This window comes from Streptomyces sp. NPDC057565 (assembly GCF_042801455.1).
Classification (GTDB): domain Bacteria; phylum Actinomycetota; class Actinomycetes; order Streptomycetales; family Streptomycetaceae; genus Streptomyces; species Streptomyces yanii.
Window position 1 is genome coordinate 113,147 of sequence record NZ_JBHVFU010000008.1, and the last position, 57,671, is coordinate 170,817.

A 57,671-nucleotide genomic window follows, 5' to 3' on the forward strand; every position below is an offset into this window, starting at 1 on the left:
AGCGCCGTCCCCGTCGTACACGGATCTGCTGCGGATCTGAGCTCGATCCTCGACACCTGGCTCGCCGAACATGCCGACGGGATCGCCTGCGTCATCGGCACTGGTGACATCGGAGTCGGCACATTCCGCACGACGTCCCGCGTCCGGTCGCTGACACCGGAGCTGTCGAAGGGGCTCGAGTTCGACCTGGTCGTCCTCGTCGACCCGGAGGCGTTCGGCAAGGGCATCGAAGGAGCGGTCGACCGCTATGTCGCGATGACCCGAGCGACCCAGCAACTCGTCATCCTCACGAGCTCCTGACGTCGACCGGAAGAACGCCCGCTCCTGGCCGAGTCGGTGGCGTTCCCGGACGCCGGCACACCACCGGTGCACGTGGGCTTCGGCAGCATGCGCGTCCCGAAGGGCAACGCCCGGGTGACCGTCGAGGCGATCCGCGCGCAGGGCTGCCGCGCGCCGGTCTCCCGCGGCCGGGCCGACCTTGCTTTCTGCCCAGCGATGCCGGGCAGTTGTCCTACAGTCGCCCTCATGTTGGATTACGACGCTGAGGCAGCTGCATACGACGCGACGCGCGGCGGCGTGCCCCGGGCAGAGGCGGCGGCCCGGGCACTGCTCGGCCTGGTCCCGGAGTCCGCCTGCACACTGCTGGACATCGGCTGCGGTACGGGGCTGGTCACCGAGCGGATGGCGCTGGCCCGGCCGGCACTGCGAGTGCTGGGCACCGATGCCTCGTACGGCATGGCGCGGTTCGCGCGGCAGCGGATCGGCGCGGTGGCGCTGGCCGACGCGCGGCGGCTGCCGCTGCCCGCCGCCGCGGTCGACGCCGTGGGCACCGTCTGGCTGCTGCATCTGCTGCGGGGTGCGGGTGACGTGCGGGCGGTGGTCTCGGAGGCGGCACGGGTGCTGCGGCCCGGCGGCGTGTTCGTCACCACGGTCGACAAGGACGCCGCGCACGACGTGGGCAGCGACATTGATGAGCTGTTCGCCCCGTACCTTCGACCGAGCCCGTCCGACCCCGAGGAACTGGTCGTCGCGTACGGGGCGGAGGCCGGGCTCGATGTGGTGGGGGAGAACCGATTCCTCGGCCACGGGCAGGGGCGGACTCCGCAGCGTGCGGCGCGCGAGGTGCGTGCGGGCCACTTCGTCTCCCGTCTGGAGCTGCCGGGGGCGGCGGCCGACGATCTTGCGGCGGCGCTGCTGGCGCTGCCCGAGCCGGACCGGCCGCGTCCCGAGCCGGAGTACCGGCTGCTGGCGTTTCGGCGCAGGGACTGACGTCCGGCGGGATCGGGGGTCCTGCAACATCGACTACGTCACCCCGGGCATCATCCGGATGGCCGCCACCTCCGGAGCCCTGTCCACCGCGGTCGCCGTCTGTGTCGACATGACCTGAACCGGTCGGGGAGCCGCCGATGGCGTACCTGACCGGCCGCGGCTTGCCGAACCGGCAACAAAGTTCGCCACCTGCCCGAGACCCGGCGAGGCTTGTCCGCATGACGAAGCACGCCGATCACGGCCCTCACCACGACAGCGCCCACGGCCGGCACGACCGTACCGGGCACGGCCACCGCCACGACACCACCGACTTGGACTGGGACGTCATGGGCCCGCTGCTGGAGCAGAACGGCGAGCTCAGCAGTCCCCAGTACTCGGCGGCGGCCCACTGGATCGCCGGACTGCCCACCGCCCCGCAGGTACGCAGGGTCCTCGACATCGGCAGCGGACCCGGTGTGATCTCCTGCCTGCTCGCCGAGGAGTTCCCCGAGGCCGAGGTCGTCGCCGTGGACAACACCCCGGCGCTCCTGGAGCGCACCCGGGCCCGCGCCGAACGCCTCGGACTCGGCGACCGCGTCCGTACCCTGTATGCCGAACTCCCCGACGAGCTGGCCAAGTTGGGAGAGGCGGACCTGATCTGGGCGGGCAACGCACTGCATCACATGGGAGACCAGCGGGCCGTCCTTGCCGGCTTCGCCGGAATGCTGCGCCCCGGCGGGACCATCGCCCTCGTCGAGGGCGGGCTGCCGACCCGTCAGCTTCCGCGCGACATCGGCATCGGCCGGCCCGGCCTGGAGGCCAGGCTCGACGCGATCCACGTGGAGTGGTTCGAGGAGATGCGCGCGGCGCTCCCGGACGCCAAGCAGGAGGTGGAGGACTGGAGCGCCCTGTTCACCGCGGTGGGGCTGGCCCCACAGGGCACTCGCAGCTTCCTGCTCGACCTGCCCGCGCCCCTCTCCGACCGGGCGCGCGACTATGTCATCGCCGAATTCGCCCGCCGTCGCGAGGCGTTCGCCGAGGAACTCACCGCGGACGACCTCGCCACACTCGACCGGTTGCTCGACCCCGAGGACCCGGCCGGACTGCACCGGCGCCCCGACCTCTTCCTGCTGTCGGCGCGCACGGTCCACCTGGGCCGACGCGCCTAAGAGGAGCTCTTCTCAGGGGTGCCCGGCACCGGCTCCAACTGCCACCACTGGCCGGTGGAGTCGGTGTCCTCCCATTGCTGCACATCGGCGCCGTCCGCCGTGGAGCCGTCGGCCACTTCCAGGACGAGTCCGCTGATGAAACTGACCAGCGTCACGGTGCCCGGCGCATCCAGATGCTGTTCGATCAGCCACTCCTGGGCGCCGTAGTTGTTGGCCTTCCACTGCTGGATGTTGGCGCCGTTCTCCGTGGAGGCATTGGCGACGTCCAGTCGCTTGCCGCTGTGCGCATTGGTCAGGTGGTACAGCGCGGCGCCCTCGTGCACGGGGGAGAGCTGCCAGTGCTGGCCGCCCGCCCCCTCCTGCTTCTCCGCGCCCTGCTGGACCTTGGCGCCGCTGCCCCTGGCGGAGCCGTACACCTCCAGCAGCAGTCCGCTGCCCACATTGCGCAGCCGGTACAGACCCGGTGCGACGACGGGTGCGGTGTCCGCGCTCATGACGGTGTCTCCTCCGGGTTCATCCGCAGCAGACCGCCGCCCGGCGGGGAGCCGGACGGCGGTCTGTGCGTGATTCGGTCTTCAGCGGCTGGGCTCAGGCGCCCAGGTTGAACTCGCCCGGGTTCGGGCCGAGGCGCTTGCCCTCGTCCAGCGCGGCGAACGCGGCCAGGTCGTCGGCGTCCAGCTCGAAGCCGAACACATCGATGTTCTCGGCGATCCGCGACGGCGTCACGGACTTCGGGATCACCACATTGCCCGTCTGGAGGTGCCAGCGGAGCACCGCCTGCGCGGGCGTACGGCCGTGCTTCTGGGCGATCGCGACGATCGTCGGGACCTCCAGGAGGCCCTTGCCCTGGCCCAGCGGGGACCACGCCTCGGTGGCGATGCCGTGCTGCGCGTGGAAGGCGCGCGACTCGGCCTGCTGGAACTGCGGGTGCAGCTCGATCTGGTTGATCACCGGAACCACGGAGGTCTCGCCGAGGAGGCGCTCCAAGTGCTCCGGCAGGAAATTGGAGACACCGATGGCCTTCGCGCGGCCGTCGGCGTAGATCTTCTCGAAGGCCTTGTACGTGTCGATGTACGCGTCCTTGGCGGGCACCGGCCAGTGGATCAGGTACAGGTCGACATAGTCGAGACCGAGCTTGTCCAGCGAGGCGTCGAAGGCGCGCATCGTCGACTCGTAGCCCTGGTCGCTGTTCCACAGCTTGGTGGTGACGAAGAGCTCCTCGCGGGGGACGCCGGAGGCGGCGACGGCCTTGCCGGTGCCCTCCTCGTTTCCGTAGATCGCGGCGGTGTCGATGCTCCGGTACCCGGACTCGATAGCCGTCGCGACCGCCTTCGTGGCCTCGTCGTCCGGCACCTGCCAGACACCGAAACCGAGCTGCGGCATCTCGACGCCGTTGTTGAGGGTGAGGGAGGGGACCTGGCTCACGAGCGGTCGATCCTTTACGTCGTCGGTTGGTATTCGCTTGGTCAACGATCAGGAGGTGCCATGCATTCCCTGCCGACCGGCCGTTCCGTACCCCTTCACCTGTCCCGTGCGGGACCGACACAAGCTGGGTTGGACAGCGCTCCGACCGCATCGGTCCGACGTATTGACCGAGACCCGTCATGGAGTGACTCGGGAGCGCCCCATTGAACTGCAGCCACACTCCGCTCACCCCTGAACCTCCACCTCGGGAAGGCCGGCACGGGCGGCGCTCGATCGCGCGAAGACATCGGAGCACCATCGGTCCACAGGGCTGCTGACCGCGACCTGCGTCGCACTGGTGGTCGATACCGGTTCCACGGCACCGCCCGGCTGCTGACCTTTTTGCCCAAGGGCCGCACCCGCGGACCGGTGCTCGTCACCCACGGCCGTGCGGGCCGGAACGTGCGCGAGCATCCCCATTCCTCCCTGCCCCACCTCGGCGAGGCCGGGGCGGTCAAATCGTTCGTGCCGGGACCGCACACCGCCGTACTGTGACCGGTCGACGACCGCGGGGCACACGGGCACTGTCCTTGGCGACCCCACGCGGAGCCACGATCACACGGAGGACGGGACACGGTGGGGCAGTACAACGGATGGGTTGACGAGCGCTTCGGAGCCGTCGCCGACGCGTTCTCGCGGAATTTCGACGATTTCCCCGAACTCGGCGCAGCCGTCACGGTGTTTGTCGGCGGACACAAGGTCGCGGACCTGTGGGGCGGGGTCGCGGACCAGCGGACCGGCCGACCGTGGGACCAGGACACCGTCCTGCCGGTCTTCTCCTGTGCCAAAGGCATCGTGAGCCTGTGCGCCCACCTCCTCGCGCAGGAAGGACATCTCGACCTCGACGCCCCGGCGAGCCAGTACTGGCCCGGGTTCGCGCAGCACGGCAAGGAGTCCATCACCTGCCGTATGGTCCTCGGACACCGGGCGGGACTTCCCGCCCTCGACCGGGTACTCAGCTTCGAGGAGATCGCCGCCTGGACACCGGTGACCCGGGCCATCGAGGAGCAGAAGCCGCTGTGGGAGCCGGACACGGCGTACGAGTACCACGGCCACGTCTTCGGCTTCCTCATCGGTGAGGTCATCCGGCGCATCACTGGGCTCACTCCGGGCGCATACTTCCGCCGTGCCGTGGGCGACCCGCTCGGACTACGGGCCTGGATCGGTCTGCCCACCGAGGAGACGGACGGCCGTGCCCGGCTCGTCGAGGCCGAGGGGCGGCCAGGGATGCCAGGGCCCGAGCACCTGCTCACCCGCATCGTGACGATGAACGGCGCCCTGGCCTTCCCCGGTCTCGACGAGCCGCGCGGCTGGAACGACCCGGCGTTGCTCGGCATGGAGCTGCCCGGAGCGGGTGCCACGGCGTCGGCGAGCGGCCTGGCCGGGCTTTACGCTGCGGCCGTGACCGGCATCGAGGGCCGGGAACGGCTGCTCACACCGGACACCGTGACGGACGCGGTCCGCGAGGTGTCGTCCGGCAAGGGGTGGTTGGGCTTCGACGCCGGGGCGCGCTGGGGCTCGGGCTTCCTGCTCGACTCGTCGGCCTTCCGGCCGATGCTGGGGGAGCGCAGTTTCGGCAACGACGGAGCAGGCGGCCAATTCGCCTTCGGTGACGACGAGTTCGGCGTGGGCTTCGCGTACATCACCAACCGCATGATCGGTCACGGCGACGCCCGCGCGAACCGCCTGACCGCTGCGGTGCGCACCTGCCTGGTCGGCTGACGTCCGCGTGCGGGCGGCCGCGCGGCCAACCAGGGGCCCTCTTCCGCGCACACGCGGTGCCACACCGACCGCGTACCGCGTCGGAAGGTACGGTCGGCTGCGCACGGTCACCAAGGCGCCGGGCCAGGACCGGCTCCGGCTCTCCACCACCGACTGCGACAACAACGGAGGCGCAGCGGACGGTGCGGACCAGCTGTTTCGCATCCCGATCACGCGGCGGGCTCTGTCCATGTGTCTTCCTGCCGGGGCGAGTTCACCTCCGGCGGGGCGGCACGGCCTTCTCTCAGGGGTACAGCGCGTCCACCTCGACCGCGTACGCCGTCTCGATCGCCTTCCGCTTCAGCTTCAGCGACGGGGTCAGCAGACCGTGCTCCTCGGTGAACTGATGCGCAAGGATCCGGAAGGTACGGATCGACTCGGCCTGCGACACCGCCGTGTTGGCGGCCACCACCGCCCGCCTGACCTCCATCTCCAGATCCGGGTCCCGCACCAGGTCCGCCGAGTTCATCGGCGGACGCCCCTGCATGGTGAGCCAGTGGTCCACGGACTCCTGGTCCACGGTCACCAGCGCCGCGATGTACGGCCGGTCGTTTCCGACCACGATGCACTGTGCCACCAGCGGATGGGCCCGCACCCGCTCCTCCAGACCGGCCGGCGACACACTCTTGCCGCCGGACGTCACCAGGATCTCCTTCTTCCGCCCGGTGATCGTCAGATAGCCGTCCTCGTCGAGCGCACCCAGGTCGCCGGTGGCCAGCCAGCCGTCGTGCAGCACCGCGGCGGTGGCCTGCGGGTTGCCCAGATAGCCGCTGAAGATGTTGGCGCCGTACACCCACACCTCGCCGTCGTCGGCGATGTGCACGGTGGTGCCGGGGAGCGGCTGCCCGACCGTGCCGTACCGGGTGCGCTCGGGCGGATTGGCGGTGGCCGCCGCAGTGGACTCGGTCAGTCCGTACCCCTCGTACACCGTGACGCCCGCGCCCTCGAAGAACAGACCGAGTTGCCGCTCCATCCCCGAACCGCCCGACATGGCGTGCCGGACCCGGCCGCCCATCGCGTCGCGGATCTTCTTGTACACGACCTTGTCGAAGAACTGGTGCTGCATCCGCAGCCCTGCGGAAGGGCCGGGTCCGGTCCCGAACGCCCGGTGCTCCATCGCCTCCGCGTACTTCACCGCGACCTCGGCGGCCTTGTCGAACGGCCCGACCCTGCCCTCCGCCTCGGCCTTGCGCCGGGCGCCGTTGAAGACCTTCTCGAAGATGTACGGAACCGCGAGGATGAATGTCGGCCGGAACGACACCAGGTCCGGCATGAGCGCCTTCGCCGACAGCTCCGGCTGATGGCCCAGCTTCACCCGGCCGCGGACCGCCGTGACCTCGACTATCCGGCCGAAGACGTGCGCCAGCGGCAGGAAGAGGAGCGTGGCGGCCTCGTCGCCCGGCTTGGAGTGGAACACCGACTTCCAGCGCGACGCCATCGTGTCCGCCTCGAACATGAAGCTGGCGTGCGTGATCACACAGCCCTTGGGGCGGCCCGTGGTGCCGGACGTGTAGATGACGGTCGCCACCGAATCGGGCGTCACCGCCCGCCGGTGCCGGTGCACCACCTCGTCCTCGATGTGCACGCCCGCCTCGACCAGCTCGGTCACCGCGTCCGAGTCCAGCTGCCAGAGCCGCTTGAGCTGGGGCAGCCGGTCGATCACCGAGGCGATCGTCATCGCATGGTCCTCGTGCTCGACCATGACCGCGGACACCTCGGCGTCGTGCAGCATCCAGAAGACCTGCTCGGCCGAGGACGTCGGATAGACCGGCACGGACTGGGCGCCGACCGTCCACAGCGCGAAGTCGAAGAGCGTCCACTCGTAACGGGTACGCGCCATCAGGGCGACCCGGTCGCCGAACCGGACACCGTGGGCGATCAGCCCCTTGGCGAGCGCGAGCACCTCGTCGCGGAACGTCGCCGCGGTGACATCACGCCAGCGTCCGTCCGCGTCCTTGCGGCCCAGCGCGATCCGGTGCGGATCCTCCTCCGCATAGTCGAAGACGGCATCAGCCAGCCCGCCCACCGGGGGCGCCACCGCCATGGGTGGGACAGTGAACTCGCGCAATGACCTGCTCCTTGTGGCGCTCCGCACAGCGCCGTGACGCTACCCCACCGGGTGGCGCGGCGGGAGGGCCCGGAACGACCGTACAGCGTGCCATCTGCACAGGTCAGCCACAGATATCCGGCCAGAAGGGCGAGACTGGGCGCGCTTCTGACGGTGGAGTAAGTAGCTCGCGCCGGAATCTCCACCGAATCTGTACGCCTCGGCCACTCCCGTCCTGGCGGTCAGGGGTGTTCCGTACCTGCTGCCCATCCTCCCCACGCATGCGTGCGGTCATGCGCCGTCGCGCCCGCTGATCGCGTTGATCCCGCCGATGCCACGGATCAGCCGGTCGCCGCCCGCCAGGATCGCCGCCGCGAGCGCGTCCGCCGCCTCCTGCGCCGCGTCCCGGCGGCGGCCGTGCAGCAGGACGAAATCCACGTCGCCGAGTTCCGGCAGCCCCGCCCTGGCCGGTACGGGAGTCAGTCCCGGCGGGATGAGCCCGCGGGTGTGCGCCATCACGCCGAGACCGGCGTGGGCCGCCGCGACGAGTCCGCTGAGGCTCGTGCTCGTACAGGCGACCCGCCAGGACCGTCCGTGCTCCTCCAGCACCTCCAGGGCGCGGGCCCGGGTGAGGCCCGGCGGCGGGAAAAGGATCAGCGGCACCGGGCGGTCCGGGTCGATCCGCAGGTGCGGTGCGCCGATCCAGGTCAGTGCGTCCTGCCAGACCAGTTCGCCGTGCGTGTCACCGGTCCGCCGCTTGGCGAGGACGAGATCGAGCCGTCCCGCCGCCAGTTGCCGGTGCAGCGTCCCGGACAGCTCGACCGTCAGCTCCAGCTCGACCTCGGGGTGGTCGCGGCGGAACGACTCCAGAATCTCCGGCAGCCGGGTCTGTACGAAGTCCTCGGACGCCCCGAACCGCAGTCGCCCGCGCAGCCGCGTCCCGGTGAAGAACGCCGAGGCCCGCTCGTGGGCCTGCAGGATCGTCCGCGCGAAGCCGAGCATCGCCTCACCGTCCACGGTGAGATCGACCCGGTGCGTGTCCCGGGTGAACAGCTGGCGCCCCGTCGCGTCCTCCAGCCGCCGCACATGCTGACTCACCGTGGACTGCCGCACGCCCAGCCGGCGGGCGGCCTGGGTGAAGCTCAGCGTCTGGGCGACGGCAAGAAAGGTGCGGAGCTGTGCAGGATCGTACATAGCGCCCAGGCTATCGCGATTCGTGATGACAGTGAGAGCGGTATGCCGGATTCCCGATCGCGATGATCAAGAGCAGGATGGAGAGGGCACGACCTGAACGAGAGACACGTGGAGCACATGAGCCGCCGCACCTTCAAGCTGCCGTCCTGGCTGCCGATCGACCCGTACATCCTCGCGCTGATCGGCACGGTCGTGCTCGCGGCGCTGCTGCCCGCATCGGGGACCGCCGCGAATGTCGCCGACGGTGCGTCGACCGGAGCGGTCGCCCTCCTCTTCTTCCTGTACGGCGCCCGCCTCTCGACCGCCGAGGCGCTCGACGGCCTCAGGCACTGGCGGCTCCACCTCACCGTCCTGATCTGCACCTTCGTCGCGTTCCCGCTGCTGGGACTGGCGGGCAAGGGGCTGGTTCCGTACGTCCTGACCCCGCAGCTCTACAGCGGGTTCCTCTTCCTCTGCCTCGTCCCGTCGACCATCCAGTCGTCGATCGCCTTCACCTCGATCGCCCGCGGCAACGTGCCGGCGGCGATCTGTGCGGGCTCCTTCTCCTCGATCGCCGGGATCTTCCTCACTCCACTGCTCGCCGCGGCGCTGCTCGGCAACAGCGGCGGCGGATTCTCGGCCGACGCGCTGCTGAAGATCGGGCTCCAGCTGCTGCTCCCGTTCATCGCCGGCCAGCTGCTGCGCCGCTGGATCGGCGGCTTCCTCATCCGCCACAAGAAGGTCCTCGGCTATGTCGACCGGGGCTCGATCCTGCTGGTCGTCTATACGGCGTTCAGTGAGGGAATGGTCGCCGGCATCTGGCACCAGGTCACTCCGGCGAGGCTGGGTGCGCTGCTCGCGGCCGAAGCGGTGCTGCTCGCGCTGATGCTGGCGCTGACCTGGTTCGGGGCGAAGCGGCTCGGCTTCGAGCGAGGAGACCGGATCGCCATCCAGTTCGCCGGTTCGAAGAAGAGCCTGGCGTCCGGGCTCCCGATGGCCAGCGTGCTCTTCGGGGCGCACGCGAGCCTCGCCGTGCTGCCCCTGATGCTCTTCCACCAGATGCAGTTGATGGTGTGCGCGGTGATCGCGAAGCGGCGCTCGCGGGATCCGCAGGACGAAATCCGGGAGAGCCCGGGGACTTCGGCGAGCGGTCCGGTGGCGCAGACGCGCGTCCGGGTGGGCTGACGCGCTGACCCGAGGGCGCCGATGGCGGATGCCACGGGGGCGGGACCGGCCGGCGCAGGGGGCGCTCCCCGCCGGCCGGACCCCTGACCCGTGTCACGGGCCGGGCACCTCAGCCCTGGCCGACCGTCGCCTCCAGAGCGATGCGGTGCTCACCCGTGTACACGTTCATGGACGGACCCCGCAGAAATCCGACCAGGGTCAGTCCGGTCTCCGCCGCCAGATCCACGGCCAGCGACGACGGCGCCGAGACCGAGGCCAGCATCGGGATCCCGGCCATCACCGCCTTCTGCGCCAGCTCGAAGGAGGCCCGCCCCGACACCAGCAGAATCGCCCGGGACAGCGGCAGCCGGTTGTCGGTCAGGGCCCGGCCGACGAGCTTGTCGACCGCGTTGTGCCGACCGACGTCCTCCCGGATGTCGAGCAGTTCCCCGGTCTCGGAGAACAGCGCCGCCGCATGCAGGCCCCCGGTCCGGTCGAAGACCCGCTGCGACTCACGGAGCCGGTCGGGGAGGCCCGAGAGCAGTGCGGGTTCGACCCGGACCGGGGGAGTATCGGCGATCGGGTGCCGGGTGGTGGTGCGGACCGCGTCGAGGCTCGCCTTGCCGCACAGCCCGCAGGACGAGGTCGTGTAGACGTTGCGTTCGAGTGTGATGTCGGGGACCTGCACGCCGGGCGCGAGCTTCACATCCACCACGTTGTACGTGTTCACGCCGTCCGCCGTCGCCCCCGCGCAGTACACGATCGACTGCACCTCGGAGCCGTCACCGATCACGCCCTCGCTGACCAGGAAGCCCGCCGCCAGCGCGAAGTCGTCGCCCGGCGTGCGCATCGTGATGGCGAGCGGTCTGCCGTTCAGCCGGATCTCCAGGGGCTCCTCGGCGACGAGGGTGTCGGGGCGTGCGGAGACCGCCCCGTCCCGGATGCGGATGGTGCGGCGGCGCTCGGTGACCCGTCCCATGGCGGTTAAACCCGATTCTGTACGTGTTGGAAGCCGAAGCGGCCCTTGATGCAGAGGTTGCCGTGGGTCACCGGGTTGTCGTGCGGAGAGGTGACCTTGACGATCTCATTGTCCTGCACATGGAGTGTGACGTTGCAGCCGACACCGCAGTAGGCGCAGACGGTGGTCGTTTCCGTCTGGGCCGGCTCGTCCCAGGTCCCGGCGGCCCGCATGTCGAATTCGGTCTTGAAGGAGAGCGCCCCGGTGGGGCACACCTCGATGCAGTTGCCGCAGTAGACACACGCCGATTCGGTGAGCGGCGCGTCGTGCTCGGTGGAGATCCGAGCGTCGAAGCCACGGCCCGCGACCGCGATCGCGAACGTGTTCTGCCACTGTTCGCCGCACGCGTCGACGCACTTGTAGCAGAGGATGCATTTGTCGTAGTCGCGGACGTAGAGGTCGTTGTCGACCTTCGGCTCCTCGTTGACCCGGGCCGCGTTCGCGCCGAAGCGGTCCGGCTTCGCCTCGTACTCCTTGATCCATTCGGCGGCCCGCGGGGTCGTCGACAGATCCGTGGACGAGGCGAGCAGTTCCAGGACGACCTTCCGGCTGTGCCGGGCGCGTTCGGTGTCCGTGCGCACCGCCATGCCCGGCTCCGCGCGCCGGGAGCACGCCGGGGCGAGGGTGCGGGCCCCCTCGACCTCGACGACACAGACCCGGCAGGCGTTCTTCGGAGTGAGTGTGTCGCCCTGGCACAGCGTCGGGACGTCCTTGCCCGCGGCCCGGCAGGCGTCCAGGATCGTCGATCCCTCCGGGACCCGGGTCTCCCGCCCGTCGAGGGTGAACTCGATCAGCCGGCGCGGCAGCTGCAAAGGAACAGCGGTCATCTGTAGACCCCCAGACGGTCGATGGCGGATTCCACGGCGTTCCACGCGGTCTGCCCCAGACCGCAGATCGAGGCGTCCCGCATGGCCCGACCCACCTCTCTGAGCAGCGCGATGTCATCGGCGGCGGCAGCGCCCGTACGGTCCTTGATGCGGTGCAGCGCCTCCTCCTGGCGGACGGTTCCGACGCGGCAGGGGACGCACTGGCCGCAGGACTCGTCGCGGAAGAACTCGGCGATCCGCAGGAGGATGCGCGGCAGTTCGACCGAGTCGTCGAGGACCAGCACCACCCCGGAGCCGAGCGTCGTGCCGGCCGCGCGTGTCCCCTCGAAGGTGAGGGGGATGTCGAGCTCGTCGGGGCGTACGAAGCCACCCGCCGCGCCGCCGAGCAGCACGGCCCGCACACGGTCCGGGGGCCCGGCCAGTTCGAGGAGTTCGCGCAGCGTCGCGCCGAACGGCAGCTCGTAGATCCCGGGCCGCGCCACCTGCCCCGACACGCAGAACAGCTTGGTGCCGGTGGACGAGCCGGTGCCGGTCGCGGCGTAGGCGGCCGCGCCGTGCTCCAGGATCGGCAGCACGTTGAGGAGCGTCTCGACGTTGTTGACGGCGGTCGGCTTGCCGAAGAGACCCTTCTCGACGGGGAACGGCGGCTTGGAGCGGGGTTCGCCGCGCTGCCCCTCGATCGAGTTGAAGATCGCGGTCTCCTCGCCGCAGATGTACGCGCCCGCGCCGCGGCGGATCTCGATGTCGAAGGCGTAACCCTGGCCCAGGACGTCCGGACCGAGCAGCCCACGGGTGCGTGCCTGGTTCAGGGCGTGGCTCAGGCGTTCGTACGCGCGTGGGTACTCGCCGCGCAGGTAGAGGTAGCCGTGGTGGGCGCCGATCGCGAACCCGGCGATCGTCATGGCCTCGACCAGGGCGTACGGGTCGCCCTCCATCAGCACCCGGTCCTTGAAGGTGCCGGGTTCGCTCTCGTCCGCGTTGCAGACCAGGTAATGCGGGGTGTCCGGCTGCTGGGCGGTGGCCTGCCACTTGCGGCCGGTGGGGAACGCGGCTCCGCCGCGGCCGACGAGCCCGGCGTCCAGGACTTCCCGGGTCACGGCGGCCGGGCCGAGCGCGAAGGCCCGCCGGAGCGCGGTGTAGCCGCCGGTCGCCCGATACGCGTCGAGGGACGCCGGATCGACGGTCCCGATCCGGCGCAGCAGCACCAGCTCGGGGTCCCCGGCCTGAGGAGTGGCGGCCTGTGCCGGGGGTTCGGTGGGGGCTGTCGCGGGGGAGCGGGTCGCGGTGAGGAGGGCGGGGGCGGTGGCGGGGGCGATGACCGCTGCGCACCGGCGGGCGCCTGCGGCGGGCTCGTTCCCCACCTCGACCCCTCCCGTGACCAGCGGGCCCGGCCCCCCGGACCCCGGGTCCTCAAGTGCCGGACCGGCGGGGCGTGCCGGAGCATCCGGAGTTTCGCCCGCCTGCAGCAGGAGCGCCGCCGGGGCCCGTTCGCACAGGCCCAGACAGGGGCTCTCCTGCCAGACCGCGCCCTCCGTCGCCGTGCCCGCCGGACCGAAGGACTCGGTCAGGTCCGCGCAGAGCTCCGCCGAACCGCGCGCCGCGCACGCCAGGTCCGTGCAGACATGAAGGACCTTGGCGGGGCGGGGCCGCACGGAGAACATCGAGTAGAACGTCGCCACCCCGTATGCCTCCGCGGGCGGCACCGTCAGCCGTCGGCAGATGTAGTCGAGCGCACCCTCACTGATCCACCCCATGCGGTCGTTCACCGCGTGCAGCGCCGGAAGCAGCTGGTCGCGGCGGTCGCGGGCGGCCGAGGCGCCGCCCTTCGCCCAGCGCAGATCCTCGTCGGTGCGCTCGGCCCCTCCCTCCCAGCCCGACGGTGCGGGGCCCAGCACGCCGTCCACCGCGTCCCGTTCGGTCGCGCTCGGGACAGCCCCGGTGTATTTCAGGTCCATGCGGGCACCAGCTTCTCTATCCGTACGGCGGAGGCCTTGAACTCGGCGGTTCCGGCGATCGGGCAGTTCGCCTCGATCGTCAGCTGGTTGGTGTCGACCTCGTCCGGGAAGTGCATCGTCATGAAGGCGAGACCGGGGCGCAGCCCGGGATCGATCCACACAGGCGCGGTGACACTGCCGCGCCGGGACGACACCCGTACCTCCTCGCCCGTTGTCACACCGTACGACGCCGCGTCCTCCGGACAGAGCTCGATGTACTCGCCCCGCCGCAGCGGTGAGGCGTAACCACCGCTCTGTACACCGGTGTTGTACGAGTCGAGGCGCCGCCCGGTGGTCAACCGCAGCGGGTACTCCTCGTCGGTGAGGTCGACGGGCGGATCGTGCTCGACGAGTCCGAACGGGGCGGCGGGGCCACGCCGTACCGGGTCGGTTTCCCAGAGCCGGGCATGCAGGAAGCTCCGAGGGAGTTTCTCCGTGTCGGGGCACGGCCACTGGAGCCCCTGGTGCTCCTCCAACCGGTCGTATGTCATCCCGAAGTGGTCGGGGGAGAGGGAGCGCAGCTCGTTCCACACGGTTTCGGCGTCCGCGAACTTCCATGCGTGACCGAGGCGTTCGGCCATCGCGCAGATGATGTCGATGTCCTCGCGCGCCTCGCCCGGCGGCACCAGCGCGGCGCGGACCCGCTGGACCCGCCGTTCGCTGTTGGTCGTGGTGCCGTCCGTCTCCGCCCAGGCGGCAGTCGCGGGCAGAACGACATCGGCGAGCTCGGCGGTCTTCGTCAGAAAGATGTCCTGGACCACCAGATGGTCCAGCGTCCTCAGCCGCCGCACGGCCTGCTCGCTGTCGGCCTCGGACTGCGCCGGATTCTCCCCGATGCAGTACACGGCACGCAGTTCGCCGGTCTCCATCGACTCGAACATCTCGGTGAGCGTCTTGCCGTACCGGGGCTGGATGACGGTGTCCCAGGACCGCTCGAACTTCTGCCGCGACACAGGGTCGAGGATGTCCTGGAAGCCGGGCAGCTTGTTCGGGATGGCGCCCATGTCGCCGCCGCCCTGCACGTTGTTCTGCCCGCGCAGGGGCTGCACCCCGGAGCCGTAGCGCCCGACGTGCCCGGTGAGCAACGACAGATTGATCAGCGCGCGGACGTTGTCGGTGCCGTTGTGGTGTTCCGTGATGCCCAGCGTCCAGCACAACTGGGCCCGTTCGGCGGTGGCGTACGCATGCGCGAGGTCGCGGATCGCCTGGGCCGGGACACCGGTCACCTGCTCGGCGGCGCTCGGCGTCCAGGGTTCGACGAGCGCCGCGTACTCCTCGAAGCCGGTCGTTGCACGGTCGACGAACGCGCGGTTGACCAGTCCGGCATGGATGATCTCGCGGCCGATCGCATGGGCCAGCGGGATGTCCGTACCGACATTGAGACCGAGCCAGCTCTCCGCCCACTCGGCGGTCGAGGTGCGGCGCGGGTCGACGGCGTGCATCCGCGCACCGTTGCGGATGCCCTTCAGCACGTGCTGGAAGAAGATCGGGTGGGCGAAGCGGGCGTTGGAGCCCCACATCACGATGAAGTCGGTGTGTTCGACCTCTTCGTACGAGGAGGTGCCGCCGCCCGACCCGAACGCGGCGGAGAGCCCGGCGACGCTCGGGGCGTGGCAGGTCCGGTTGCAGGAGTCCACATTGTTGGTTCCCATGACCACCCGGGTGAACTTCTGCGCCACGTAGTTCATCTCATTGGTGGCGCGGGCGCAGGAGAGCATCGCGAAGGCGTCGGGACCGTACGCGTCGCGCGTCCGGCGGAAGCCGTCCGCCGCGCGTGCCAGTGCCTCGTCCCAACTCGCCTGTCGCAGAGTGCCGTTCGCGTCCCTCACGAGGGGATGCGTCAGACGCTCGTACTGCTTCTGCTGCCGCCGGCGGCGGTTGTCACTCATGGTGCGCTCCCTGCTGTGGCCGTGGTGGCCGAGGAGGTGGTGGCGAGGAGATCGGCGAGCGCGTGCACGGCGCGCAGCGTCGGAACGGGCACCCCAGCGAGATCGGCCAGTTCGACGACGGCCGCGAGCAGCACATCGAGTTCGAGTGGTTTGCCCTTCTCCAGGTCCTGGAGGGTGGAGGTCTTGTGGTCGCCGACGCGTTCGGCCCCCGCGATGCGCCGCTCCACGGAGATCTCGGGGCGGCAGCCGACAGCGGCCGCGACACCGAGGGTTTCGCGCATCATCGACCCGACAAGGGCCCGGGTGTCCGGATGGCGGCAGATCTGCCCCATGGTGGCCCGCGCGAGCGCACTGATCGGGTTGAAGGAGATGTTGCCGATCAGCTTGATCCAGATGTCGTTGCGCAGATCCGGTTCGACGGGGCATTTGAGTCCGCCCGCGACCATGGCCTCACTGAAGTCGTGGCAGCGCTGCGACACGGTCCGGTCCGGCTCGCCGATCGAGAACCGGGTGCCTTCGAGGTGGCGCACGACACCGGGTGCCTCGATCTCGGTGGCTGCGTACACGACGCACCCGATGGCGCGCTCGGGCGGCAGTGTGGCGCTGACCGTGCCCGCCGGGTCGACGCTGTCGATACGCCGTCCGGCGTGCGGCCCCGACAGGCCGTGGAAATACCACCAGGGGATGCCGTTCTGAGCGGCGATCAGGGCGGTGCGGTCGTGCAGCAGCGGATGGACCAGCGGGCCCGACGCCGCGTACGAGTTGGCTTTGAGCCCGAGGAACACATAGTCGACGGGCCCGACCTCCGACGGGTCGTCGGTGGCAGCCGGACGCGCGGTGAAGTCACCGCGCGGGCTGAGGACGCGGACGCCGTCCCGCCGCATCGCGGCCAGGTGCGGCCCGCGGGCGATGAGATGGACCTCGGCGCCGGCGCGGTGGAGCGCGGCCCCGACATAGGCGCCGATCGCACCGGCGCCGACAACTGCGACTTTCACGGGGCTCTCCGTTCGGGAAGGGACCGAGCGAGGGAACAGGAGACGATGTCAAGTCGACAGAATATTGTCTACAGTATGCGTTCAGGCGGGTCAAGGGTGTTGTCAAGCCTCCAAGCCTCGGCCGCTAATCCTGTGGGATCACGTGCCCCCGTACCGGACGGTAGCCACCAAGACTGGATAGTTCCTGCCATACGTAGCGAGGGGAACCTCTACATGACCGGCTCACGTGTCGTGGCGCTCGGCCACTATCAGCCCGCCAAGGTGCTCACCAATGACGACCTGGCGGCCATGGTCGACACCAGCGACGAGTGGATCACCAGTCGCGTCGGGATCAAGACCCGCCATGTGGGAGGCCCTGACGAGCCGGTCGACGAGATGGCCGCGCACGCGGCGGCCAAGGCGCTCGCCACGGCCGGCCTCGACCCCGCCGACATCGATCTGGTCCTCGTCGCGACCTCCACCGCGATCGACCGTTCGCCCAGCATGTCCGCGCGCGTGGCCGCCCGGCTCGGCATGGCTTCGCCCGCCGTCATGGACATCAATGTGGTCTGCTCCGGCTTCACCCACGCCCTCGCCACCGCCGACCATGCGATCCGGGCAGGCGCCGCGAACCGTGCGCTGGTGATCGGCGCCGACAAAATGGCCGACATCGCCGACTGGACCGACCGCTCCACCTGTGTCCTGCTCGGTGACGGTGCGGGCGCCGCGGTCGTGGTCGCGGACCCGCAGGCAGATGCGGAAGCCGCGCCCGGAATCGGCCCCGTGCTCTGGGGTTCGGTGCCGGAGATGGGCCGCGCGGTCCGGATCGAGGGGACGCCGCCGCGCTTCGCCCAGGAAGGGCAGTCCGTCTACCGCTGGGCCACCACCCAGTTGCCGCCCATCGCGCGCAAAGTGTGCGAAAAGGCAGGGGTCGCCCCCGAGGATCTCGCCGCGGTGGTACTGCATCAGGCCAATCTGCGGATCATCGAACCGGTCGCCAGGAAAATCGGTGCGGTCAACGCGGTCATCGCCCGGGATGTCGTGGATTCCGGCAATACGTCCGCCGCTTCGATCCCCATGGCCCTGTCGAAACTGGTGGAACGCGGCGAGGTCGACAGCGGCGCTCCGGCACTGCTTTTCGGGTTCGGCGGGAACCTCTCGTACGCGGGTCAGGTGATCCGCTGCCCCTGACCCCCATTGTGCTCGGTAGACTGTAGACGATAAGCAATTGCTCGTCGCCCGGAGGGGGACCGCGATGTTGTCCACAGGACTGCCGCAGGGAGCCGTGCCGAAGCTGGAGCGGCCCGGTCCGCTGCGCGAGCGCGTCTATGAGGCGCTGCTCGAACTGATCACCACGCGTGCGCTCCGTCCAGGCCAGCATCTGGTCGAGAGTGAGCTGGCGGGGCACCTCGGTGTGTCCCGGCAGCCGGTGCGCGAGGCATTGCAGCGGCTGAACACCGAGGGCTGGGTCGATCTGCGTCCCGCTCAGGGTGCGTTCGTCCATGAACCCACCGAGGAGGAGGCGGACCAGCTGCTCTCGGTCCGCACCCTGCTGGAGGCCGAGGCCGCCCGGCTGGCCGCGGCCAACTCCGGCTCGGCCGGCATTACCGCCCTCGAGGAGCTCTGCGCCCGGGGCGAGCAGGCCGTTGCCGACGACGACGTGGATCTCGCCGTTGCCACCAATGCCGCCTTCCATGCCAAGGTCATGGAGCTGGCGGGCAATGTGGTGCTCGCCGAGCTCGCCGGACAGGTCGACCGCCGGGTCCGCTGGTACTACACACCGGTGGCCCGCCAGCGCGGCACCCAGTCCTGGATCGAACACCGCTCGCTGATCGCGGCGATCTCCTCGCGGGACGAGCAGCGGGCCACCGAGATCATGCGGGCGCACACGGAGCACACGCGCAAGACGTACCACCAGCGCGAAGAGGGCTAGCGCGCGGCCGGACCAGCAGGACCGTTCGAACGGGTCGTCAAGGTCCGGACGGATCGCGGTCGTTACGGGCGAAGTCGTGACGGGTCGTCCAGGAAGGGTCGGGGCTCCGAGTCTCGGCCCTCCTCTGCGTTCCGCACCGGATCGCCGCCCTGCCCGTGGACCCGCCCCGGCTCGTCCGCTGGTCCGTACCCGGATGGCCCGAAGTGCGCGGGCGGAATGACAGTGGACGGCCCGTCGGCGTTCAGTGCGGTGGCGGCGGCGTGGGCTGTACGAGGCCGGACTGGTAGGCGATGACGACCAGTTGGGCGCGGTCCCGCGCGTGGAGCTTGGCCATGGCGCGCTGGACGTGGGTGCGCACGGTCAGTGGGCTGAGGACGAGCATGCCGGCGATCTCGGCGTTGGACTTCCCCTCGGCGGCCAGAGCCATCACCTCGCGCTCGCGGGCGGTGAGAACGGCGAGGCGTTCGGGCGGCACCAGGTGGCTGCCGGGTTCCGGTGTGGCGAGGAAGCGGGCGATGAGGGAGCGCGTGGCCAGCGGGGAGAGCAGGGAGTCGCCGGAGGCCACGGTACGGATGCCGGAGAGGAGTCCCTCCGCGTCCACGTCCTTGCCGAGAAAGCCGCTCGCGCCGGCGCGCAGTGCCCGGGCGACGTACTCGTCGGTCTCGAACGTGGTGAGGATGAGGACGCGGGTGCCGGACAGGTCCGGATCGGCGCAGAGCGCGGTGGTCGCGGCCAGGCCGTCGATGCCGGGCATGCGGATGTCCATGAGGACGAGGTCGGGACAGTGGGTGCGGGTGAGCTCGACCGCTTCCCTGCCGTCGGCGGCTTCGGCGACCACGTTCATGTCGTCACAGGAGTCGATCAGCATGCGGAAGGTCGCCCGGAGGAGGGCTTGGTCGTCGGCGAGCAGGACGCGGATGGTCATGCGATGAAGCCCTCTTCCGGGTTCCGGGGGTGCAGGGGCAGATGGGCGGTGACGTGGAAGCCGCCTTCGGACCGGTGGCCGGCGTACAGGTGACCGCCGACGGATTGGGCGCGTTCACGCATGCCGATGAGACCGAATCCGCCGTTCCGGGCCGCAGTGGTGCGGGCTGTGGCCTCTCCGTCGTCGGTGATCGTGACGGTGAGCCTGTCGCGGGTGTAGTCGAGCTGTACGTGCGCCGTGTGTGCGGTGGCGTGTTTGGTGACGTTGGTGAGTGCTTCCTGCACGATCCGGAACGCCGTCAGATCCACTGCCGGTGAGAGCCGCTGTTCCTCGCCCTCGGCGGTGACGGTGACGATGAGCCCGGCGGATGCGAACGAGTCGGTGAGTTCGGCGAGCTGCGCGAGGCCGGGGGCGGGTGCCAGCGCGTCGGTGTCGTCCGCCTGGCGCAGGAGGCCGACGGTGGCCTTGAGTTCTCGCAGCGCCGATGAGGTGGTGCCGACCAGGTCGGCAAGGATCGTCTGCGCCTGCTCGGGGTGGTTGCGCGCCAGGTGCGCGGCCGTACCGGCCTGGGCGTGGGCCAGCGTCAAGTGGTGGGCGACGGCATCGTGCAGTTCGCGGGCGATGCGCATGCGCTCGGCGTGTGCGGCACGCGCCTGTACGACCTCCAGATAGGCGCGACGCAGCTGGACGGCGCTGCCGAGCACTGCCGACAGCAGAATCCAGGCGGTGGGGTTGATCGTCCTGAGGATGAGCGGCTGGTCACCACGGGTGGCGAGCAGCGTGGTCGCCGTCAGCAGCGCGGCGATGGTGAGCGTGTAGGCGCGGGTGGTTGTCCGGTCGGCGCCGACGGCCAGCCGGTAGAGCGCCGCCATGACCGGTCCCAGCAGCAGGGGGGTGAGCAGGAATCCCGGCACGCCCGTGGCCACGGCGCAGGCCGCGGTCACCGCGACGACGGTGCGGGGGTGGCTGCGGTTCCACAGCAGGGCCGCGCAGCCGACGGCCGAGAACAGCACGGCGATCCACCACTCGGCCCGGATGGCGGGCTCCATGCCGCTGATCACGCTTCCCGGGACGGAGACGACGAACAGCAGCAGGGCCACAGCCGCGTCGACGCCGCGGGGATGGTCGTTCGCGTATCGCTGCCAGTCGGTCATCATCGAATTCTCCGGTCCGGTAGATCCATGGTGGGCGACGCGGGCGCCGAGCAGCCAACGAGGGCCGCCCGTGTTCTCCATGGGCGGCCCTGCGGTGGGTGCGGCGGTCAGACGCGGACCGACTCCCGGTCGGCCGCCGCGGCCTGCGCCGGGGCGGCGGCGGACCGCCGGCTGAGAGCCTCACCTTCCACGTCGACGCGGGGCAGCAGCTTGTCCAGCGGGCGGGGCAGCCACCACGCCGCCTTGCCGAGCAGGGCGAGCACGGCGGGGACGAACGCCATGCGGACGACGAACGCGTCGAACAGGACGGCCGTGGCCAGACCGAACCCGATCGTCTTGATCATGGATTCGCCGGCGCCGATGAACCCCGAGAAGACAGCCATCATGATGAGCGCGGCCGCCACCACGACGCGGGCGCTGTACCGGAAACCGGTGACGACCGCCTGGCCGGGCCGGTCTCCGTGGACGTACGCCTCCCGCATGCGGGCGACCAGGAAGACCTCGTAGTCCATGGCGAGACCGAAGACGATGCCCACCAGGAAGATCGGCATCAGGCTCATGATCGGGCCGGTCTGCTCCACGCCGAGGAGGCCGGCGCCCCAGCCCCACTGGAAGACCGCGACGACCGAGCCGAGAGCGGCCAGCACCGACAGGAGGAAGCCGAGGGCCGCCTTGATCGGTACGAGCACGGAGCGGAAGACCACCGTCAGGAGCAGGATGGCCAGACCCACCACGACCGCGAGGTAGGGAATCAGCGCGTCCTGGACCTTCTGGGCGACGTCGATGTTCATCGCTGTGGTGCCGGTGACCTCGAAGGTCACTCCGGTGGCGGACGTGACCGTGGGGCGTTCGGTGCGGATGGTGTGGACGAGGTCCTTGGTCTTCTCGGTGCTCGGCCCGGCGGCCGGGACGGCGGAGAATACCGCGGTGTCACCGGCGGGGTTGAACCGCGCCGGCGAGACGGAGACGACCCCTTCGGTGGCGCCGATCTTCTGCTCGATCGTCGTCACCGCGGCCTTCGGGTCGTCGGCACCCTTGGCGTCCACGACGATGGTCAGGGGCCCGTTGAAGCCGGGTCCGAAGCCGTCGGCGAGCGCGTCGTAGGCGCGGCGCTCCGTGGTCGAGGTGGGTTTGGCCTCGTCTCCGGGCATGCCCAGCTGCAGATCCATCACCGGCAGCGCCAGTGCCCCCAGACCCGCGACCGAGGCGAGGAGTACGGGGACGGGGCGGCGCAGGACGAACCGGGCCCAGCGGCTGCCTCCGTTGTGCTCGCCGCCTTCCTTGCTCCTCCCGCGTTTTCGGACGGAGCGCGACAGCACCGTACGCGGCCAGAAGCCGAGCAGGGCCGGGACCAGCGTCAGCGCGACGACGACGGAGATGACGACCGCCCCTGCGGCGGCGAGGCCCATCGTGGTCAGCATCGGGATACCGACCACCGAGAGCCCGGCCAGTGCGATGACGACGGTGAGCCCGGCGAAGACGACCGCCGACCCGGCGGTACCGGCCGCCAGACCTGCCGCCTCCTGGGGTACGTGTCCCTTGGCCCGCTCCTCCCGGTAGCGGGAGACGATGAACACGGCGTAGTCGATGCCGCACGCGAGGCCGAGCATCGTGGCCAGGGTGCCGGTCGTCGCGGACAGGCCCAGGGCACTGCCCAGGGCGAGAATCGACGCCATGCTGACACCGACGCCGATGATCGCGGTCAGCAGCGGCAGCCCGGCGGCGGCCAGTGAACCGAAGGTCATCAGCAACACCACGGCGGCGATGGCGATGCCAATCCCCTCGGCCCCTCCGCCCGCCGCCGGCCGGGTCGCCAGCGCGGTTCCGCCGACCTCGACGGTCAGGCCCGCGTCCCGGGCCTCCTGCAGGGCGTCCTCCAGCTTCTGCTTGCTCGCGTCGGTGAGGTCGTCGGCCTTCACCCTGTAGGTGACGGTCGCGTACGCCGTGGAGGCGTCCTTGCTCACCGAATGCGCCTGGAAGGGGCTCACCGCACCCGCGACCTGAGCCCCGTCGGCCGCCTCGACCACGGTCTTCTCGATGGCCGACCGGTTCCCGGCCGCGGTGACCTTCTGCCCGTCGGGAGCGACGAAGACGACCCGGGCGCTCGCCCCGTCGGCCATCGACCCGGGGAAGCGCTGCTCCATCAGGTCGAATGCCTTCTGGGACTCGATGCCGGGCATGGAGGACCCCTCGTCGGGGGCGGCGGGAGCTGTGACGGCGCTGAAGCCGACAGCACCCAGCACCGCCGCCCACAGCAGGGCGACGTACCAGCGTCGCCGGAAGGCCAGACGGCCCAGTCGATAGAGAAAAGCAGCCACGGGCAGGGGTCTCCACATCTGAATCTCGGATACCTCCCCAGGTTCTCCGGGCACGGCCCGTCCCGTCGTCGTGCGCCTGCTGACAATCCCGCTACTGAAATCGCAGTAGTTGTGCTCCGGCACGTCCCCGACGGGCATGACAGACCACTGCTCCTGCCACCCGCCGGTGCCCTCCTCCTGCACATCGAAGGACAGGTCCTGTCCGATATTCACACACGTTCATGTTCAAGCGAACATTGATGTGTTAGAAATGAGTCATGGGTGTCGCCAATCGTCTGGACCTGACCCTGCGACTGGTGCAGGGCTCCGACCGGGTTTCCGTGTCGGAGCTCTCCCATCGCCTGGGGGTCTCCGAAATGACTGTTCGAAGGGACCTGGACGCGCTGGAGCGACAGGGGCTGGTGCGCCGGGTGCACGGCGGCGCCGTCGCCACACGTTCGCGTGAGGAGGGGGCGGGCTTCGCGGCCCGTGAGCCGTGGCAGGCCGCGACGAAGGACCGCCTCGGTGCGGCCGTGGCCGCGATGGTCGAGCCGGGATCTCGTGTGCTGCTGGACGCGGGCACCACCACCGTGCACGTTGCGAAGCATCTGGTCGAACGCGCCCCGTTGACGGTCGCGGTGCTCAGTCTGCAGGCGGCGGTCTGCCTGGCGGACCGGCCCGGCATCGAGCTGCTGGTCGTCGGCGGCCGGTCCCGTTCCGGGGAGCAGTCGCTGGTCGGCCCGCTTGCCCTGCGCACACTTGAGGCCCTGGCCTTCGACTGCTTTGTGCTGTCCATCGGCGGTGTGCACGCCGAGTACGGGTGGTCGGAGTTCTCGCTGGACGACGCAGCCGTCAAACAGGCCGCCCTTACGCAGGCGGCGCGCACGATCGCCGTGGCGGACGCGACCAAGCTCGGGGTGCGCGCTTTCAGCCAGGTCGCCGCGCTGGGGGCGGTGGACGCCTTCGTCACCGACGCCGCGGCCCAGGATGCCGCCACGCACCCCAATGGTCCGCTGACCCTGACGGCCCTGCGCGATGCGGGCGTCAGCACGGCCCTGGCCTGAACTCCGTCCGCCATGAGGAGCGCATCATGACCGCTGTCCCACGACCGCTGATGATCCTGGTCGCCGGCCCGTACCGGTCGGGCACCGGGGACGATCCGGTCAAGCTCGACGCCCATGTGCGGGCGATGAACCAGGCCGCACTGGTGCTCTTTCGCTCCGGCCACCTGCCGGTCACCGGCGAGGCTCTCGCCCTTCCCTTGCTGGAGACCGCGGGAAGCGCCGGTCCTGGCGATGCGGCATTCCAGGAGATCTTCCACCCCATCGCCGAACTGCTGCTGGCGCGCTGCGACGCGGTGCTGCGCATCGGCGGTCCCTCGGACGGCGCGGACCGGATGGTCGCGAGGGCCCGGGATCAGGGGCTGGACGTCTACACCCGTATCGACGACATCCCATCCGCCCGGTGACGGCCGGCCTGGACACCCCCGACCGCCGCGGCCGTACCGGCCTGGACCGGCAGGGCCGCGACCTGACCGGCAACCCGCGGGTGCGAATCGAAGACGTGGAAGTGCTGTCCTGCGACTGGTACGTCCTGCGCCGGACGACCTTCGACTACCGGCACAGCGACGGCCACTGGAGCCGGGAGCAGCGGGAGACCTACGACCGGGGCGACGGCGCCACGATCTTGCTCTACAACACCGATCACCGCACTGTGCTGCTGACTCGCCAGTTCCGTCTGCCCGCCTATGTCAACGGGCACCCCGACGGCATGCTGATCGAGACCGCCGCCGGGCTCCTCGACGGCGACAGCCCCGAGGAAGCCATCCGCAGGGAAGCCGCCGAGGAGACCGGACACATCATCGGCACCCCCGAGCGCGTCTTCGAGGTGTACATGAGCCCCGGCTCGGTCACCGAACGCCTGCACTTCTTCGCTGCCCCCTACCGTCCGCAGGCCTCCGCCGCCGACGGGTACGGGATCGCGGCCGAGGGTGAGGACATTGCGACGGTGGAACTGCCCTTCGCGGAGGCGCTCGCGATGGTCCGCACCGGCGCCATCGCCGACGCCAAGACCATCATGCTGCTGCAGTGGGCGGCCCTGGACGGCCCGTACCGGCACTCCTGATTGCCCGCCCGGCCACGGCGCCGGCCTCGAAATGCCTCCGCGCCGACGGCAGATCCACGACTCGACCGCACGGCTTTGTCCTCAGTGTGGAGAAAGTTGTAGCGGATTCCTGCGCAACTTCTTCCCAGTACCGGCAACCGCTGCTACGTTCCATTCGAAAGCCCGACGGATGAGCCGATGTGGCGGGGAGGGGCGCGTGAGACGTATGACGGCACGACCCGCGAATGCGCATCAGGCGCGACTGCTCCGGCTGTTGCGCGACGGCGGGCCCAACTCCAGGGCACAGCTGGGGGATCAGGTCGATCTCTCCCGCTCCAAGCTCGCCGTCGAGGTGGACCGGCTGCTGGAGACCGGACTTGTCGTGGCCGACGGACTCGCCGCCTCGCGCGGCGGGCGTCGCTCGCACAACATCCGGCTCGCTCCCGCACTGCGTTTCCTCGGCGTCGACATCGGTGCCACATCGATCGATGTGGCTGTCACCAACGCGGAGTTGGAGGTTCTGGGTCACCTCAACCACCCCATGGACGTACGCGAAGGACCTGTCGCGATCTTCGAGCAGGTGCTGTCCATGGCGGCCAAGCTCCGGGCCTCCGGGCTCGCCGAAGGCTTCGACGGCGTGGGCATCGGCGTACCAGGTCCGGTCCGCTTCCCCGAAGGCGTACCTGTCGCACCTCCGATCATGCCCGGCTGGGACGGCTTCCCGGTCCGCGAGGCGCTCAGCCAGGAACTGGGCTGCCCCGTCATGGTCGACAACGACGTGAACCTGATGGCGATGGGGGAACAGCACGCGGGCGTCGCACGCTCCGTGGGCGACTTCCTCTGCGTCAAGATCGGTACCGGTATCGGCTGCGGCATCGTCGTCGGCGGCGACGTCTACCGCGGTACGACGGGCAGCGCCGGCGACATCGGCCACATCCAGGTCGAACCCGACGGTCGCGCCTGTGCCTGCGGCAACCGGGGCTGCCTGGAAGCCCACTTCAGCGGCGCCGCGCTGGCCCGCGACGCCGAGGACGCGGCGCGCGCGGGACAGTCGCAGGAACTCGCCGCCCGGCTGGAGGCGGCCGGGAAACTCACCGCAGTCGATGTGGCCGCCGCCGCGGCCGCCGGCGACGCCACCTCGCTCGACCTGATCCGCGAGGGCGGCAACCGGGTCGGCCAGGTCATCGCCGGACTCGTCAGCTTCTTCAACCCAGGGCTGGTGGTGATCGGCGGCGGTGTGACCGGCCTCGGCCACACGCTCCTCGCCAGCGTCCGTACCCAGGTCTACCGGCAGTCCCTGCCGCTGGCCACCGGCAATCTTCCCATCGTGCTGGGGGAGTTGGGGCCGGCCGCCGGAGTGATCGGCGCCGCCCGGCTCATCAGCGACCACCTGTTCTCACCGGCCTGATCCTCGACCGGTACGCACCACCGAACCGTTCCCGCCTCATCCGGCCGGGGTCCGGGGGACGCCCCCGGAACAGCACCGCCCTGCCCGCTCACCGGCCCGCACCCGCCGAGGGGATTTGTCATGGCACCAGAACCACCCCTGCTCACCATGTCCGGCATCACCAAGTCGTTCCCCGGTGTGCGCGCCCTCGACGGCGTGGACCTGGAGGTCCAGGCCGGTGAAGTCCACTGTCTGCTCGGGCAGAACGGCGCCGGCAAGTCCACCCTCATCAAGGTGCTCGCCGGGGCCCACCAGCCCGACGGCGGCGAGATCACCTGGCGCGGCGCACCCGTCTCGCTCAAGTCGCCGATCGCCGCCATGCGTCTCGGCATCGCCACCATCTACCAGGAACTCGACCTGGTCGAGGGCCTCTCGGTCGCCGAGAACATCTTCCTCGGCCACGAACCCACCACCGCCCGCTTCGTCGTCCGCACCCGCGAAGGACGCACGGCCGCCGCCGCACTGCTGAAGCGCCTCGGCCACCCCGAGATCGATCCCGCCCGTCCCGTCGGCGCGCTCTCCGCGGCCCAGCAGCAGATCGTCTCCATGGCGCGGGCGCTCTCCCACGACGTGCGGCTCATCGTCATGGACGAGCCGTCCGCCGCCCTCGACCCCGACGAGGTCGCCAACCTCTTCCGTATCGTTGCCGGACTCACCGCCGAGGGGGTCGCCGTCGTCTACATCTCCCACCGCCTGGAGGAGATCCGCCGGATCGGCGACCGGGTGACCGTGCTCAAGGACGGGCGGGCCGTCGCCGTCGGGCTGCCCGCCGAGTCCACCCCCACGCGCGACATCGTCGCGATGATGACCGGCCGCAATGTCGAGTACGTCTTCCCGCAGCGCCCCGAGGCTCCCGCGGAGGACGTCCGGCAGGACCCCGTGCTCACCGTCGAAGGACTTGCGAGGGCAGGCGAGTTCGCCCCCATCGACCTGCAACTGCGGCCCGGCGAGATCGTCGGGCTCGCCGGACTCGTCGGATCCGGGCGCTCCGAGATCCTGGAGACGATCTACGGAGCCCGCAGGCCGAGCGCGGGCCGGGTCCTCGTCGGCGGGAGGCCGCTGCGCCCCGGCAGCGTCCGCGCCGCCGTCGCCGCGGGCATCGGTCTCGCCCCCGAGGAACGCAAGGCGCAGGCCCTGCTGATGCTCGAATCCGTCACCCGTAATGTCTCCGTCTCCTCCATGTCCCGTTTTTCCCGGGCCGGTTGGCTCGACCGCGGAGCCGAACACCGGGCGGCCCGCGCCGCCACCCGCGAACTCTCGCTGCGCCCGGACAACCCGGACACCCCCGTCCGCACCCTCTCCGGCGGCAACCAGCAGAAGGCCGTCCTGGCCCGCTGGCTGCTGCGCGGCTGCCGGGTGCTGCTGCTCGACGAACCGACCCGCGGTGTCGACGTCGGCGCCCGCGCCGAGCTCTATGCCGTGATCCGCCGGCTGGCCGACGAAGGCCTCGCCGTTCTGCTGGTCTCCAGCGAAGTGCCCGAAGTGCTGGGCCTCGCCGACCGGGTGCTGGTGCTCCGCGAGGGCCGCGTCGTGCATACGGCGGACGCCCGGGAGCTCGACGAGCACCGCGTACTCGACCTCGTGATGGAAGGAAGCCCGACGTCATGACTCAGCCCGTCTCCTCGGCGCAGCACGGTGGGCCGGACAAGGCGGCCCCGCCCGCCCCCGCCGCGTTGCCGCCCTCGAAGGGCGGCGGACTGCGCGCCCTCGGGGTGCGCGTGGACGTCCGTAACCTGTCGCTGCTCGGCGTCCTCGCCGTACTGATCGCCGTCGGCGGGTTCACCGAGCCCGACGCCTTCCTGGACACCGGGAACCTGCAGCTGATCCTGACCCAGTCGTCCGTCATCGGCGTCGTCACCGTCGGCATGACGTTCGTCATCACCAGCGGCGGCATCGATCTCTCGGTGGGCGCGATGGTGGCGCTCGCCTCGGTCTGGGCGACCACGCTCGCCACCCAGGAGTACGGCTTCGCGGGGATCCTCTTCACCGCCGTGCTCGTCGGCCTGGGTGCCGGACTCGTCAACGGGCTGCTGATCGCGTACGGGAGGTTGGTGCCGTTCATCGCGACGCTGGCCATGCTCGCCTCGGCCCGCGGTCTCGCCCTGCAGATCACCGACGGCAAGACACAGATCGTTACCGTCCAGTCGGTCCTCGACCTGGGGCTGCCCGACTCGTACGTCCTCGGCATCCCGCCGTTGGTCGTGGTCTTCGCCGCGGTCACCGTCATCGGCTGGCTGGTGCTGAACCGGACGACGTTCGGACGCCGCACGGTCGCGGTCGGCGGCAACGCGGAAGCGGCCCGCCTCGCGGGGATCGACGTACGGCGGCAGCGGCTCTACCTGTATCTGCTGTCCGGTCTCTGCTGCGGCATCGCCGCCTTCATGCTGATCATCCTGTCCGGCTCGGGACAGAACACCAACGGCAACCTGTACGAGCTCGACGCCATCGCCGCGGCGATCATCGGCGGCACCCTGCTCAGCGGCGGACGCGGCACAATCGTCGGCTCCGTCCTCGGTGTCCTCGTCTTCACCACCATCACCAATATCTTCGCGCTCAACAATCTGCAGAGCGATGTCCAGCAGATCGCCAAGGGCGCGATCATCGTTGCCGCCGTCCTGGTCCAGCGCCGCACCTCGGCCCACGGGGAGACCTAAGGGTGTCCAGCGGATCACGGCCGGGGCCGCGCCCCGTCCGACCCTGATCCGCCTGACACCCCCGGCCCTCGGGCCCTCCCCACTCCACCCCACCCCATCTCACCCGCAGTTCCGCATGCCACCCACGCACCGGATGAAGGGTTCCACAGCCATGCCAGAAACCAGCCGCAGAGGACTGCTCTTCGGCACCGCGGCCGTCTCCGCGGGCGCTCTCCTCACTGCCTGCACCAGCAATGAACCGAAGAAGTCGCAGACCGCGCAGAGCAATCAGCCGGCCGCGGACGACAAGCCCGGGAAGCCCGTCACCATCGGCTTCGCCGGACCCCAGGCCGACCACGGATGGCTCAACGCCATCAACGAGAACGCCAAGTCGCGGGCGGAGAAGTACTCCGAGGTGACCCTGGAGATCACCGAGGGCTCCAACGACACCGCCGCCCAGATCGGCCAGGTCAAGACCCTCATCAACAAGAAGGTCGACGTCCTCGTCATTCTCCCCGCCGACGGCAAGGCGCTCACCCAGGTCGGTCTGGAGGCGATGAAGGCGGGCATCCCCGTCATCAACCTGGACCGCATCTTCGCCTCACCACAGGCCTACCGCTGCTGGGTCGGCGGCGACAACTACGGCATGGGACTCAATGCCGGCACCTACATCGGCGAACAGCTCAAGGACAAGCCGAACGCCAAGGTGGTCGAGCTCGCGGGCATCGACAACCTGGAGCTCACCAAGCAGCGCAGCCAGGGCTTCGCGGACGCCCTCAAGAACTACTCCAACATCAAGCTGGTGGCCCGTCAGGCCGCCGAGTTCACCGTCGAGTCGGGCCAGGCGAAGATGGCTCAACTCCTGCAGGCGCAGAAGAAGTTCGATGCCCTGTGGAACCATGACGACGACCAGGGAGTCGGCGCGCTGCGCGCCATTCAGCAGGCGGGCAGGGACGAGTTCCTGATGGTCGGAGGCGCGGGCGCGAAGTCCGCGATGGACGCCATCAAGGCCGACAACAGCGTCCTGAAGGCCACGGTTCTCTACCCGCCGACGATGGCCGCGTCCGCCATCGACCTGGCGCGTGCCCTGGGGCAGGGCAAGGGCATCGGCGGGCTCTCCGAACTGGAGATCCCGACCAGCCTCACCCTTTACTCGGCCGTTGTCACCAAGGACAACATCGACCAGTACCTGCCTACGGGCTTCAGCTGATCCGCCGTCCAGGAGGGTGCTGACCCTCCTGCCGTGCGCCCACCGAACGACCGACGAGGAGGAAGCCCGTATGGCCCGTAGGGAAGAGACGGAGCAGGAGGCCGCAGCGCCGCCGACGACCGTGCCGAAGGCGACGCTCGGGGTCGGCATGGTCGGATACGCGTTCATGGGCGCCGCCCACTCACAGGGGTGGCGCACCGCCGGACACGTCTTCGACCTGCCGATGCAGCCGGCTCTCGCCGCGATCTGCGGACGCGACCTCACGGCGGTCTCCGCCGCCGCCGAACGGCACGGCTGGGCGGCGGCGGAGACCGACTGGCGCGCCCTGATCGCCCGGGACGACGTCCAGCTCGTCGACATCTGCACGCCCGGCGACAGCCATGCGGAGATCGCCATCGCCGCCCTGGAGGCCGGCAAGCACGTGCTGTGCGAGAAGCCGCTCGCCAACACGGTTGCCGAGGCGGAGGCCATGACGGAGGCCGCGGAACGGGCCAGGGCCCGCGGCCAGGTGGCGATGGTCGGCTTCAACTACCGCAAGGTGCCCGCGATCGCGTACGCACGGACGCTGATCGCCGACGGGAGGATCGGCGCCCTGCGGCACGTACGGGCCACCTACCTCCAGGACTGGCTGGTCGACCCCGAGTCGCCGCTCACCTGGCGGCTCAAGCGCGAGCACGCGGGATCGGGCGCGCTCGGCGACCTCGGGGCGCACATCGTCGACCTCGCCCAGTATCTGGCGGGAGAGCTCCTGGTGGGGGTGTCGGCGGTCGCCGAGACCTTCGTACGGGAACGACCGCTGCTCACCGGAGCGTCGGCCGGGCTCTCGGGCACCGCGGACAGCGGGGCACGCGGGGCGGTCACCGTCGACGACGCCGCCCTGTTCACCGGCAAGCTCGCCTCCGGAGCACTGGCCTCGTTCGAGGCGACCCGGATGGCGGCGGGCCGCAAGAACGCGCTGCGGCTGGAGATCAACGGCGAGCGGGGCTCGCTCGCCTTCGATCTGGAACGCCTCAACGAACTGTCCTTCCACGACCACACCGAACAGGCCACCACTGCCGGGTTCCGCCGCATCCTCGTCACCGAGCCCGAGCATCCGTACCTGGAGGCGTGGTGGCCGCCGGGCCACGCACTCGGCTACGAGCACACCTTCATCCACCAGGCCCGCGACCTGGTTCTGACGATCGCCGAAGGGGCGGACCCCGTACCGTCGTTCGCCGACGGACTTCAGGTGCAGCGGGTACTCGCGGCGGTGGAGGAAAGCGCAGAGAAGAGCTCCGTACACACCCTCGTGCAGTCCTAGGAGGTTCCGCGCATGCCCCGTCCTTTCACGCTCTTCACCGGTCAGTGGGCCGACCTGCCGCTGGAGGAGGTCTGCCGGCTCGCCCGGGACTTCGGTTACGACGGGCTCGAACTCGCCTGCTGGGGCGATCACTTCGAGGTCGACAAGGCACTCGCCGACCCCGGTTATCTCGACGGGCGGCGGCAGCTGCTCGACAAGTACGGTCTGAAGTGCTGGGCGATCTCCAACCACCTCGTCGGCCAGGCGGTCTGCGACAACCCGATCGACGAACGTCACCAGGGCATCCTGCCCGCCCGGATCTGGGGCGACGGCGAGCCCGAAGGGGTCCGGCAGCGGGCCGCCGAGGAGATCAAGAACACCGCCCGCGCGGCCGCCGCCTTCGGGGTCCGTACCGTCATCGGCTTCACCGGCTCGTCGATCTGGCACCTGGTGGCGATGTTCCCGCCAGTGCCGCCGCGGATGATCGAGCGCGGTTACGAGGATTTCGCCGAGCGCTGGAACCCGATCCTCGACGTGTTCGACGCGGAGGGCGTGCGGTTCGCCCACGAGGTGCACCCCAGCGAGATCGCGTACGACTACTGGACCACGCACCGGGCCCTGGAGGCCGTCGACCACCGGGCCGCGTTCGGGCTGAACTTCGACCCGAGCCATTTCGTCTGGCAGGACCTCGATCCGGTCGGCTTCCTCTACGACTTCCGGGACCGGATCTACCACGTGGACTGCAAGGAGGCCCGCAAGCGTCTCGACGGGCGCAACGGCCGTCTCGGCTCGCACCTTCCCTGGGGCGATCCGCGGCGCGGCTGGGACTTCGTCTCCGCCGGGCACGGTGACGTGCCGTGGGAGGACGTGTTCCGGATGCTCCGCTCGATCGACTACGAAGGCCCGGTCTCGGTGGAGTGGGAGGATGCCGGGATGGACCGGCTGGCGGGCGCACCGGAAGCACTTGCCACGCTGAAGCGGTACGACTTCGACCCACCGGCTGCGTCGTTCGACGCGGCATTCGGGGGCGGCGACTGACGGTTCCTCGCGGGGGCTCCGCCCCCGGACCTCCGCTCCTCACTCGCGCTCTTTCAGCACGTCCGGCGGGTGAGTACCGGGTCCGGGGCGGAGCCCCGGCGGGGCGGGGCGGGGCGGGGGGCAGGTCTGCGCAGCCCGGTGGCACATGTGCCGTCGGGACGGTCCAGGCTGCCCAAAACCCCCTTTGTCCTGATGTAGGAAAAAGTTCAACTTAACTCATGCACAAGGGCTTTCCACCCCGGACGAACCCGTCTACCGTCCCCTTGGTGTACAAGACATGACTCGCGTCACCGGAGTTCCACCAGGCCTTCGGTGACCTGCGCGGCAGTCCCCGCGCGGAACGGCACGGCAGCACTCGCCCGTACAACCGGCACTCTCCGGAGGACACTCGTGCACAGAACCAGAACCCGGCCCCGATTCCGTACATCCCTCGCCCTGCTCACCGGCGGCTTGCTCACCGCGGCCACTCTTGCCCTCGGCGCCCCGCCCGGTGCAGCCGCATCGGGCCCGACCTCGCCGGCCGCGTCCGACGCGGCGGCGACCGAGGACTTCCAGCAGGTCACCCTCGCCAAGGGTGCCGCCGAGACCGGCGAACCCATGTCCCTGGCCGTGCTCCCCGACCGCAGCGTCCTGCACACCTCGCGCAACGGCGAGCTGCGGATCACCGACAGCGCCGGCAACACCAGGGTCTCGGGCGTCATCCCCGTCTACTCGCACGACGAGGAAGGCCTCCAGGGCGTCGGTATCGACCCGAACTTCGACAAGAACCGGGCGATCTACCTCTACTACGCGCCGCCGCTGGACACCCCGCCCGGCGACGCCCCGGAGACCGGCACCGCCGCCGACTTCGCCAAGTTCGACGGCGTCAACCGGCTCTCCCGCTTCGTCCTCAACCAGGACGGCACCCTCGACCTGAGCAGCGAGAAGAAGGTCCTCGACGTCAAGACGTCGCGCGGCATCTGCTGCCACGTCGGCGGCGACATCGACTTCGACGCGCAGGGCAACCTGTATCTGTCGACCGGTGACGACTCCAACCCCTTCGCCTCCGACGGCTACACGCCGATAGACGAACGTCCCGACCGCAACCCGTCGTTCGACGCCCGGCGCACCTCGGGCAACACCAACGACCTGCGCGGCAAGCTCCTCCGGATCAAGGTCGCCGACGACGGCTCGTACACCATCCCCGAGGGCAACCTCTTCGCCCCGGGCACGGACAAGACCCGGCCCGAGATCTACGCGATGGGCTTCCGCAACCCGTTCCGCTTCAGTGTCGACAAGGCCACCGGCATTGCGTACGTCGGTGACTACGGTCCCGACGCGGGTGCGGCCGACCCGAAGCGCGGACCGGGCGGACAGGTCGAGTTCGCCCGGGTGACCGAGGCGGGCAACTTCGGCTGGCCGTTCTGCACCGGGAAGAACGACCCCTTCGTCGACTACGACTTCGCGACGAAGACGTCCGGCGCGACCTTCGACTGCGCCGCGCCGAAGAACACCTCGCCGCACAACACCGGACTGGTCGACCTGCCCCCGTCGCAGCCCGCCTGGATCCCGTACGACGGCGGATCCGTGCCCGAGTTCGGCACCGGCTCCGAGTCGCCGATGGGCGGCCCCGTCTACCACTACGACGCCAACCTCGACTCGCCCGTGAAGTTCCCCGAGGCGTACGACGGGGACTTCTTCGCCGGTGAGTTCGGTCGGCGCTGGATCAAGCGCATCGAGCAGGACGGCGACGGTACGGTCCGGTCCATCAACAACATCCCGTGGACCGGGACCCAGGTGATGGACATGGCCTTCGGCCCGGACGGGGCGCTGTACGTCCTCGACTACGGTCTCGCCTGGTTCGGCGGCGACGAGAACTCCGCGCTCTACCGCATCGAGAACGCCACCGGCGGCCACTCGCCCGTCGCCGAAGCCGCCTCCGACAAGACGTCCGGCACCACCCCGCTGAAGGTGCAGTTCTCCTCGGCCGGCACCACGGACTCCGACGGCGACACACTCACCTACGCCTGGGACTTCGGTGACGGCGGCACGTCGACCGCCGCGAACCCCACGTACACGTACAAGAAGAACGGCACCTACACCGCGACCGTCACCGCCAAGGACCCCACGGGACGCACCGGACAGGCCAGCGTCCATGTGACCGTCGGCAACACCGCGCCCACGGTGAAGCTGGAACTCCCGGGTGACGGGCAGCTGTTCAGCTTCGGGGACAAGATCCCGTTCAAGGTGACCGTCACCGACCCCGAGGACGGCACGATCGACTGCTCGAAGGTCGAGGTCCGCTTCGTGCTCGGCCATGACAGCCACGGCCACCCGATCACCACGGCCAACGGCTGCACCGGCACCATCAGCACCCAGATCGACGGCGGACACGACCCGAACGCCAACATCTTCGGAGTCATCGACGCCTCGTACACCGATGGCGGGGGCGGCGGCCAGGCCGCGCTCTCCGGCCACGACCAGTCGCAGCTTCAGCCCCGCCACCGCCAGGCCGAGCACTTCACGGAGTCGTCCGGCATCCGGACGTACGACAAGGCGGCTGCGCACGGCGGCAAGACGGTCGGCGACATCAACAACGGCGACTGGATCGCCTTCAAGCCGTACATCCTCGGCGACTCCACCAAGCTCACCGCCCGGATCTCGTCCGGCGGCGCGGGAGGCTTCCTCGAAGTACGGTCCGGCTCCGCGACCGGCAAGATCCTCGGCTCCGCACCGGTACCGGTGACCGGTGGCTGGGAGAACTTCCAGGACATCGACGTACCGCTGCGCGGCGTCCCGGGGAAGGCCACCGAGCTCTTCCTGGTCTTCAAGGGCGGCGACGGGGCTCTCTACGACGTCGACGACTTCGAGCTCTCCAACAGCGCCCCCGACCGGACCGCCAAGCGGGTCCTGGTCTTCTCGAAGACGGCCGGCTTCCGCCACGACGCGATTCCCCAGGGCATCGCGGCACTGAAGGAACTCGGCGCGACGAGCAACATCACCGTCGACTCCACCGAGGAAGCAGGCCAGTTCACCACCAGCAACCTGGCCCGCTACGACGCCGTCGTCTTCCTCTCCACGACCGGTGACGTTCTCAACGCCGACCAGCAGAAGGCGTTCGAGAACTACATCGCCACCGGCGGCGGCTACATGGGCGTGCACGCCGCCGCGGACACCGAGTACGACTGGTCGTTCTACGGCGGACTCGTCGGCGCGTACTTCGCCGGGCACCCCGCGATCCAGCCCGTCACCGTCCGCGTCGAGGACCACAAGCACCCGGCGACCGCCCACCTCGACGACGCCTGGAACCGGACCGACGAGCTGTACAACTACCGCACCAACCCGCGCGACAAGGTGAAGGTCCTCGCCACCCTTGACGAGACGACCTACACCGGCGGCACCATGAAGGGCGATCACCCGATCACCTGGTGCCAGACCTACCAGGGCGGCCGCTCCTTCTACACCGGCCTCGGCCACACCAAGGAGTCGTACGCCGAACCGGCCTTCCGCCAGCTCCTCCTCGGCGGCGTCCGCTACGCGGCCGGACAGGTGCAGGCCGACTGCAAGCCGAACACCGGCTACCGGCCGATCTTCAACGGCAAGACGCTCGAAGGCTGGAAGCAGGCCGGCCCCGGGAAGTTCAACGTCGTCGACGGTGAACTCCGCTCCGAGGGCGGCATGGGTCTCCTCACCTACCAGGCCAAGGAACTCGGGTCGTACTCGCTGAAGCTCGACTGGAAGCTGGAGGGAGACGACAACTCCGGTGTCTTCGTCGGCTTCCCGGCGTCCGACGACCCCTGGTCCGCGGTGAACAACGGCTACGAGGTCCAGATCGACGCCACCGATGCGCCCGACCGCACCACGGGCTCCATCTACACCTTCAAGGCGGCGAACATCAAGGCCCGTGACGAGGTCCTGCGGCCGCCCGGCCAGTGGAACAGCTACGAGATCAAGGTGCAGGGCGAACGGCTCCAGGTCTTCCTCAACGGAGTCAAGATCAATGACTTCACCAACACCGATCCGGTCCGCAGCCTGAAGGACGGCTACATCGGCCTCCAGAACCACGGAGCCGGCGACCAGGTGTCCTTCCGCAACATCGAGTTGAAGGAGCTGCCCGCCGCCTAGGCGCGACAGCCGCAGTCCGACGGCGGGCGGGGCAAAGGCCCTACCCCGCCCGCCGTCACCCCCACCCGTGTCCGCCTCGAATCGATCAGCGCCGCTCTTTTTGCACCACCCAGCCAGGATGCCCAGTCAGGGAGGCAGCCCGTGTCAGCACACGCCGTTCGTACCGGAGTCTGGTTCATCGGAGCACGCGGCTCCGTCGCCACCACCGCCATGGCGGGCTGCGCGGCTGTCGCGGCGGGCCTCCACCCGGCGGCAGGCATGGTCACCGAGACCGCGCCGTTCGCCGACAGCGGGCTGCCGGCGCTGACCTCCCTGGTCTTCGGAGGACACGACACCGTCGGCTGTCCGCTCCCCAAACGGGCGGAGGCACTGGCCGCCGGGGGAGTGCTCCCGCACGGGCTGCCCTCCGCCGTGCGGACCGAACTCGCGGCCGCCGACGCCGAGATACGCCCGGGTGGCCCGCTGCCCGGTGACACCCGCACCGACGAGGAACTCATCGCCGCGTTCGCCGCAGACCTCACCGACTTCGGCCGCCGGGGCAACCTGACCCGCACGGTCGTCGTCAACGTCGCGTCGACGGAGCCCGTCCCGGAACCCGGCGAGAACCGGCTGCCCGCCAGCTCGCTCTACGCCGCGGCCGCGCTCCGGGCCGGGTGCCCCTACATCAACTTCACCCCCTCCACCGGACTGCGCGCTCCCGCGCTCCAGGACGCCGTCGCGGACTGCGGACTTCCTCACGCAGGCCGCGACGGCAAGACGGGCCAGACGCTGCTCCGCTCCGTACTCGCCCCGATGTTCGTGCAACGCGCCCTGCCCGTACGGGCCTGGTCCGGCACGAACCTGCTGGGCGGCGGGGACGGAGCGGCGCTGGCCGACCCCGGCGCGGCAGCGGCCAAGAACGCGGGCAAGGAGCGTGTCCTCGCCGACACGCTCGGCGTCGCGCCCGAGGGGGAGGTGCACATCGACGACGTGCCCGCGCTCGGCGACTGGAAGACGGCCTGGGACCACATCGCGTTCGACGGATTCCTCGGCTCCCGCATGGTCCTCCAGACGACCTGGCAGGGCTGCGACTCGGCGCTGGCCGCCCCGCTGGTCCTCGACCTGGCGCGGCTGCTCGCCCGCGCCCAGGAGGTGGGCCTGACCGGCCCGCGGCCCGAACTCGGCTTCTACTTCAAGGACCCCGACGGCGGTCCCGCCGCACTGTCCGAGCAGTACATCGCGCTGCTGGCCTTCGCCGAACGGCTGCGGGGGGAGAAGTGACAGCTACCGTACGGGCCTGGGCCGAGCTGCTGCGGATCTCGGCGCTGTTCACCGTCCCCGGGGACGCACTCGCCGGGGCCGCGGCCATCGGACGGCGTCCCGGCCGTGGCACCGCGCTGGCCGTCGGCGCCTCCCTGTGCCTGTACGAGGCAGGCATGGCGCTCAACGACTGGGCCGACCGCGACGAGGACGCCGTCGACCGTCCGCACCGCCCGATCCCCTCGGGCCGGATCACCCCGGCCGCGGCCCTCACGGCAGCAGGCGCGCTGACGGCCGCGGGCCTGTCCCTCGCAGCCCGCGCCGGCCGCCCGGCACTGACGGTGGCCGCCGGCCTGGCCGCAACGGTCTGGGCCTACGACCTCCACCTGAAACACACCCAGGCGGGGCCGGCCGCGATGGCCACGGCGCGCGCCCTGGACCTGCTGCTGGGCGCCACCGCGACATGGGGGACAGGCGCGGAGCACTCCGTCACGCGCACGGTCACCGCGCCCGGCCCGGCGACAGGCCTCGTCCGGGCACCCGCACCCATCCCGGTATCCGCGGGGAAGCGGCGCCGCGGACCGATCGCCCGGCTCGTCGGCAGGGGCGGCCGCGCCCTGGCAGAAGCAGCCGGGGATGCGCGGCCGCGCCAAGGGGAGCCGTCCCGGCAAGCAGCCCTCCCGCTGAGGGCCGCATTCCCCGCCGCCGCCCTGCTCGGGGCGCACACCTACGCCGTCACCGCCGTCTCGCGCCACGAGACGCAGGGCGGTTCCACCGTCGCACCCCTCTCCGCGCTCGCGGCGGTCATCGCGCTCGGCGCGACCGCGGCGCGCGAACAACGGGGGTCCGGGGACGCGACCCCCGTCCCGGGAAGAGGCGCGTCGGGCGGCAGCCACCGCCCCGAACCCGGAGCATCCGCGGCCACCCCCGCCTCGCCCCGCATCCTCCTCACCGCACTCACCGGCGCCTACCTCCGGACCGCCGCCGAGCCGCTCCTCCACGCGACCCTCAACCCGTCCCCGCCGCTGACCCAGCGCGCCGTGGGCGGCGGCATCCGGGCGATGATCCCGCTCCAGGCCGCGCTCGCCGCCCGTGCCGGAGCGGCCGGCACCGGGCTCGCCGTCATGGGGCTCGTCCCACTCGCCCGCACACTCGCCCGGAAGGTGAGCCCCACATGACCATCCGCCTCGGCTACGGCACCAACGGGCTCACCGACCTCCGCCTCGACGACGCGCTCGCGCTCCTCGCGGGCCTCGGGTACGACGGCGTCGGCCTCACCCTCGACCACATGCACCTCGACCCGCTCGCCCCGGACCTCGCCGCCCGCACCCGCCGCGTGGCGCAGAGGCTCGAACAGCTCGGGCTGGGTGTCACTGTCGAGACCGGTGCCCGCTACGTACTCGACCCGCGCCGCAAGCACGGCCCGTCCCTCCTCGACCCGGACCCGGAGGCCCGCGCCGCCCGCACCCGGCTCCTGGTCCGGGCCGTCGAAGTCGCCGCCGACCTGGGCGCCCACGCCGTGCACTGCTTCAGCGGCATCACCCCACCCCACACCACGCCCGACACGGCCTGGCAGCGGCTGACCGATGCCCTGGCCCCGGTGCTCGTGGCCGCAGACCGCACCGGAGTCCCGCTCGCCATCGAGCCCGAACCCGGGCATCTCCTCGCCGATCTCTCCGACTTCCACCACCTGCGCCTCCTCAGCGGCGACCCGGAACCACTCGGGCTCACCCTCGACATCGGCCACTGCCAGTGCCTGGAGCCCTCCTCACCCGCGGACTGCGTCCGGGACGCCGCACCCTGGCTGCGCCACGTCCAGATCGAGGACATGCGACGGGGCATCCATGAGCATCTGCCGTTCGGCGACGGCGAGATCGACTTCCCGCCCGTCCTCGATGCGCTCGACACGCTCGGCGACACCGGATACAGCGGCCTCACCGTGGTCGAACTGCCCCGCCACTCCCACGCCGGCCCCGAACTCGCCCGCAGCTCCATCGACTTCCTCCGATCCCGCATCCCGTCGAGACTCCCGAAGGGAGCGACGTCATGCCGATGACCCCGCCGGCCTCGCCGCAGACGCCCCCGCTGCTGACCCGTGGGCAACTCGACACCCAGCTCGGCGGCGCCGCACGCGCCTGGCTCGACGAGGCCCTCGCCGAGGCCGCGCACGCCGCCGACCACGAGGACACCGCACCCGCAGGCCCGTACGCCGTACCCCCGTGGGAGCTGCGGTTCGCCGCCGCAGGCCGGCACTGCGGACTGGAGCACGCCGACTCCGTGCGCGCCCTGCTGCTCCTCGAAGCCAGCGCCGCCCTCCCCGCCGTGACCAGGCTCTACGAACAGGGCACCGCCGCCGAGCGGCGCGCCGTCCTCCTCACGCTCCACCGGCTGGAGCTCGGCCCCACCGCCCTCCACCTCGTCGAGGACGCCCTGCGCACCAACGACACCCGGCTGATAGCCGCCGCCGTCGGTCCGTACGCCGCCGCCCATCTCGACACGCACCACTGGCGCCACGCCGTCCTCAAGTGCCTCTTCACCGGCGTCCCCGTCGAGGCCGTCGACAAACTGGCCCACCGTGCCCGCGGCGACGCGGAACTCGCCCGCATGCTGGGTGACTTCGCAGCCGAACGAACCGCCGCCGGCCGCGCCGTCCCCGGCGACCTGCGTCACGTCCTCAGCCTCACGGCCCCCGCCCCAGCCGCCCCCACGGAGGATTTCTGATGCGCATCTTCGACCCCCACATCCACATGACCTCCCGCACCACGGACGACTACCAGGCGATGTACGACGCAGGTGTCCGCGCCCTCGTCGAACCCTCCTTCTGGCTCGGCCAGCCCCGCACCTCGCCCGCCAGCTTCTTCGACTACTTCGACGCCCTGCTCGGCTGGGAACCCTTCCGCGCCGCCCAGTACGGCATCGCCCACCACTGCACGCTCGCCCTGAACCCCAAAGAGGCGAACGACCCGCGCTGCACCCCCGTCCTGGACGCCCTGCCCCGGTATCTCGTCAAGGACTCCGTCGTCGCCGTCGGCGAGATCGGCTACGACTCCATGACCCCCGCCGAGGACACCGCCCTCGCCGCCCAGCTGCAGCTCGCCGCCGACCACGGGCTGCCCGCGCTCGTCCACACCCCGCACCGTGACAAGCTCGCCGGTCTGCATCGCACCGTCGACGTGATCCGCGAATCCCACCTCCCCCCGGAGCGGGTCCTGCTCGATCACCTCAACGAGACGACCGTGAAGGACGCCATGGACAGCGGCTGCTGGGCCGGCTTCTCCATCTACCCCGACACCAAGATGGACGAGGATCGCATGATCGCGATCCTCAGGACCCACGGCACCGAGAAGGTCCTGGTCAACTCGGCCGCCGACTGGGGCAGGAGTGACCCCCTCAAGACCCGGAAGGTCGGTGACGCCATGCTCGCCGCCGGGTTCAGCGACGACGACGTCGACCAGGTGCTCTGGCGCAACCCCGTCGCCTTCTACGGTCAGAGCGGCCGCCTGCAACTCGACCTCGCCACCCCCGATCCACTCCACGAGGGGAACTCCATCCTCCGTGGCGGGGAGTGACCCGATGCGCTTCCGCCACCCCGACGGATCCACCGTCCACCTCGCCTACTGCACCAACGTCCACCCCGCCGAAACCCTGGACGGTGTCCGCGCCCAGCTGCGCGACCACTGCGAACCCGTCCGCAGACGTCTCGGCCGCGACCGCCTCGGCATCGGCCTCTGGCTCGCCAAGGACGCCGCGAACACCCTGATCAACGACCCCGCCCAACTGCGCTCCCTGCGCGCCGAACTCGACCGCCGCGGCCTCGAAGTCGTCACCCTGAACGGCTTCCCGTACGAAGGCTTCGGTGCCGAAGAGGTCAAGTACCGGGTGTACAAGCCGGACTGGACGGACGCCGAACGCCTCGCCCACACCACCGATCTCGCCCGGCTGCTCGCCACCCTGCTCCCGGACGACGTCACGGAAGGCACCATCTCCACCCTCCCGATCGCCTGGCGCACCCCGTACACCGGCGACCCGGAAGCCGCCCGCACCGCGCACACCGCATTCAGCACCCTCGCCGAACGGCTCGACGTCCTCGCCGAGCTGACCGGCAAGTCCATCCGGATCGGTCTCGAACCCGAACCGGGCTGCACGGTCGAGACCACCGCCGACGCCATCGCACCGCTCACCGCCGTCGGACACGACCGCATCGGCATCTGCATCGACACCTGCCATCTCGCCACCTCCTTCGAGGACCCGGACACCGCCCTCGACGCACTCGCCGCAGCCGGCGTCCAGGTCGCCAAGTGCCAGCTCTCCGCCGCACTCCACGCCGAACACCCGCACCTCCCCGAAGTGCGCACCGCGCTCGCGGCCTTCGCCGAACCCCGCTTCCTCCACCAGACCCGAACCCGGACCACGCACGGACTGCGCGGCACCGACGACCTCGACGAGGCGGTCACCGGCCAGGCACTGCCGGACGGCACCCCGTGGCGCGCCCACTTCCACGTCCCGCTGCACGCACCCCCCGCCCCACCGCTCACATCGACCCTCCCGGTGCTCGAGTCCACGCTGACCCGACTGGTCGGCGGAGCCCGGCCGTTGACCCGTCACCTGGAGGTCGAGACGTACACCTGGCAGGCGCTCCCCGCCGAGCTGCGCCCCCGCAGCCGGCCCCAGCTCGCCGACGGCATCGCCGCCGAACTCACCCTCGCCCGCGACCTCCTGGTCGACCTCGGCCTCAAGGAGCTTCCATGACAGCCGTCGAAACGGGCACGTCCCCCACCGGCGCCCCCACCCCCCTCCTCGTCCTCGACGTCGTCGGCCTCACCCCCCGGCTCCTCGACCACATGCCGCACCTCGCATCCCTCGGCGAGTCCGGCACCCACGCCTCCCTCGGCACCGTGCTGCCCGCCGTCACCTGCGCGGCCCAGTCCACCTTCCTCACCGGCACCACCCCCGCCGAACACGGCATCGTCGCCAACGGCTGGTACTTCCGCGAGCTCGGCGACGTCCTCCTCTGGCGCCAGCACAACGGCCTCGTCGCCGGGGACAAGCTCTGGGACGCCGCCCGCCGCGCCCACCCCGGCTACACCGTCGCCAACATCTGCTGGTGGTACGCGATGGGCGCCGACACCGACATCACCGTGACCCCGCGCCCCGTCTACTACGCCGACGGCCGCAAGGAACCCGACTGCTACACCCGGCCGCCCGCCCTCCACGACGAACTCACCGAAAAGCTCGGCACCTTCCCCCTCTTCCACTTCTGGGGACCCGGCGCCGACCTCGTGTCCTCGCAGTGGATCATCGACGCGACCCGGCACATCCTGGACACCCGCCACCCCGACCTGGCCCTGTGCTACCTGCCGCACCTCGACTACGACCTCCAGCGCTACGGGCCCGACGACCCCCGCGCGTACCGGGCGGCGGCCGAGCTCGACCGGGCCATGGCCCCGCTGCTCGACGACGCCCGCCGCGAGGGGCGCACCGTCGTCGCGCTCTCCGAGTACGGCATCACCCGCGTCGACCGCCCGGTCGACATCAACCGGGCACTGCGCCGCGCCGGCCTGCTGGAGGTCCACACCCAGGACGGCATGGAGTACCTGGACCCGATGACCTCCCGCGCCTTCGCCGTCGCCGACCACCAGCTCGCCCACATCTACGTACGCCGTCCCGAGGATCTCGATGCGACCCGTGAAGCTCTCCAGGACGTCCAGGGCATCGAACAGCTCCTCGACGACGAGGGCAAGAAGGCCCACGGCCTCGACCACCCGCGCTCCGGCGAGCTCGTCGCCGTCGCCGACCCGGATGCCTGGTTCACGTACTACTACTGGCTCGACGACGCGCGCGCCCCCGACTTCGCGCAGCTCGTCGAGATCCATCGCAAACCCGGTTACGACCCGGTCGAACTCTTCCTGGACCCCCAGGACCCGTACGTCCGGGTCAAGGCGGCCACCGCCGTGGCCCGCAAGAAGCTCGGCATGCGCTACCGCATGGCGGTTGTGCCGCTGGACCCCTCACCCATTCGCGGCAGCCACGGCCGCCTTCCCATGAGCGACGAAGAAGGTCCGCTCATCCTGTGCTCCACCCCCCACGCGTTCACCGGCCCCGTCCGGGCCACCGAGGTGAAGTCCTTGCTCCTCACGCTTGCCGGCCTCGCATGACCGGTCCGCGCACAGCGTTTCGAGCATCTTCGAGAAAGAGAGAGACCGTGACCGCGTACAACGACGAATCCGGAACGGACGGCGCCCTGCGCCGCAGCCTCGGCGTCAGTCGCCGCCGCTTTCTGAGCACCTGCACGGCCGCTGCGGCAGCGGCGATCGCCGCGCCCGCCTTCGGCGCGTCGCCGGCCCTCGCCCAGCCCACCCCCGACCAGGGGCAGGGCGTCGGCCTGTCTCTGGTTCCGGAGGACAGGCGAGGAATCATCCTGTACACCGTGCGCGACGCCACGGGCCGGGATCCGCTCACCACCACCCTTCCCTCGGGCTTCCGTGAGGTCTTCGGGGAGCTGGCCCGCTACGGCTACAAGCAGGTCGAGTTCGCCGGGTACGGCCAGCACGCCAACGCACCCGGTGGAAACAACCTCGAATCGGTGGAAGGCGCGAAGCTGCTGCGCTCGTGGCTGGACGAGTACGGTCTGCGCGCCCAGGGCAACCACGGCTTCATCCCGTCGTCCTGGCCGCTGAACCAGAACGACCTGGACCAGTTCAAGCGCCACCTCGAGATAGCGAACATCCTCGGCATGGAACACATGGGCACCGGTGGCGACCCCACCGGCAGTGCCTACCGTGCCGACTGGGACGTGGCCGCCGACAAGTGGAACACGTTGGGACAGATCGCTCAGGGTGCGGGCATCAAGCTGTACACCCACAACCACGACGCGGCCTACGGCTTCCTGCTCGACGGCGGTCCGCTGGACGCACAGGGCCGCCCCACCCGCAGCTCCGGTATCCGCAAGCTCGAGTACTTCCTTCAGGTCACCGACCCGAAGTCCGTATGGCTGGAAATGGACATCTTCTGGGCACACGTCGCTCAGTACAAGTTCCACACCTACACCGCGCACGACGGGTCGCAGCAGGAGAACATCTTCGACCCGGCGGCACTGGTCCGCGGCAACACCAAGCGCTACCCGCTGTTCCACGCCAAGGACGGCGTCGTCAACACCAACAGCGGCAACGGCTACGACATGGTCCCCTTCGGTACCGGGGCCATCGACTACCGGACGTTCTTCCGCCGCGTCGGGGCGAAGAACTACCACAACCCGATGGTCGAGCAGGACAACGCACCGAGCTCGGCCGTCCCCGCGCAGTCCCTGAACCATGCGCGGATCGGTTACGACAACTTGGCGGCGCTGCGCAAGTAGAACCATCGGCGGCATCGGAGGGGCGGGCCGCGCCTCACCCCGAATTCCTGACAACCGGGGAACAGCGCAAACGCCCGCCTCTACGACGTCCTGGGCAAACATTGCCGGTCACGGCACTGTCGAGCAACAGCGACGGCCCTCCCCGCACCGCGCAGGGAGGGCCGTCGCTCGGACGGCAGCGGATCCAGTGCCCTCCGGCACTAGACCGGGACCGGCCGCCCCGCCCCGAGGCCCGGCTGCCGCAGCAGCAATGACAGCCCCGCTGCGACCAGCGAGACGATTCCCGCCGTGGTGTACGCGCCGACGTACCCCCACGAGGCCACCACGACTGCGCCCATCCCGCCGCCGAACAGCCCGCTGACCAGCTTCGCGCTGTAGACCATCCCGTAGTTGGACGCGTTGTTGTTCTCACCGAAGTAGTCCGGCACCAGCGCGGCGAACAGTGGGTAGAACGCGCCGCCTGCGAAGCCGGACAGGAACGCGAACACGAGGAACAGCGGCTGGTTGCGCATCTCGCCCGCCCACAGCACGCCGAACTGCGCGACCGCGAGGACGAGACAGACGTATGTCAGTGTCCGCCGCCGTCCGAGCCGGTCCGAGAGCCAGCCGACCACGCCGCGCCCGGTGCCGTTGATCACCGACATGAGCCCCATCGAGGACGCTGCGATGAGCGGACCGAAACCCATTTCCTTCGCGAACGGCACCTGGAAGGAGATCCCGAAGATCGAGACCCCGGCGCAGCACAGCATGCAGATCCACATCAGCGGCACGACTCCGGTGCGCAGGGCCTCGCCCGGTGTGAACTGTCGTACCGCGGGAGGGTTCTTGGCCAGGGCGAGCGCCGTACGGGCGTCCCCGCCGCGGCCCAGCGGGTCGACCTCGGCCGGCCACCAGTTCTTCGGGGGGTCCTTGAAGAACATCCCGGCCACCAGCGTCAGCACCAACACATAGAAGCCGACGAGGTCGAGCACGGTCCGGTAGTTCGAGGTGTCGAAGCCGTACGAGAAGAGAAAGATGAACGGCACCGCGCCATAGGCGAACGCTCCGTTCACGAATCCTGTCTTGCCGCCGCGACGCTCCGGATACCACTTGCCGACCATGTTCACACAGGTCGAGTAGATGAGCCCGGAGCCGACCCCGCCGAGGAAACCGAAGCCGACCATGGCCAGCGCGACGTCGGGTGCGTGGCTCAGGCTGACGAAGCCGAGGAGCGAGAGGACCGAACCCAGGAGCATCGCTGCCCTGCTGGTGAGAATGCCCTTCTCCCGGAGCTTTCCGGCCGGGAAGGACACCGCCGCCTGGAAGAAGATCCAGACGCTCAGGACCCAGAAGGTGTTGGAGGAGGTCCAGTGGTGTGCCGAGGACAGGGTGTCCTCCGCCGCGCCGAAGGCGTACTCGAAGACGCTGATGGCCAGCATGGCCAGCCACGGGAGGGCCACCATCGTCCAGCGCGGCCGGCCGAGGATCTGCCGGTCGGTCTCTCCGATGCGGTAGACGCGGCCACGAGCGTCCGTGATTTCGCGGAAGCCCGCGCCCGCCGTGGTGGCCGGCGCGGTCCCCGTCACGTCTGGTTCCGCCGTCATATCAGGAGATCTCCCGGCTGATCGGATGCGGATTGGGTTCGATGTGCTTGGTGCTCGGCCGGCCCGGCGCCTTGAGGAAGCAGGCGAGTACCGCAGAGCCGAGACCGATGCTGCCCGCCAGGGCGAAGGCGCCGCCGTAGCCCCAGGCATTGACCACGAGGGCGCCGACACCGGAGCCGACCAGGCCGGAGATCAGCTTCGAGCTGTAGACCATTCCGTAGTTGGAGGCGTTGTTGTTCTCACCGAAGTAGTCCGCGGTCATCGCCGCGAACAGCGGGAAGATCGCGCCGCCACCGAAGCCGGAGATCATCGAGCAGAACAGGAAGAACGGCATCGAGCCGATGTCCCCGGAGAAGAAGACCCCGAACTGCGCGGTTCCCAGGACCACACAGACGAAGATCAGCGTGTTGCGGCGTCCGTACCGGTCGGAGATCCAACCGATGACACCGCGGCCGGTCCCGTTCACGATCGCCTTGAGCGACATGGCCGTGGCCACGATGCCGCCGGCGAACCCCATCTCCTTGCCGAACGGCACCTGCATGGCGATACCGAAAATGTTGATCCCCGCCGTGCAGAGCAGGCAGAACCACATCATCCACAGCACCGGAGTACGGGCCGCCTCACGCGGGGTGTACTGCTTGACCGCCGGCGGGTTCTTGGCCAGCGACCGCACGATCCGCGGGTCGTCCGAGACCTTCAGCGGGTCGACGTGCGGCGGCCACCAGTTCTTCGGCGGGTCCTTGAAGAACCAGCCCGCGACCGCGACGGCCGCACAGCAGATGACCCCGACGAAGACCAGCACACCCTGGTAGTTGGACAGATCCATGTACGAGGTGAAGAGGAACACGAACGGCACCGAGCCATAGGCGAAACCGCCGTTGACCATGCCGGTCTTGCCGCCCTTGCGCTCCGGATACCACTTGCCGACCATGTTCACGCAGGTCGCGTAGACGAGACCGGCGCCGATACCGCTGAACATGCCGAAGCCGAAGTAGGCGACGATGACATGCGGTGCGTACGCCAGCGAGAGGTAGCCGAGCAGAGTGCCCAGCGCTCCGAGGAGCATCGCGCTCCTGGCCGGCAGTCTTCCGCTCTCGCGGAGTTTCCCGGCGGGGAAGGCAACGGCTGCCTGGAAGAAGATCCAGACCCCCATCAGCCAGAAGATGTGGCCGCTGGCCCACATGTGCGCGTCGTGCAGCGTCTCCTCGGCGGAGGTGAACGCGTACTCCGACGAGCTGATGCCCAACATGCCGATCCATGGGAAGAGCACCATGGTCCAGCGTGGTCGCCGCATGATGTCCCGGTCGGTCTCGCCGAGCCGGTACACACGGCCGTTGCGGTCCGTCACCTCCCTGAAGGGGACGGATGTGGAGATGTCAGTCGTTGTCATGATCGATCGAACCCCTCGCGTGGAAGAAGTCTGGCCAGCGCCCCCTGTCCGTTCCCACTTCGCGTCGCCCGGGGTCTGCGGCCGAGCGGTTCGCCGCAGACCCCGTGGTTCGAGCCGTCGCCCTCAGTTCATCGATCACCGTCCAAAAGCCCTGCCGCACGGGCCCATCGGTACTTGGCGCCCAGTACGGCCACCGGCTTCTCCGTCGTGTACGGGTACGCGACGACGCCGTGCTCGAAGAGGTACTGGCACGCCTCCTCCACCTCGGTGTCGCCGGCCAAGGACGCCACCACGGGCTTCTCGATCCCGCGCTCGCGGAATTCTGCGACCACCCGGGCCGTCAGCTCCGCGAAGACCATCGGGGGAGTGACAATCGTGTGCCAGTAGCCGAGGACCAGCGAGTGGATCCGCGGATCCTCCAGACCGAGCCTGATCGTTGCCTCGTACGTCGACGGCGGCTCGCCGCCCGTGATGTCGATCGGGTTGCCCGCCGCACCGAACGGCGGAATGAACGCCTTGAACGCCGCGTCCAGATCCGGCGGAATCTCCATGAGGGAGAGCCCGTTGTCGACGATCGCGTCCGACAGCAGCACACCCGAACCGCCGGCGCCCGTGATGATGACGACGTTGTCGCCCTTCGGCGTCGGCAGCACGGGCAGCGCCCGCGCGTACTCCAGCATGTCGTTCAGCCCCGGGGCCCTGATCACCCCCGCCTGGCGCAGGATGTCGTCGTACACGGCGTCGTCGCCCGCCAGCGCACCGGTGTGCGATCCCGCCGCCTTCGCACCGGCGCTGGTACGGCCGGCCTTCAGAACCACGATCGGCTTCTTCGATACGGTCGCGCGCGCCGCCTCGACGAACGCGCGCCCGTCCTTGAGATCCTCCAAGTGCATCGCGATGCAGTCGGTGTTGGGGTCCTCGCCGAACCAGGTCAGCAGGTCGTCCTCGTCGATGTCCGACTTGTTGCCGAGCCCGACGATCGCCGACACACCGGTCTTCGTGGAACGGGCGAAGCCGAGGATGGCCATGCCGATACCGCCGGACTGCGACGTCAGCGCCACCCCGCCCTTCACGTCGTACGGGGTGCAGAAGGTGGCGCAGAGGTCCTGCCACGTCGAGTAGTAGCCGTAGATGTTCGGCCCGAGCAGCCGTACGCCATACCGTTCGCCGATCGCCACGATCTCGTCCTGCAAGGCCTGTTCACCGGTCTCGGCGAATCCGGAAGGGATGAGCACCGCGTTCGGAATCCCCTTGCGCCCCACCTCTTCCAGTGCCGATGCCACGAACTTGGCGGGGATCGCGAAGACCGCCACATCCACCTCACCGGGAACGTCGGTGACACTCTTGTACGCCTTGCGGCCCAGAATGTCATCGGCCCGGGGGTTCACCGGATGGATCTCCCCGGAGAATCCGCCGTCGATGAGGTTGCGCATCACCGAGTTGCCGATCTTTCCGGGCTCGTTGGAGGCGCCGATCACGGCGACCGAGCGCGGCTCCATCAGTCGGCGCATCGACGCGAGGATCTCCTCGCGCGGGTACGTACGCCGGGGCCCCACCACTTCTGTCGACAGCAGGATCCGGATGTCCGCCGCGACCGCACCTTCCGGAGCGGCGATGACCGGATTGAGATCGACCTCCGCGATCTCCGGGAAATCCGTGACCAGTTGGGAGACCCGCCGGATCTGCTCGGCCAGCGCCCACCGGTCCACCGGCGGCGCACCCCGCACCCCGCGCAGGATCTCCGCGGCGCCGATCGAGTCGAGCATCGACTGCGCCTCGTCCGCACTGACCGGAGCGAGACGGAAGGTGATGTCCTTCAGCACCTCCACCAGCACGCCACCGAGCCCGAAGGCGACGACCTTCCCGAACGTCGGGTCGGTGACCGCGCCGACGATGACCTCCTGGCCGGGGGGTACCAGCTGCTGCACCTGGACACCGTCGATCCGCGCGTCGGGCGCGTACGCCCGCACGTTCTCGATGATCCGGCAGAACGCTGCCCGGACCGCCGAGGCCCCCTCCACCCCGACGACGACTGCGCCCGCATCCGTCTTGTGCAGCACATCGGGGGAGACGATCTTCAGTACGACCGGTCCGCCGAGCCGGTCCGCGACGGCCACCGCCTCCTCGACGTCCTGCGCCAGCTCCTCGCCCGGCACGGCGATCCCGTACGCATCGGCGACGATCTTGCCCTCGGGTGCGGTGAGCGCATTGCGTCCGGCGGCCCGTACCGAGTCGAGCAACACCCGTACGGTCTCCCGGTCCTGTGATTCGACCATGCTCAGATGACTCCGTTCGTCTTCAGCAGCCGCAGCTCCTCGTCGCCGAGGCCCAGCTCACCGACATACACCTCTTCGTTGTGCTCACCGAGCAGTGGCGACGTGACCACATCCACCGGGGAGTCGGAGAGCTTCAGCGGGGAGCCGACGGTGGTGAACGTGCCGCGCTCCGGGTGCTCCACCTGGACGACCATCTCGTTGGCGACCAGGGATTCGTCCTCGATGATCTCCTGGGTGGAGAGGATCGGGCCGCACGGGATGTTGTGTGCGTTCAGCCGCTCCAGCACTTCCCATTTGGGGAGCGTCGAGGACCACTCCTCGATGAGCTGGAACATCTTGTCGAGCTTGGGCAGCCGGGCCTCGGGGGTCGCCCACTCGGGGTCGTCGACCAGCTCCGGCCGTCCGATGAGCGAGGCGAGCGGCTGCCAGCCCACCGGCTGCACAATGACGTACACATAGTCGTTGGGCCCACCGGGCGCGCACTTCACCGCCCATCCGGGCTGCCCACCGCCGCTCGCATTGCCGCTGCGCGGCACCTCGTCGCCGAAGTCCTCGTTCGGGTACTCCGCCAACGGCCCGTGTGTCAGCCGCTGTTGGTCGCGGAGCTTCACCCGGCAGAGGTTGAGCACCGCATGCTGCATGGCGACGTTGACGCGCTGTCCCCGCCCGGTGTTCTCGCGCTGGAACAGCGCGGCCAGGATGCCCGCAACCGCGTGGATTCCGGTTCCGGAGTCCCCGATCTGCGCACCGGTGGCGAGCGGCGGACCGTCCTCGAAGCCGGTGGTGGACATGGAGCCGCCCATGGCCTGGGCGACCACCTCGTACGCCTTGAAGTTGGTGTACGGACCCTCGCCGAAGCCCTTGATGGAGGCGTACACGATCCGCGGATTGATCTCCTGGATCCGCTCCCAGGTGAACCCCATCCGGTCGACGGCGCCAGGTCCGAAGTTCTCCACCATCACATCGCTGCGGCGGATCAGTTCGGTGAGGAGCTCCTTGCCGCGCTCGCTCTTGGTGTTGAGCGTGATGCTCCGCTTGTTGCAGTTGAGCATCGTGAAGTAGAGGGAGTCGACATCCGGCAGATCGCGCAGCTGTTTGCGGGTGATGTCTCCGCTCGGCGCTTCGAGCTTCACCACGTCCGCGCCAAGCCAGGCGAGCAGCTGGGTGGCGGAGGGACCGGACTGTACGTGCGTCATGTCGAGGACGCGCACGCCCTCAAGAGCTTTGGTCATGCCAACGGCTCCTCTGCTACTTGTACATGGTCTGGTTCATGGTTCCGGGGGCGTACGCGTCGGGGTCGACCCAGACGTTGATCAGCGACGGCAGACCGGACTCACGGGCCCGCCGCAGTGCCGGCGCGATGTCGGCGGGGTCGCGGACCTCCTCGCCGTAGCCCCCCAGCATCTGGGCGAACTTGTCGTAGTGGACGTCGCCGAGGGTGTTGCCGACCCGCTCGCGCTCGTCCCCGTACTTCGCCTTCTGGCCGTACCGGATCTGGTTCATCGAGGAGTTGTTGCCGACGATGCCGACGAAGGGGAGGTTGTAGCGGACCAGCGTCTCGAAGTCCCAGCCGGTCAGGGAGAACGCGCCGTCACCGAACAGCGCCACGACCTCCTTGTCGGGCCTGGCCTGCTTCGCCGCCAGCACGAACGGCACTCCGACGCCGAGCGTGCCCAGCGGTCCCGGGTCCATCCAGTGGCCGGGCGACTTTGGCTGCACGACCTGACCGGAGAAGGTGACGATGTCGCCGCCGTCCCCTATGTAGATCGAGTCCTCGGTGAGGAAGTCATTGATCTCGCTGACCAGCCGGTACGGATGGATCGGCGACGCATCCGACTTCAGACTGGGCAACCGCTTCTCGATCGCGGTCTGTTCGGCGGTTCGGAGCTCCTCCAGCCAGGCCTTGCGCTTGACCGCGCCGCCGTTCAGCCGTCCGCTCGCTGCTTCCGTGACCGCCTTGAGGACCATCCCCGCATCCCCGACGATCCCGAGATCGATGTCCCGGTTCTTGCCGACGGTCCGGTAGTCGAGGTCGATCTGCACGACCGTGGCATGGGGGGAGAGCCGCTTGCCGTACCCCATGCGGAAGTCGAAGGGTGTACCCACGATCACGATCAGATCGGCGTTGGAGAAGGCGTAGCGCCGCGACAGCTGGAAGTGGTGCGGATCGCCGGGCGGCAGGGTGCCGCGCCCGGCCCCGTTCATGTAGGCGGGGACATTGAGCGTCCGCACGAGCTCGATGGCGGAGTCCGTCGCGCGGGTCGTCCACACCTGACTGCCCAACAGGATCGCCGGCTTCTCGGCGTGCACGAGGAGGTCGGCGAGCTTCTCGACGGCTTCGGGGTCACCGGCCGTACGGGTCGAGGCCCGGTACTGCCCGGCCTCCGGTACCCGAGCCTTCGACACCGGCACCTTGGCGTCCAGTACATCGCGCGGTATCTCCAGGAAGGAGGGTCCCGGAGCCCCGTGGTAGCACTCGCGGAAGGCCATGGACACCATGTCGGCGGCGCGGGCCGTATCGGGCACGGTGGCGGCGAACTTGGAGATGGGCGCCATCATCTCGACGTGCGGGAGATCCTGCAACGAGCCCATCTTGTGCTGGCTGTGCGCTCCCTGACCACCGATCAGCAACATGGGCGACTCGGCGCGGAACGCGTTCGCGACGCCCGTCACCGCGTCGGTGGTCCCCGGCCCCGCGGTGACGACGGCGCATCCGGGTTTGCCGGTGATCCGTGCGTACCCGTCGGCGGCGTGCGCGGCGACCTGCTCATGACGTACGTCGACGACTTCGATGCCCTCGTCGACGCAGCCGTCGTAGATGTCGATGATGTGGCCGCCGCACAGGGTGTAGATGCGTTCCACCCCCTCGGCCTTCAGCGCCTTGGCGACCAAGTGCCCACCGGAAATGAGTTCCTGGCTGTCCTCGGGCATGGCGATCCTGTCCCTTCGTAGGGGAGTGCGGGAACCACTGCGGTGCCCCCCGCGGTACATTGCATACAGTCGACGAATACTGTATGAAGCTTGTTATCCCGCATCCGGTGGGTGGTGTCCAGGGGGCGTGCGGCACTTTCACAATCGGCACGATCGGGAGTGGCTATGGATCTGTACGAGCACCAGGCACGGCAACTCTTCGCAGAACACGGCATAGCGGTACCGCAGGCAGAGGTCATCGAGAGTGCGGCCGAGGCGAAGGCGGCAGCGGGCAGGCTCGGCGGTCGCGTCGTGGTCAAGGCCCAGGTCAAGACCGGCGGCCGCGGCAAGGCGGGCGGAGTGAAGCTCGCCGCCGACCCGGCAGCGGCCGAACTGACCACCCGCCAGATCCTCGGCATGGACATCAAGGGGCACCGGGTACGTACGGTGATGCTCGCCCAGCCCGTCGACATCGAGGAGGAGTTCTACGTCAGCTACGTACTCGACCGAACGAACGGCACCTTTCTCGCCATCGCCTCGGCGGAGGGCGGCATGGAGATCGAGGAGGTCGCCGCGACCCGGCCGGAGGCAGTGGCCCGCATCCCCGTCGACCCGGTGGAAGGAGTCACTGAGAAGAAGGCCGCGGAGATCGCGGCAGCGGCAGCCCTACCACCCGATGCCGCCCCCGTACTCCACCGCCTCTGGCAGGTCCTCACGAGGGAGGACGCCCTGCTCGTCGAGGTCAACCCGCTGGTCCGGACGACGGACGGACGGATTCTCGCACTCGACGGCAAGGTGACCCTCGACGACAACGCCCGCTTCCGCCAGTCCCGTTGGGGTGCGGAAGACGACGCCCACGGCAACCCCCTGGAGGCGGCCGCCGCGGCCAAGGGCCTGAACTACGTCAAACTCGACGGCGAGGTCGGCATCATCGGCAACGGCGCCGGACTCGTCATGTCCACCCTCGACGTCGTCGCCGGCTGCGGAGCCCGCCCGGCCAACTTCCTCGACATCGGTGGCGGCGCCTCGGCAGCCGTCATGGCCGACGGCCTCTCCGTCATCCTCTCCGACCCGGCAGTGAAGTCGGTCTTCGTCAACGTCTTCGGAGGCATCACCTCCTGCGACGCGGTCGCCGACGGAATCGTCCGGGCGCTGCAGTCCGTACGCCTGACCAAACCGCTCGTCGTCCGCCTCGACGGCAACAACGCCGCCCGCGGCCGCGCGATCCTCGACGCACACGCGCACCCCCTGGTCGAGCAGTCCACGACGATGGACGGCGCCGCGAGCCGAGCGGCCCAACTGGCAGCCGCAGCCTAAGGAGACGTGACATGGCCATCTATCTCACCAAGGAGAGCAAGGTCCTCGTCCAGGGCATGACCGGCGCCGAGGGCATGAAGCACACCCGCAGAATGCTGGCGGCGGGCACCCGGATCGTAGGCGGCGTCAACCCGCGCAAGGCAGGCCGGAGCGTGGACATCGACGGTGCCGGGATCCCCGTCTTCGGCTCCGTACGCGAAGGAATGGACGCCACGGGAGCGGACGTCACCGTGGTCTTCGTACCGCCACCGTTCGCCAAGGCGGCCGTCATCGAAGCGGTCGACGCGGGGATTGCTCTGGCGGTGGTCATCACCGAAGGCATCCCTGTCCACGACGCCGTCGCCTTCCACGCCCACGCCCGCAGCCGCGGCACCCGCATCATCGGCCCCAACTGCCCCGGGGTGATCACCCCCGGCCAGTCCAACGCGGGCATCATCCCGGCCGACATCGCCCCCGGACCGGGCCGGATCGGCCTCGTCTCGAAGTCCGGGACGCTCACGTACCAGTTGATGCACGAACTGCGCGACATCGGCTTCACATCGGCGGTGGGCATCGGCGGCGACCCCGTCATCGGCACGACGCACATCGACTGTCTGACCGCGTTCGAGAACGACCCGGACACCGAGCTGATCGTCCTCATCGGAGAGATCGGCGGCGACGCGGAGGAACGGGCGGCGGCACACATCGCACAGCACATCAGCAAGCCGGTGATCGGCTACATCGCGGGCTTCACGGCCCCCGAGGGCAAGACGATGGGCCACGCGGGTGCGATCGTCTCGGGCTCGTCGGGCACGGCGGAGGCGAAGCAGAAGGCACTGGAGGCGGCGGGGGTCGCGGTGGGCGCGACACCGACGGAGACGGCGCGGTTGGTGCGGGAGAAGCTGGGGGAACGTTCCAACCCGTCGGGCACATCCAGCCCGTCCGGCGTTTGAGGGCAGGGTCCGGTGCGGAGTCCCGAAAGCCAGCCCGTCCCGAGCTTGAGGACAGCCGAGTCCGGTGCGGAGCCCCGCTTTCGGGAAGGGACGGGTAGGGGAAAGGCCCGCAGCAGGCGCCCCACCACCCGCCCCCGGACCTCCACCCGGTCCGCCCCGACCCCTCACCCCTCACCACGTGACCGTGACGTCCCTCACCCTGAGCCAACGTCACCCCCACCCCCCGTCCCCACTCACTACCGTCCGGCACGAGCGAGCCATCCCACCTCCCGCCCCGACTGTGCACCGAGAGCGGAGACCTTCATGGCACCCACCCACACGCCCGACAACACGCCCGCCCCACCCCTCACCCTCAAACCGGGCACCGCCTGGGCCGACGCCTGGCAGCGCTGCCTCACCACCGCCCCCGAGGCGTTCCGGGGCGACCGCGTCCTCAACCTCTGGGCCGCTTCCTGGCAGCCGGACGGCCACCCCCTCCCTGCCACCAGCCCCGTGGACGGCACTCCCATCGCCGGCCCGCCCCGTCTGGACGCCCCCACCGCCCAACAGGCGGTCCGGGCCTCCCTCGACCAGCACCGCGCCTGGCGCCACATCCCACTCCCCGAACGTCGCGCCCGTGTATCGGCCACCCTCGACGCGCTCACCCAACACCGTGAGCTCCTCGCCCTCCTCCTCGTCTGGGAGATCGGCAAACCCTGGCGTCTCGCCCAGGCGGACGTGGACCGCGCGATTGACGGAGTCCGCTGGTACGTCGACCACATCGACCGGCTCCTCGCCGACCGCACCCCGCTGCCGGGCCCGGTCTCCAACATCGCCAGCTGGAACTACCCCATGTCCGTGCTGGTCCACGCGATGCTCGTCCAGGCCCTGGCCGGCAACGCGGTCATCGCCAAGACCCCCACCGACGGCGGCGTCGCCTGCCTCACCCTGGCCTGCGCACTCGCCGCCCGCGAGGGCATCCCGCTCACCCTCGTCAGCGGCAGCGGCAGTGAACTCTCCGCGCCCCTCGTCCGCTCGGCCGAGATCGGCTGCGTTTCCTTCGTCGGCGGCCGGGACACCGGGGCCCGCATCGCCACCGAAGTCGCCGACCTCGGCAAACGGCACATCCTCGAGCAGGAGGGCCTCAACACCTGGGGCATCTGGAACTTCACGGACTGGCCCTCCCTGACCGCCGTCATCCCGAAGCTCTTCGACTACGGCAAGCAGCGCTGCACCGCGTACCCCCGCTTCGTGGTCCAGCGCAGCGCGTTCGACGCGTTCCTGTCGGCCTACCTCCCGGCCGTCCGCTCCCTCCGCACGGGCCACCCCCTGGCAGTCGCAAGCCCCACCGACCCGCTCCCCACTCTCGACTTCGGCCCGCTGATCAACGCAGCCAAGGCCAAGGAGTTGGCCGATCAGGTCGCGGAGGCCATCGACCGGGGCGCGGTCCCGCTCCACCGGGGATCGACGGCCGACGCCCACTTCCTCCCGGGGCAGGACACCAGCGCGTACCTCCACCCGGTCACCCTCCTCAACCCGCCCCCGTCGTCGCCGCTTCATCACGCGGAACCGTTCGGCCCGGTCGACACGATCGTCCTCGTCGATACGGAGGCGGAACTCCTGGCAGCCATGAACGCGTCGAACGGCGCCCTGGTCGCCACCTTGTCGACCGACGACCCGGCAACGTACGCCCGCCTCGCCCCTCAGATCCGGGCATTCAAGACCGGCCACGGCACACCCCGCTCCCGCGGCGACCGCGAGGAACTCTTCGGCGGGTTCGGTGCCTCCTGGCGGGGCGCCTTCGTGGGTGGCGAACTGCTGGTCAGAGCAGTGACGGACG

45 protein-coding genes (2 of these 45 running past the window's edge) are annotated in these 57,671 nt (G+C 69.9%); 28 read left to right on the top strand and 17 right to left on the bottom strand.

Annotated features, from left to right (window positions below; translation table 11 throughout):
• From helR to ACFU8W_RS18500, 3 genes are all read left to right on the top strand, one after another.
• Positions 1–300 carry the final stretch of an RNA polymerase recycling motor ATPase HelR gene (helR, locus tag ACFU8W_RS18490; protein WP_384038067.1) on the top strand. It extends 1,860 nt beyond the left edge of the window, so 300 of the gene's 2,160 nt are visible here — the last part of the coding sequence; the start codon falls outside the window, past its left edge; its stop codon occupies positions 298–300.
• 225 nt (positions 301–525) lie between these two features.
• The gene (locus tag ACFU8W_RS18495) at positions 526–1,269 is read left to right on the top strand and encodes a class I SAM-dependent methyltransferase (RefSeq protein ID WP_384038069.1); all 744 of its coding nucleotides are present in this window, start codon (positions 526–528) and stop codon (positions 1,267–1,269) included.
• Between the two features lie 218 nt (positions 1,270–1,487).
• A complete protein-coding gene (locus tag ACFU8W_RS18500) occupies positions 1,488–2,417 on the top strand; it encodes a class I SAM-dependent methyltransferase (protein WP_384038071.1) in 930 nt (309 codons plus the stop codon).
• Here ACFU8W_RS18500 and ACFU8W_RS18505 read toward each other — a convergent pair.
• Together ACFU8W_RS18505 and ACFU8W_RS18510 are read right to left on the bottom strand one after the other, a co-directional pair.
• Complete coding sequence (locus ACFU8W_RS18505; protein WP_384038074.1) at positions 2,414–2,911, bottom strand: RICIN domain-containing protein; 498 nt, start codon at positions 2,909–2,911, stop codon at positions 2,414–2,416. The two genes, ACFU8W_RS18500 and ACFU8W_RS18505, sit on opposite strands and share 4 nt — an antisense overlap.
• A gap of 94 nt (positions 2,912–3,005) precedes the next feature.
• On the bottom strand, positions 3,006–3,842 hold the full coding sequence (locus tag ACFU8W_RS18510; RefSeq protein WP_384038077.1) for an aldo/keto reductase: 837 nt from the start codon (positions 3,840–3,842) through the stop codon (positions 3,006–3,008).
• Between the two features lie 615 nt (positions 3,843–4,457).
• On the opposite strand from ACFU8W_RS18510, the gene ACFU8W_RS18515 reads away from it, so the two are divergent.
• Positions 4,458–5,603, top strand: coding sequence for a serine hydrolase domain-containing protein (locus tag ACFU8W_RS18515; RefSeq protein ID WP_384038080.1), 1,146 nt, complete (start codon positions 4,458–4,460; stop codon positions 5,601–5,603).
• Positions 5,604–5,886: 283 nt separating this feature from the next.
• Here the strand turns inward: ACFU8W_RS18515 and ACFU8W_RS18520 are convergent, their stop codons facing one another.
• Both ACFU8W_RS18520 and ACFU8W_RS18525 read right to left on the bottom strand, forming a co-directional pair.
• Positions 5,887–7,686 carry an AMP-dependent synthetase/ligase gene (locus tag ACFU8W_RS18520; RefSeq protein ID WP_384038416.1) on the bottom strand — a complete coding sequence of 600 codons (1,800 nt, stop codon included), beginning with the start codon at positions 7,684–7,686 and terminating at the stop codon, positions 5,887–5,889.
• A gap of 294 nt (positions 7,687–7,980) precedes the next feature.
• A complete protein-coding gene (locus ACFU8W_RS18525; RefSeq protein ID WP_384038083.1) occupies positions 7,981–8,883 on the bottom strand; it encodes a LysR substrate-binding domain-containing protein in 903 nt (300 codons plus the stop codon).
• Between the two features lie 117 nt (positions 8,884–9,000).
• Between ACFU8W_RS18525 and ACFU8W_RS18530 the strand changes: the two genes are divergently transcribed.
• Entirely contained in the window at positions 9,001–10,047 is a 1,047-nt protein-coding gene (locus ACFU8W_RS18530; protein WP_384038086.1) for a bile acid:sodium symporter family protein, read from the top strand.
• Between the two features lie 109 nt (positions 10,048–10,156).
• Here the strand turns inward: ACFU8W_RS18530 and fdhD are convergent, their stop codons facing one another.
• Genes fdhD through ACFU8W_RS18555 form a run of 5 tightly spaced genes read right to left on the bottom strand, consistent with a single transcriptional unit; the run spans position 10,157 to position 16,788 of the window.
• Complete coding sequence (gene fdhD / locus ACFU8W_RS18535; protein WP_384038089.1) at positions 10,157–11,005, bottom strand: formate dehydrogenase accessory sulfurtransferase FdhD; 849 nt, start codon at positions 11,003–11,005, stop codon at positions 10,157–10,159.
• Between the two features lie 5 nt (positions 11,006–11,010).
• Positions 11,011–11,871, bottom strand: coding sequence for a 2Fe-2S iron-sulfur cluster-binding protein (locus tag ACFU8W_RS18540; RefSeq protein ID WP_384038092.1), 861 nt, complete (start codon positions 11,869–11,871; stop codon positions 11,011–11,013).
• Positions 11,868–13,826 (bottom strand): NAD(P)H-dependent oxidoreductase subunit E, encoded by a 1,959-nt coding sequence (locus tag ACFU8W_RS18545; RefSeq protein ID WP_384038095.1) that lies wholly within the window; start codon positions 13,824–13,826, stop codon positions 11,868–11,870. Before ACFU8W_RS18545 ends, ACFU8W_RS18540 begins: the two co-directional genes overlap by 4 nt.
• Positions 13,817–15,754 (bottom strand): molybdopterin oxidoreductase family protein, encoded by a 1,938-nt coding sequence (locus tag ACFU8W_RS18550; protein WP_384038097.1) that lies wholly within the window; start codon positions 15,752–15,754, stop codon positions 13,817–13,819. The genes ACFU8W_RS18545 and ACFU8W_RS18550 overlap by 10 nt, the downstream gene beginning before the upstream one ends.
• Complete coding sequence (locus ACFU8W_RS18555; protein WP_384038419.1) at positions 15,751–16,788, bottom strand: 2-dehydropantoate 2-reductase; 1,038 nt, start codon at positions 16,786–16,788, stop codon at positions 15,751–15,753. Before ACFU8W_RS18555 ends, ACFU8W_RS18550 begins: the two co-directional genes overlap by 4 nt.
• A gap of 174 nt (positions 16,789–16,962) precedes the next feature.
• On the opposite strand from ACFU8W_RS18555, the gene ACFU8W_RS18560 reads away from it, so the two are divergent.
• Together ACFU8W_RS18560 and ACFU8W_RS18565 are read left to right on the top strand one after the other, a co-directional pair.
• A complete protein-coding gene (locus tag ACFU8W_RS18560) occupies positions 16,963–17,919 on the top strand; it encodes a beta-ketoacyl-ACP synthase III (protein WP_384038100.1) in 957 nt (318 codons plus the stop codon).
• Positions 17,920–17,983: 64 nt separating this feature from the next.
• Positions 17,984–18,661 (top strand): GntR family transcriptional regulator, encoded by a 678-nt coding sequence (locus tag ACFU8W_RS18565; protein ID WP_345511193.1) that lies wholly within the window; start codon positions 17,984–17,986, stop codon positions 18,659–18,661.
• 241 nt (positions 18,662–18,902) lie between these two features.
• Here the strand turns inward: ACFU8W_RS18565 and ACFU8W_RS18570 are convergent, their stop codons facing one another.
• The 3 genes from ACFU8W_RS18570 to ACFU8W_RS18580 are packed head-to-tail and all read right to left on the bottom strand — an operon-like array spanning position 18,903 to position 23,058.
• Positions 18,903–19,586 carry a response regulator gene (locus ACFU8W_RS18570; protein ID WP_384038103.1) on the bottom strand — a complete coding sequence of 228 codons (684 nt, stop codon included), beginning with the start codon at positions 19,584–19,586 and terminating at the stop codon, positions 18,903–18,905.
• A complete protein-coding gene (locus tag ACFU8W_RS18575) occupies positions 19,583–20,821 on the bottom strand; it encodes a sensor histidine kinase (protein ID WP_384038106.1) in 1,239 nt (412 codons plus the stop codon). The genes ACFU8W_RS18570 and ACFU8W_RS18575 overlap by 4 nt, the downstream gene beginning before the upstream one ends.
• Positions 20,822–20,847: 26 nt before the next feature.
• Positions 20,848–23,058, bottom strand: coding sequence for an MMPL family transporter (locus tag ACFU8W_RS18580; protein WP_384038109.1), 2,211 nt, complete (start codon positions 23,056–23,058; stop codon positions 20,848–20,850).
• A 257-nt stretch (positions 23,059–23,315) separates the two neighbouring features.
• Between ACFU8W_RS18580 and ACFU8W_RS18585 the strand changes: the two genes are divergently transcribed.
• From ACFU8W_RS18585 to ACFU8W_RS18670, 18 genes are all read left to right on the top strand, one after another.
• Positions 23,316–24,101, top strand: coding sequence for a DeoR/GlpR family DNA-binding transcription regulator (locus ACFU8W_RS18585; RefSeq protein WP_384038112.1), 786 nt, complete (start codon positions 23,316–23,318; stop codon positions 24,099–24,101).
• Positions 24,102–24,127: 26 nt separating this feature from the next.
• Positions 24,128–24,505 (top strand): DUF4406 domain-containing protein, encoded by a 378-nt coding sequence (locus tag ACFU8W_RS18590; RefSeq protein ID WP_384038115.1) that lies wholly within the window; start codon positions 24,128–24,130, stop codon positions 24,503–24,505.
• Positions 24,502–25,161 (top strand): NUDIX domain-containing protein, encoded by a 660-nt coding sequence (locus tag ACFU8W_RS18595; RefSeq protein ID WP_384038118.1) that lies wholly within the window; start codon positions 24,502–24,504, stop codon positions 25,159–25,161. Before ACFU8W_RS18590 ends, ACFU8W_RS18595 begins: the two co-directional genes overlap by 4 nt.
• Positions 25,162–25,366: 205 nt before the next feature.
• Positions 25,367–26,548, top strand: coding sequence for an ROK family transcriptional regulator (locus ACFU8W_RS18600; protein WP_345511472.1), 1,182 nt, complete (start codon positions 25,367–25,369; stop codon positions 26,546–26,548).
• Positions 26,549–26,668: 120 nt separating this feature from the next.
• Entirely contained in the window at positions 26,669–28,195 is a 1,527-nt protein-coding gene (locus ACFU8W_RS18605; RefSeq protein ID WP_345511182.1) for a sugar ABC transporter ATP-binding protein, read from the top strand.
• Positions 28,192–29,241 (top strand): ABC transporter permease, encoded by a 1,050-nt coding sequence (locus ACFU8W_RS18610; RefSeq protein ID WP_384038122.1) that lies wholly within the window; start codon positions 28,192–28,194, stop codon positions 29,239–29,241. The genes ACFU8W_RS18605 and ACFU8W_RS18610 overlap by 4 nt, the downstream gene beginning before the upstream one ends.
• Before the next feature lie 151 nt (positions 29,242–29,392).
• Complete coding sequence (locus ACFU8W_RS18615) at positions 29,393–30,430, top strand: substrate-binding domain-containing protein (RefSeq protein ID WP_266979429.1); 1,038 nt, start codon at positions 29,393–29,395, stop codon at positions 30,428–30,430.
• 70 nt (positions 30,431–30,500) lie between these two features.
• A complete protein-coding gene (locus ACFU8W_RS18620; protein ID WP_384038125.1) occupies positions 30,501–31,730 on the top strand; it encodes a Gfo/Idh/MocA family protein in 1,230 nt (409 codons plus the stop codon).
• Positions 31,731–31,742: 12 nt separating this feature from the next.
• A complete protein-coding gene (locus tag ACFU8W_RS18625) occupies positions 31,743–32,747 on the top strand; it encodes a sugar phosphate isomerase/epimerase family protein (protein WP_384038128.1) in 1,005 nt (334 codons plus the stop codon).
• A gap of 390 nt (positions 32,748–33,137) precedes the next feature.
• Positions 33,138–36,851, top strand: a complete 3,714-nt coding sequence (locus ACFU8W_RS18630; RefSeq protein ID WP_384038131.1) for a ThuA domain-containing protein — start codon at positions 33,138–33,140, stop codon at positions 36,849–36,851.
• A 141-nt stretch (positions 36,852–36,992) separates the two neighbouring features.
• Positions 36,993–38,111, top strand: a complete 1,119-nt coding sequence (locus tag ACFU8W_RS18635; protein ID WP_345511176.1) for an inositol-3-phosphate synthase — start codon at positions 36,993–36,995, stop codon at positions 38,109–38,111.
• Entirely contained in the window at positions 38,108–39,268 is a 1,161-nt protein-coding gene (locus ACFU8W_RS18640; protein WP_384038134.1) for an SCO3242 family prenyltransferase, read from the top strand. The genes ACFU8W_RS18635 and ACFU8W_RS18640 overlap by 4 nt, the downstream gene beginning before the upstream one ends.
• Entirely contained in the window at positions 39,265–40,146 is an 882-nt protein-coding gene (locus tag ACFU8W_RS18645; protein WP_384038137.1) for a sugar phosphate isomerase/epimerase family protein, read from the top strand. Before ACFU8W_RS18640 ends, ACFU8W_RS18645 begins: the two co-directional genes overlap by 4 nt.
• Positions 40,137–40,811 (top strand): EboA domain-containing protein, encoded by a 675-nt coding sequence (locus ACFU8W_RS18650; protein ID WP_384038140.1) that lies wholly within the window; start codon positions 40,137–40,139, stop codon positions 40,809–40,811. The genes ACFU8W_RS18645 and ACFU8W_RS18650 overlap by 10 nt, the downstream gene beginning before the upstream one ends.
• Positions 40,811–41,659, top strand: coding sequence for a TatD family hydrolase (locus ACFU8W_RS18655; protein ID WP_345511172.1), 849 nt, complete (start codon positions 40,811–40,813; stop codon positions 41,657–41,659). Before ACFU8W_RS18650 ends, ACFU8W_RS18655 begins: the two co-directional genes overlap by 1 nt.
• A 4-nt stretch (positions 41,660–41,663) precedes the next feature.
• Entirely contained in the window at positions 41,664–42,839 is a 1,176-nt protein-coding gene (eboE, locus tag ACFU8W_RS18660; protein WP_384038143.1) for a metabolite traffic protein EboE, read from the top strand.
• Positions 42,836–44,245 carry an alkaline phosphatase family protein gene (locus ACFU8W_RS18665; protein WP_384038146.1) on the top strand — a complete coding sequence of 470 codons (1,410 nt, stop codon included), beginning with the start codon at positions 42,836–42,838 and terminating at the stop codon, positions 44,243–44,245. The genes eboE and ACFU8W_RS18665 overlap by 4 nt, the downstream gene beginning before the upstream one ends.
• A gap of 47 nt (positions 44,246–44,292) precedes the next feature.
• Entirely contained in the window at positions 44,293–45,444 is a 1,152-nt protein-coding gene (locus ACFU8W_RS18670) for a sugar phosphate isomerase/epimerase family protein (protein WP_384038149.1), read from the top strand.
• A 200-nt stretch (positions 45,445–45,644) separates the two neighbouring features.
• Here the strand turns inward: ACFU8W_RS18670 and ACFU8W_RS18675 are convergent, their stop codons facing one another.
• The 5 genes from ACFU8W_RS18675 to ACFU8W_RS18695 form a co-directional block, all read right to left on the bottom strand.
• Entirely contained in the window at positions 45,645–47,027 is a 1,383-nt protein-coding gene (locus ACFU8W_RS18675) for an OFA family MFS transporter (RefSeq protein ID WP_384038152.1), read from the bottom strand.
• 1 nt (position 47,028) lies between these two features.
• On the bottom strand, positions 47,029–48,417 hold the full coding sequence (locus ACFU8W_RS18680; RefSeq protein ID WP_384038155.1) for an OFA family MFS transporter: 1,389 nt from the start codon (positions 48,415–48,417) through the stop codon (positions 47,029–47,031).
• Between the two features lie 128 nt (positions 48,418–48,545).
• Entirely contained in the window at positions 48,546–50,693 is a 2,148-nt protein-coding gene (locus ACFU8W_RS18685) for an acetate--CoA ligase family protein (RefSeq protein WP_384038157.1), read from the bottom strand.
• Positions 50,694–50,695: 2 nt separating this feature from the next.
• Entirely contained in the window at positions 50,696–51,925 is a 1,230-nt protein-coding gene (frc, locus tag ACFU8W_RS18690) for a formyl-CoA transferase (protein ID WP_384038163.1), read from the bottom strand.
• 16 nt (positions 51,926–51,941) lie between these two features.
• Positions 51,942–53,624 (bottom strand): thiamine pyrophosphate-binding protein, encoded by a 1,683-nt coding sequence (locus tag ACFU8W_RS18695; protein WP_384038166.1) that lies wholly within the window; start codon positions 53,622–53,624, stop codon positions 51,942–51,944.
• A gap of 165 nt (positions 53,625–53,789) precedes the next feature.
• On the opposite strand from ACFU8W_RS18695, the gene sucC reads away from it, so the two are divergent.
• The 3 genes from sucC to ACFU8W_RS18710 all read left to right on the top strand — a co-directional run.
• Complete coding sequence (sucC, locus tag ACFU8W_RS18700; protein ID WP_384038169.1) at positions 53,790–54,920, top strand: ADP-forming succinate--CoA ligase subunit beta; 1,131 nt, start codon at positions 53,790–53,792, stop codon at positions 54,918–54,920.
• 11 nt (positions 54,921–54,931) lie between these two features.
• Positions 54,932–55,852 carry a succinate--CoA ligase subunit alpha gene (gene sucD, locus ACFU8W_RS18705; protein WP_384038172.1) on the top strand — a complete coding sequence of 307 codons (921 nt, stop codon included), beginning with the start codon at positions 54,932–54,934 and terminating at the stop codon, positions 55,850–55,852.
• A gap of 303 nt (positions 55,853–56,155) precedes the next feature.
• Positions 56,156–57,671, top strand: the 5' portion of a protein-coding gene (locus ACFU8W_RS18710; RefSeq protein ID WP_384038175.1) for an aldehyde dehydrogenase family protein. Its footprint extends 56 nt past the window's final position; 1,516 of the gene's 1,572 nt are visible here — the first part of the coding sequence; it begins with the start codon at positions 56,156–56,158; the stop codon falls past the right edge of the window.

What these genes read in the sequence shown, in the direction of transcription:
- ACFU8W_RS18625 (WP_384038128.1), top strand. Translation starts at nt 31,743, where the DNA reads ATGCCCCGTCCTTTCACGCTCTTCACCGGTCAGTGGGCCGACCTGCCG.
- ACFU8W_RS18520 (WP_384038416.1), bottom strand. Translation starts at nt 7,686, where the DNA reads ATGGCGGTGGCGCCCCCGGTGGGCGGGCTGGCTGATGCCGTCTTCGAC.
- sucC (WP_384038169.1), top strand. Translation starts at nt 53,790, where the DNA reads ATGGATCTGTACGAGCACCAGGCACGGCAACTCTTCGCAGAACACGGC.
- frc (WP_384038163.1), bottom strand. Translation starts at nt 51,925, where the DNA reads ATGACCAAAGCTCTTGAGGGCGTGCGCGTCCTCGACATGACGCACGTA.
- ACFU8W_RS18610 (WP_384038122.1), top strand. Translation starts at nt 28,192, where the DNA reads ATGACTCAGCCCGTCTCCTCGGCGCAGCACGGTGGGCCGGACAAGGCG.
- ACFU8W_RS18655 (WP_345511172.1), top strand. Translation starts at nt 40,811, where the DNA reads ATGCGCATCTTCGACCCCCACATCCACATGACCTCCCGCACCACGGAC.
- ACFU8W_RS18615 (WP_266979429.1), top strand. Translation starts at nt 29,393, where the DNA reads ATGCCAGAAACCAGCCGCAGAGGACTGCTCTTCGGCACCGCGGCCGTC.
- fdhD (WP_384038089.1), bottom strand. Translation starts at nt 11,005, where the DNA reads ATGGGACGGGTCACCGAGCGCCGCCGCACCATCCGCATCCGGGACGGG.
- ACFU8W_RS18675 (WP_384038152.1), bottom strand. Translation starts at nt 47,027, where the DNA reads ATGACGGCGGAACCAGACGTGACGGGGACCGCGCCGGCCACCACGGCG.
- ACFU8W_RS18565 (WP_345511193.1), top strand. Translation starts at nt 17,984, where the DNA reads ATGTTGTCCACAGGACTGCCGCAGGGAGCCGTGCCGAAGCTGGAGCGG.
- ACFU8W_RS18540 (WP_384038092.1), bottom strand. Translation starts at nt 11,871, where the DNA reads ATGACCGCTGTTCCTTTGCAGCTGCCGCGCCGGCTGATCGAGTTCACC.
- ACFU8W_RS18500 (WP_384038071.1), top strand. Translation starts at nt 1,488, where the DNA reads ATGACGAAGCACGCCGATCACGGCCCTCACCACGACAGCGCCCACGGC.
- ACFU8W_RS18550 (WP_384038097.1), bottom strand. Translation starts at nt 15,754, where the DNA reads ATGAGTGACAACCGCCGCCGGCGGCAGCAGAAGCAGTACGAGCGTCTG.
- ACFU8W_RS18645 (WP_384038137.1), top strand. Translation starts at nt 39,265, where the DNA reads ATGACCATCCGCCTCGGCTACGGCACCAACGGGCTCACCGACCTCCGC.
- ACFU8W_RS18570 (WP_384038103.1), bottom strand. Translation starts at nt 19,586, where the DNA reads ATGACCATCCGCGTCCTGCTCGCCGACGACCAAGCCCTCCTCCGGGCG.
- ACFU8W_RS18495 (WP_384038069.1), top strand. Translation starts at nt 526, where the DNA reads ATGTTGGATTACGACGCTGAGGCAGCTGCATACGACGCGACGCGCGGC.
- ACFU8W_RS18685 (WP_384038157.1), bottom strand. Translation starts at nt 50,693, where the DNA reads ATGGTCGAATCACAGGACCGGGAGACCGTACGGGTGTTGCTCGACTCG.
- ACFU8W_RS18545 (WP_384038095.1), bottom strand. Translation starts at nt 13,826, where the DNA reads ATGGACCTGAAATACACCGGGGCTGTCCCGAGCGCGACCGAACGGGAC.
- ACFU8W_RS18680 (WP_384038155.1), bottom strand. Translation starts at nt 48,417, where the DNA reads ATGACAACGACTGACATCTCCACATCCGTCCCCTTCAGGGAGGTGACG.
- ACFU8W_RS18505 (WP_384038074.1), bottom strand. Translation starts at nt 2,911, where the DNA reads ATGAGCGCGGACACCGCACCCGTCGTCGCACCGGGTCTGTACCGGCTG.
- ACFU8W_RS18665 (WP_384038146.1), top strand. Translation starts at nt 42,836, where the DNA reads ATGACAGCCGTCGAAACGGGCACGTCCCCCACCGGCGCCCCCACCCCC.
- ACFU8W_RS18605 (WP_345511182.1), top strand. Translation starts at nt 26,669, where the DNA reads ATGGCACCAGAACCACCCCTGCTCACCATGTCCGGCATCACCAAGTCG.
- ACFU8W_RS18600 (WP_345511472.1), top strand. Translation starts at nt 25,367, where the DNA reads ATGACGGCACGACCCGCGAATGCGCATCAGGCGCGACTGCTCCGGCTG.
- ACFU8W_RS18530 (WP_384038086.1), top strand. Translation starts at nt 9,001, where the DNA reads ATGAGCCGCCGCACCTTCAAGCTGCCGTCCTGGCTGCCGATCGACCCG.
- ACFU8W_RS18620 (WP_384038125.1), top strand. Translation starts at nt 30,501, where the DNA reads ATGGCCCGTAGGGAAGAGACGGAGCAGGAGGCCGCAGCGCCGCCGACG.
- eboE (WP_384038143.1), top strand. Translation starts at nt 41,664, where the DNA reads ATGCGCTTCCGCCACCCCGACGGATCCACCGTCCACCTCGCCTACTGC.
- sucD (WP_384038172.1), top strand. Translation starts at nt 54,932, where the DNA reads ATGGCCATCTATCTCACCAAGGAGAGCAAGGTCCTCGTCCAGGGCATG.
- ACFU8W_RS18590 (WP_384038115.1), top strand. Translation starts at nt 24,128, where the DNA reads ATGACCGCTGTCCCACGACCGCTGATGATCCTGGTCGCCGGCCCGTAC.
- ACFU8W_RS18650 (WP_384038140.1), top strand. Translation starts at nt 40,137, where the DNA reads ATGCCGATGACCCCGCCGGCCTCGCCGCAGACGCCCCCGCTGCTGACC.
- ACFU8W_RS18525 (WP_384038083.1), bottom strand. Translation starts at nt 8,883, where the DNA reads ATGTACGATCCTGCACAGCTCCGCACCTTTCTTGCCGTCGCCCAGACG.
- ACFU8W_RS18585 (WP_384038112.1), top strand. Translation starts at nt 23,316, where the DNA reads ATGGGTGTCGCCAATCGTCTGGACCTGACCCTGCGACTGGTGCAGGGC.
- ACFU8W_RS18560 (WP_384038100.1), top strand. Translation starts at nt 16,963, where the DNA reads ATGACCGGCTCACGTGTCGTGGCGCTCGGCCACTATCAGCCCGCCAAG.
- ACFU8W_RS18695 (WP_384038166.1), bottom strand. Translation starts at nt 53,624, where the DNA reads ATGCCCGAGGACAGCCAGGAACTCATTTCCGGTGGGCACTTGGTCGCC.
- ACFU8W_RS18575 (WP_384038106.1), bottom strand. Translation starts at nt 20,821, where the DNA reads ATGGAGAACACGGGCGGCCCTCGTTGGCTGCTCGGCGCCCGCGTCGCC.